The organism is Curtobacterium sp. MCLR17_045 (assembly GCF_003234405.1).
Classification (GTDB): domain Bacteria; phylum Actinomycetota; class Actinomycetes; order Actinomycetales; family Microbacteriaceae; genus Curtobacterium; species Curtobacterium flaccumfaciens.
On sequence record NZ_QKTB01000001.1, the window covers coordinates 114074 to 168808 of the forward strand.

58 protein-coding genes (2 of these 58 only partly in view) are annotated in these 54735 nt (G+C 72.2%); 23 read left to right on the top strand and 35 right to left on the bottom strand.

Translation table 11 applies throughout. The annotated features are described in order from the left end of the window. Positions 1-115: the beginning of a sensor histidine kinase gene (locus DEJ05_RS00565; protein WP_111028957.1), read on the bottom strand. 1091 nt of this gene lie to the left of the window's left edge; the window shows 115 of its 1206 coding nt (coding positions 1-115); it begins with the start codon at positions 113-115; the stop codon falls past the left edge of the window. Further along, the gene (locus DEJ05_RS00570; RefSeq protein ID WP_111028956.1) at positions 112-633 is read right to left on the bottom strand and encodes a hypothetical protein; all 522 of its coding nucleotides are present in this window, start codon (positions 631-633) and stop codon (positions 112-114) included. Before DEJ05_RS00570 ends, DEJ05_RS00565 begins: the two co-directional genes overlap by 4 nt. Before the next feature lie 130 nt (positions 634-763). Between DEJ05_RS00570 and DEJ05_RS00575 the strand changes: the two genes are divergently transcribed. From DEJ05_RS00575 to DEJ05_RS00600, 6 genes are all read left to right on the top strand, one after another. Then, on the top strand, positions 764-1606 hold the full coding sequence (locus DEJ05_RS00575; RefSeq protein WP_110863235.1) for a spermidine synthase: 843 nt from the start codon (positions 764-766) through the stop codon (positions 1604-1606). A 106-nt stretch (positions 1607-1712) separates the two neighbouring features. Then, positions 1713-2483 (top strand): DUF308 domain-containing protein, encoded by a 771-nt coding sequence (locus DEJ05_RS00580; protein ID WP_146244987.1) that lies wholly within the window; start codon positions 1713-1715, stop codon positions 2481-2483. 141 nt (positions 2484-2624) lie between these two features. Further along, the gene (locus DEJ05_RS00585; protein ID WP_071406181.1) at positions 2625-3455 is read left to right on the top strand and encodes a hypothetical protein; all 831 of its coding nucleotides are present in this window, start codon (positions 2625-2627) and stop codon (positions 3453-3455) included. Then, a complete protein-coding gene (locus DEJ05_RS00590; protein ID WP_111023268.1) occupies positions 3452-3943 on the top strand; it encodes a SprT-like domain-containing protein in 492 nt (163 codons plus the stop codon). Before DEJ05_RS00585 ends, DEJ05_RS00590 begins: the two co-directional genes overlap by 4 nt. 47 nt (positions 3944-3990) lie before the next feature. Continuing rightward, a complete protein-coding gene (locus tag DEJ05_RS00595) occupies positions 3991-4686 on the top strand; it encodes a CGNR zinc finger domain-containing protein (RefSeq protein ID WP_027466753.1) in 696 nt (231 codons plus the stop codon). A gap of 365 nt (positions 4687-5051) precedes the next feature. Further along, positions 5052-6311 carry an Nramp family divalent metal transporter gene (locus tag DEJ05_RS00600; RefSeq protein ID WP_111028954.1) on the top strand — a complete coding sequence of 420 codons (1260 nt, stop codon included), beginning with the start codon at positions 5052-5054 and terminating at the stop codon, positions 6309-6311. A gap of 29 nt (positions 6312-6340) precedes the next feature. Here the strand turns inward: DEJ05_RS00600 and DEJ05_RS00605 are convergent, their stop codons facing one another. After that, complete coding sequence (locus DEJ05_RS00605) at positions 6341-6643, bottom strand: DUF427 domain-containing protein (RefSeq protein WP_110859472.1); 303 nt, start codon at positions 6641-6643, stop codon at positions 6341-6343. Positions 6644-6685: 42 nt separating this feature from the next. Next, positions 6686-7291 (bottom strand): 2-phosphosulfolactate phosphatase, encoded by a 606-nt coding sequence (locus DEJ05_RS00610; protein WP_250892951.1) that lies wholly within the window; start codon positions 7289-7291, stop codon positions 6686-6688. A gap of 91 nt (positions 7292-7382) precedes the next feature. On the opposite strand from DEJ05_RS00610, the gene DEJ05_RS00615 reads away from it, so the two are divergent. From DEJ05_RS00615 to DEJ05_RS00630, 4 genes are all read left to right on the top strand, one after another. Continuing rightward, positions 7383-8021: a GNAT family N-acetyltransferase gene (locus tag DEJ05_RS00615; RefSeq protein WP_071406184.1), complete on the top strand. Its 639-nt coding sequence runs from the start codon at positions 7383-7385 to the stop codon at positions 8019-8021. Between the two features lie 69 nt (positions 8022-8090). Next, a complete protein-coding gene (locus tag DEJ05_RS00620) occupies positions 8091-8573 on the top strand; it encodes a hypothetical protein (RefSeq protein WP_111028953.1) in 483 nt (160 codons plus the stop codon). A gap of 132 nt (positions 8574-8705) precedes the next feature. Further along, the gene (locus DEJ05_RS00625; protein WP_111109606.1) at positions 8706-9278 is read left to right on the top strand and encodes a DUF1684 domain-containing protein; all 573 of its coding nucleotides are present in this window, start codon (positions 8706-8708) and stop codon (positions 9276-9278) included. Between the two features lie 10 nt (positions 9279-9288). Then, positions 9289-9648, top strand: a complete 360-nt coding sequence (locus DEJ05_RS00630; protein WP_035809483.1) for a GntR family transcriptional regulator — start codon at positions 9289-9291, stop codon at positions 9646-9648. Between the two features lie 150 nt (positions 9649-9798). Here the strand turns inward: DEJ05_RS00630 and DEJ05_RS00635 are convergent, their stop codons facing one another. Then, positions 9799-10626, bottom strand: coding sequence for an endo alpha-1,4 polygalactosaminidase (locus tag DEJ05_RS00635; RefSeq protein ID WP_258370469.1), 828 nt, complete (start codon positions 10624-10626; stop codon positions 9799-9801). A 294-nt stretch (positions 10627-10920) separates the two neighbouring features. Here DEJ05_RS00635 and DEJ05_RS00640 point away from each other — a divergent pair, with 294 nt between their 5' ends. Together DEJ05_RS00640 and DEJ05_RS00645 are read left to right on the top strand one after the other, a co-directional pair. Beyond that, a complete protein-coding gene (locus DEJ05_RS00640) occupies positions 10921-12531 on the top strand; it encodes a DEAD/DEAH box helicase (protein WP_111028951.1) in 1611 nt (536 codons plus the stop codon). A 250-nt stretch (positions 12532-12781) separates the two neighbouring features. After that, entirely contained in the window at positions 12782-12985 is a 204-nt protein-coding gene (locus DEJ05_RS00645; RefSeq protein ID WP_027466762.1) for a CsbD family protein, read from the top strand. A gap of 88 nt (positions 12986-13073) precedes the next feature. Here the strand turns inward: DEJ05_RS00645 and DEJ05_RS00650 are convergent, their stop codons facing one another. Next, positions 13074-13616 carry an NUDIX hydrolase family protein gene (locus tag DEJ05_RS00650; RefSeq protein WP_071406188.1) on the bottom strand — a complete coding sequence of 181 codons (543 nt, stop codon included), beginning with the start codon at positions 13614-13616 and terminating at the stop codon, positions 13074-13076. 73 nt (positions 13617-13689) lie between these two features. Here DEJ05_RS00650 and DEJ05_RS00655 point away from each other — a divergent pair, with 73 nt between their 5' ends. Next, a complete protein-coding gene (locus DEJ05_RS00655) occupies positions 13690-14310 on the top strand; it encodes an alpha/beta hydrolase (protein ID WP_111109457.1) in 621 nt (206 codons plus the stop codon). Positions 14311-14381: 71 nt separating this feature from the next. On the opposite strand, the gene DEJ05_RS00660 is transcribed toward DEJ05_RS00655, so the two are convergent. After that, positions 14382-15056, bottom strand: coding sequence for a PadR family transcriptional regulator (locus DEJ05_RS00660; RefSeq protein WP_111038468.1), 675 nt, complete (start codon positions 15054-15056; stop codon positions 14382-14384). Between the two features lie 160 nt (positions 15057-15216). On the opposite strand from DEJ05_RS00660, the gene DEJ05_RS00665 reads away from it, so the two are divergent. Beyond that, entirely contained in the window at positions 15217-19974 is a 4758-nt protein-coding gene (locus DEJ05_RS00665; RefSeq protein ID WP_111109458.1) for a DEAD/DEAH box helicase, read from the top strand. Between the two features lie 50 nt (positions 19975-20024). Further along, positions 20025-20804, top strand: coding sequence for an Fpg/Nei family DNA glycosylase (locus DEJ05_RS00670; RefSeq protein ID WP_111028945.1), 780 nt, complete (start codon positions 20025-20027; stop codon positions 20802-20804). On the opposite strand, the gene DEJ05_RS00675 is transcribed toward DEJ05_RS00670, so the two are convergent. Then, positions 20795-21715 carry a LysR family transcriptional regulator ArgP gene (locus DEJ05_RS00675; protein ID WP_111109459.1) on the bottom strand — a complete coding sequence of 307 codons (921 nt, stop codon included), beginning with the start codon at positions 21713-21715 and terminating at the stop codon, positions 20795-20797. The genes DEJ05_RS00670 and DEJ05_RS00675 overlap by 10 nt on opposite strands. 69 nt (positions 21716-21784) lie before the next feature. Here DEJ05_RS00675 and DEJ05_RS00680 point away from each other — a divergent pair, with 69 nt between their 5' ends. Beyond that, on the top strand, positions 21785-22558 hold the full coding sequence (locus DEJ05_RS00680) for a LysE/ArgO family amino acid transporter (protein ID WP_220036987.1): 774 nt from the start codon (positions 21785-21787) through the stop codon (positions 22556-22558). On the opposite strand, the gene DEJ05_RS00685 is transcribed toward DEJ05_RS00680, so the two are convergent. The 7 genes from DEJ05_RS00685 to DEJ05_RS00715 form a co-directional block, all read right to left on the bottom strand. Continuing rightward, positions 22512-23978: an APC family permease gene (locus DEJ05_RS00685; RefSeq protein ID WP_111109461.1), complete on the bottom strand. Its 1467-nt coding sequence runs from the start codon at positions 23976-23978 to the stop codon at positions 22512-22514. The two genes, DEJ05_RS00680 and DEJ05_RS00685, sit on opposite strands and share 47 nt — an antisense overlap. 226 nt (positions 23979-24204) lie before the next feature. Then, the gene (locus tag DEJ05_RS00690) at positions 24205-25077 is read right to left on the bottom strand and encodes a hypothetical protein (protein ID WP_110859458.1); all 873 of its coding nucleotides are present in this window, start codon (positions 25075-25077) and stop codon (positions 24205-24207) included. An 18-nt stretch (positions 25078-25095) separates the two neighbouring features. Beyond that, a complete protein-coding gene (locus DEJ05_RS00695; RefSeq protein ID WP_051597007.1) occupies positions 25096-25917 on the bottom strand; it encodes an alpha/beta fold hydrolase in 822 nt (273 codons plus the stop codon). A 146-nt stretch (positions 25918-26063) separates the two neighbouring features. Then, on the bottom strand, positions 26064-26324 hold the full coding sequence (locus tag DEJ05_RS00700; protein ID WP_017885834.1) for a type II toxin-antitoxin system RelE/ParE family toxin: 261 nt from the start codon (positions 26322-26324) through the stop codon (positions 26064-26066). After that, on the bottom strand, positions 26321-26581 hold the full coding sequence (locus tag DEJ05_RS00705; protein WP_027466775.1) for a type II toxin-antitoxin system Phd/YefM family antitoxin: 261 nt from the start codon (positions 26579-26581) through the stop codon (positions 26321-26323). Before DEJ05_RS00705 ends, DEJ05_RS00700 begins: the two co-directional genes overlap by 4 nt. Positions 26582-26609: 28 nt before the next feature. After that, complete coding sequence (locus DEJ05_RS00710) at positions 26610-27122, bottom strand: methylated-DNA--[protein]-cysteine S-methyltransferase (protein WP_111028941.1); 513 nt, start codon at positions 27120-27122, stop codon at positions 26610-26612. Continuing rightward, positions 27119-28711 (bottom strand): AlkA N-terminal domain-containing protein, encoded by a 1593-nt coding sequence (locus DEJ05_RS00715; protein ID WP_111109462.1) that lies wholly within the window; start codon positions 28709-28711, stop codon positions 27119-27121. Before DEJ05_RS00715 ends, DEJ05_RS00710 begins: the two co-directional genes overlap by 4 nt. A gap of 89 nt (positions 28712-28800) precedes the next feature. Between DEJ05_RS00715 and DEJ05_RS00720 the strand changes: the two genes are divergently transcribed. Further along, positions 28801-29400: a molybdenum cofactor biosysynthesis protein gene (locus tag DEJ05_RS00720; RefSeq protein WP_258376055.1), complete on the top strand. Its 600-nt coding sequence runs from the start codon at positions 28801-28803 to the stop codon at positions 29398-29400. A 40-nt stretch (positions 29401-29440) separates the two neighbouring features. On the opposite strand, the gene DEJ05_RS00725 is transcribed toward DEJ05_RS00720, so the two are convergent. The 5 genes from DEJ05_RS00725 to folE form a co-directional block, all read right to left on the bottom strand. After that, the gene (locus tag DEJ05_RS00725; protein ID WP_027466778.1) at positions 29441-29983 is read right to left on the bottom strand and encodes a type 1 glutamine amidotransferase domain-containing protein; all 543 of its coding nucleotides are present in this window, start codon (positions 29981-29983) and stop codon (positions 29441-29443) included. 441 nt (positions 29984-30424) lie between these two features. Beyond that, positions 30425-31078, bottom strand: coding sequence for an HAD-IA family hydrolase (locus tag DEJ05_RS00730; RefSeq protein WP_111109464.1), 654 nt, complete (start codon positions 31076-31078; stop codon positions 30425-30427). Positions 31079-31143: 65 nt separating this feature from the next. Further along, positions 31144-31893, bottom strand: a complete 750-nt coding sequence (locus DEJ05_RS00735) for a pyrimidine reductase family protein (RefSeq protein WP_258376056.1) — start codon at positions 31891-31893, stop codon at positions 31144-31146. Next, positions 31890-32810, bottom strand: a complete 921-nt coding sequence (folP, locus tag DEJ05_RS00740; RefSeq protein ID WP_111109466.1) for a dihydropteroate synthase — start codon at positions 32808-32810, stop codon at positions 31890-31892. Before folP ends, DEJ05_RS00735 begins: the two co-directional genes overlap by 4 nt. Continuing rightward, positions 32807-33418 (bottom strand): GTP cyclohydrolase I, encoded by a 612-nt coding sequence (gene folE / locus DEJ05_RS00745; protein ID WP_111109467.1) that lies wholly within the window; start codon positions 33416-33418, stop codon positions 32807-32809. Before folE ends, folP begins: the two co-directional genes overlap by 4 nt. A gap of 157 nt (positions 33419-33575) precedes the next feature. On the opposite strand from folE, the gene DEJ05_RS00750 reads away from it, so the two are divergent. Beyond that, positions 33576-35051 carry an NCS2 family permease gene (locus DEJ05_RS00750; RefSeq protein ID WP_027466783.1) on the top strand — a complete coding sequence of 492 codons (1476 nt, stop codon included), beginning with the start codon at positions 33576-33578 and terminating at the stop codon, positions 35049-35051. 155 nt (positions 35052-35206) lie between these two features. Here the strand turns inward: DEJ05_RS00750 and DEJ05_RS00755 are convergent, their stop codons facing one another. Then, complete coding sequence (locus tag DEJ05_RS00755) at positions 35207-35659, bottom strand: hypothetical protein (protein ID WP_017887957.1); 453 nt, start codon at positions 35657-35659, stop codon at positions 35207-35209. A 191-nt stretch (positions 35660-35850) separates the two neighbouring features. Next, a complete protein-coding gene (locus DEJ05_RS00760; RefSeq protein ID WP_027466785.1) occupies positions 35851-36315 on the bottom strand; it encodes a hypothetical protein in 465 nt (154 codons plus the stop codon). Positions 36316-36415: 100 nt separating this feature from the next. Between DEJ05_RS00760 and DEJ05_RS00765 the strand changes: the two genes are divergently transcribed. From DEJ05_RS00765 to DEJ05_RS00775, 3 genes are read left to right on the top strand one after another with little or no spacing between them, the layout of a single operon-like run. Continuing rightward, positions 36416-36682 carry a hypothetical protein gene (locus tag DEJ05_RS00765; RefSeq protein WP_035809269.1) on the top strand — a complete coding sequence of 89 codons (267 nt, stop codon included), beginning with the start codon at positions 36416-36418 and terminating at the stop codon, positions 36680-36682. Positions 36683-36708: 26 nt separating this feature from the next. Continuing rightward, positions 36709-37224, top strand: a complete 516-nt coding sequence (locus DEJ05_RS00770; protein WP_111109607.1) for a DUF1697 domain-containing protein — start codon at positions 36709-36711, stop codon at positions 37222-37224. Further along, complete coding sequence (locus tag DEJ05_RS00775; RefSeq protein ID WP_111109468.1) at positions 37221-37607, top strand: VOC family protein; 387 nt, start codon at positions 37221-37223, stop codon at positions 37605-37607. The genes DEJ05_RS00770 and DEJ05_RS00775 overlap by 4 nt, the downstream gene beginning before the upstream one ends. A gap of 24 nt (positions 37608-37631) precedes the next feature. Here DEJ05_RS00775 and DEJ05_RS00780 read toward each other — a convergent pair whose 3' ends face one another. The 3 genes from DEJ05_RS00780 to DEJ05_RS00790 all read right to left on the bottom strand — a co-directional run bounded on the left by DEJ05_RS00780 (position 37632) and on the right by DEJ05_RS00790 (position 41929). Continuing rightward, entirely contained in the window at positions 37632-38399 is a 768-nt protein-coding gene (locus DEJ05_RS00780; RefSeq protein WP_071406210.1) for an SDR family NAD(P)-dependent oxidoreductase, read from the bottom strand. Between the two features lie 178 nt (positions 38400-38577). After that, on the bottom strand, positions 38578-41088 hold the full coding sequence (locus DEJ05_RS00785; RefSeq protein WP_071406211.1) for a glycoside hydrolase family 65 protein: 2511 nt from the start codon (positions 41086-41088) through the stop codon (positions 38578-38580). 73 nt (positions 41089-41161) lie between these two features. Further along, entirely contained in the window at positions 41162-41929 is a 768-nt protein-coding gene (locus DEJ05_RS00790) for an HAD family phosphatase (RefSeq protein ID WP_071406212.1), read from the bottom strand. Between the two features lie 201 nt (positions 41930-42130). On the opposite strand from DEJ05_RS00790, the gene DEJ05_RS00795 reads away from it, so the two are divergent. Continuing rightward, on the top strand, positions 42131-43486 hold the full coding sequence (locus DEJ05_RS00795; RefSeq protein WP_111023338.1) for an APC family permease: 1356 nt from the start codon (positions 42131-42133) through the stop codon (positions 43484-43486). Between the two features lie 71 nt (positions 43487-43557). Here DEJ05_RS00795 and DEJ05_RS00800 read toward each other — a convergent pair whose 3' ends face one another. The 4 genes from DEJ05_RS00800 to hxlB all read right to left on the bottom strand — a co-directional run bounded on the left by DEJ05_RS00800 (position 43558) and on the right by hxlB (position 46118). Beyond that, positions 43558-44280, bottom strand: a complete 723-nt coding sequence (locus DEJ05_RS00800; protein ID WP_111109469.1) for an alpha/beta hydrolase — start codon at positions 44278-44280, stop codon at positions 43558-43560. Next, positions 44277-44783 (bottom strand): GNAT family N-acetyltransferase, encoded by a 507-nt coding sequence (locus DEJ05_RS00805; RefSeq protein WP_111109470.1) that lies wholly within the window; start codon positions 44781-44783, stop codon positions 44277-44279. Before DEJ05_RS00805 ends, DEJ05_RS00800 begins: the two co-directional genes overlap by 4 nt. A 136-nt stretch (positions 44784-44919) precedes the next feature. Beyond that, a complete protein-coding gene (gene hxlA / locus DEJ05_RS00810; protein ID WP_071406215.1) occupies positions 44920-45543 on the bottom strand; it encodes a 3-hexulose-6-phosphate synthase in 624 nt (207 codons plus the stop codon). An 11-nt stretch (positions 45544-45554) separates the two neighbouring features. Then, positions 45555-46118, bottom strand: coding sequence for a 6-phospho-3-hexuloisomerase (hxlB, locus tag DEJ05_RS00815; RefSeq protein ID WP_071406216.1), 564 nt, complete (start codon positions 46116-46118; stop codon positions 45555-45557). A gap of 110 nt (positions 46119-46228) precedes the next feature. Here hxlB and DEJ05_RS00820 point away from each other — a divergent pair, with 110 nt between their 5' ends. Beyond that, positions 46229-47074 (top strand): LuxR C-terminal-related transcriptional regulator, encoded by an 846-nt coding sequence (locus tag DEJ05_RS00820; RefSeq protein ID WP_017887946.1) that lies wholly within the window; start codon positions 46229-46231, stop codon positions 47072-47074. Here DEJ05_RS00820 and DEJ05_RS00825 read toward each other — a convergent pair. The 6 genes from DEJ05_RS00825 to kdpA all read right to left on the bottom strand — a co-directional run. Further along, positions 47058-47576: a helix-turn-helix domain-containing protein gene (locus DEJ05_RS00825; RefSeq protein WP_027466794.1), complete on the bottom strand. Its 519-nt coding sequence runs from the start codon at positions 47574-47576 to the stop codon at positions 47058-47060. The genes DEJ05_RS00820 and DEJ05_RS00825 overlap by 17 nt on opposite strands. Positions 47577-47671: 95 nt before the next feature. Beyond that, the gene (locus DEJ05_RS00830; protein ID WP_027466795.1) at positions 47672-48355 is read right to left on the bottom strand and encodes a response regulator; all 684 of its coding nucleotides are present in this window, start codon (positions 48353-48355) and stop codon (positions 47672-47674) included. Next, complete coding sequence (locus DEJ05_RS00835) at positions 48352-50844, bottom strand: ATP-binding protein (RefSeq protein WP_027466796.1); 2493 nt, start codon at positions 50842-50844, stop codon at positions 48352-48354. The genes DEJ05_RS00830 and DEJ05_RS00835 overlap by 4 nt, the downstream gene beginning before the upstream one ends. 121 nt (positions 50845-50965) lie before the next feature. Next, positions 50966-51565: a K(+)-transporting ATPase subunit C gene (gene kdpC / locus DEJ05_RS00840; protein WP_111045871.1), complete on the bottom strand. Its 600-nt coding sequence runs from the start codon at positions 51563-51565 to the stop codon at positions 50966-50968. Between the two features lie 2 nt (positions 51566-51567). Further along, positions 51568-53667 carry a potassium-transporting ATPase subunit KdpB gene (kdpB, locus tag DEJ05_RS00845; protein WP_111109471.1) on the bottom strand — a complete coding sequence of 700 codons (2100 nt, stop codon included), beginning with the start codon at positions 53665-53667 and terminating at the stop codon, positions 51568-51570. Further along, positions 53664-54735: the 3' portion of a potassium-transporting ATPase subunit KdpA gene (kdpA, locus tag DEJ05_RS00850; protein ID WP_111109472.1), read on the bottom strand. 611 nt of this gene lie beyond the right edge of the window; the window shows 1072 of its 1683 coding nt (coding positions 612-1683); the start codon falls outside the window, past its right edge; its stop codon occupies positions 53664-53666. The genes kdpB and kdpA overlap by 4 nt, the downstream gene beginning before the upstream one ends.

The following is a 54735-nucleotide window of genomic DNA, read 5'->3' on the forward strand; positions in this document are numbered from 1 at the left end:
GGACGAACCAGAAGGCGACCACGGCGATCCCGACGGCGTTGAGCCCCCAGGAGAGCACCGAGGCGGACCGGACCCCGGCGGGGTCGGTCCGGTCCGGGTCGGTCGGCAGGCTCACCGCACCATCATGCCGCGGCGGGCGGCCTCCGACCGGTCGCCGCCGCGGGGGATGCGCTGGTCGACGACCAGGGCACGGGCGGCGCGGTTCAGGGCGAGCACGAGCAGGATCGTGCCGGTCGACGTGAGCAGGTGTGCGCCGAGGTGGCCGCCGAGGACGTCGAGTCCGATGCGGGCGGCGATCAGGACGATCCAGAGCGCGGCGCCGAGCCACCCGGTGCGGGACTGCAGCGTGCGGCCCTTGGCGTCCGGCGTCGTGACCGTGCGGAACCGGGTCATGGCCCCCATCGCGAGGCCGACGGCGACGGTGAGCAGGGCCTCGAGGCCGAGGAACACGACGTCGGTGGTGGTGACGGTCGCCGTGGTCTGTGCGAGGACGACCACGCCGACGATCGCCATCACGAGCGGTCCCCGCCAGATGCGCGCCGGGTCGAGGTACCGCCAGGTCGCCTGCCGGTACGCCAGGAGGCCGACGAGGGCGAGGCCGATGAGCACGTTCGCGAGGAGCTGGACCGACATGGTGAGCCTTTCGAGGTGGTCCGGCGGAGTGTTCCGACCGGTGACATCAGCCTCGTTCCAGGTGCTCCGCGGGCACACCAACCAGGGGTGGGGACGCGGGTGGTGATCGCGGTGGTGTTCCATTGACGGCATGGCTGATGCGTTCGACGGGTTCCGGATCGGTGCGGGGTACTCGGTGGTGGAGCCGGACCGGCACCGACCGGGGTCCTTCACCCTGGTGGTGGACGGCACCCCGCAGTCGCACGTGGACCTCGAGGACCCGACCCACCTGGCGTTCGAGTACATCCGGCGGATCGGGCACGCGATCGACCTGCTGCCGGACGGCCCGATCACGGCACTGCACCTGGGCGCCGGCGCTCTCACCCTGCCCCGCTACGTCGCGGTGACCCGTCCGGGTTCGCGGCAGCAGGTGATCGAGCTCGAGCGCGACCTGGTCGAGCACGTGCGCGAGGCCCTGCCGTTCCCCCGCGGCGCCTCGATCCGGGTGCGGTACGGCGACGCCCGGGAGGTCCTCGGCAAGCTGCCCGCCGGACTCCGCGGCACCGTGGACCTGGCGGTGGTGGACGTCTTCGGTGGTTCGCAGATCCCCGCCCACGTGACGAGCGTCGAGTTCTACCGCGAGGTCGCCGCGTTCCTGTCGCCGACGGGCATCGTCGCGGTGAACGTGGCCGACGGTGCCGGGTTGGCCTTCGCCCGCGGGCAGGCGTCGACGCTGCAGTCGGTGCTGCCGTCGGTCGCCGCGGTCGCGGACACCGGCATGCTCAAGGGCCGGCGGTTCGGGAACATCGTGCTGCTCGGGTCGCCGACCGACCTGCCGGTGGCGGACATGCCGAGGCGGTACTCGTCCGACCCGATGCCGGCGAAGGTCGTGCACGGTGCGGAGCTCAAGGCGTTCATCGCCGGGGCGCCGATCGTCACCGACCAGACGGCGGTCGCGTCGCCGGAGCCGAACCGGAGCGTGTTCGGGGGCTGATGCCCGCGCGGCACCGCCGGGGACGGACTTCGGGCACTCGGCGGGTCCGGCTGTCAGGATGGTCTGAACGACCGCGCAGGTGCGCGACCGAGCGATGGGAACCCTGATGACGAACGACGACCGGAACGACCAGGACCGGACGGGCGACGGCCAGGCGCCGCGCTGGGGCGACGCCCCGCAGCAGCAGCCCGACGCCGAGGCCCCGCGGTACGGCGAGCGGGTGGACCCGGCGCCGACCTCGACCCCGCAGTACGGCGAGCAGTACGGGCAGGGCCAGCAGCAGTACGGGCAGCAGTACGGGCAGGGCCAGCAGCAGTACGGCCAGCCGAACGGCGAGCAGCAGTACGGCCAGCCGTCGAGCACGCCGAGCTGGAACGACCAGCAGCGCCACGACCAGCACCACGACCAGCAGCCGTACGCCGCCGCGCCCGCGCACGCCGGTGCCCCGGCCTGGCAGAGCCACGACGAGCCGAAGCCCAAGAAGAAGACCCTCGGTGTCGTGGCGTTCTTCCTCGGACTCGCCGCGCTCGTCATCGGCGTCATCGGCGGGTACGTGATGGGGTCGGCGCTCGCCAACAGCGACGCGATCAACAACCTCGTACCGAGCAGCGGTGCGACCCCGGACCAGCAGGAGCTGCAGCGTCAGCTCATGAACGACCCGGCCGTCATCTCGCAGATCGGGGTCGGTGCGGTGATCGCCGGCGTGGCCGCGATCCTCGGGCTCTGGGCGCTCGTGCAGGGCATCATCGCCGCCGTGACCAAGCGTGGTCGCGGCTGGGGCATCTTCGCGATCATCCTGGCCGTCGTGGCCACGATCGCGACGCTGGTCACCTACGTCGGCGTGGCCGCTGCCGCCGCGGTGGCCGCCAACTCCTGATCGACCACTCGGAACGGCCCGTCGTGCTCCGGCACGGCGGGCCGTTCGTCGTCCCGGGCGGCACGCGTGCACGGCCGCACCCGCGCAACCTGAGCGCGTCGCACCGACCGCTCCCGGGAGACCGCGGCTACCCTCGAACCGATGTCCCTCCCGCCCGACGACCGCCAGCAGCCCGACCTGTCCGACCGTTCCCGTGAACCGCGCCACGCGGCTCCCGTGACGGCCGGAGTCAGCCCGGGCAGCACCTTCGCGCCCATCAGCCTGCGACCCGCGGTCGACGTCGACGCCGTGCACCAGCGGCTCCGTGACCTCGGCCAGAGCCGCAGCACCGACGCCCTCGCCGAACGGGCCGAACTCCTCCGCCTGCTCGGTCGACTGGACGAGTCGCTCGTCATCGCCGAAGAGGTGTTCCGCCTGGCGATGTTCACCGGGGAGCGCCAGGACAAGGTCGCCGCACGGATCCGTCGTGCGCACGTCCTGCACGACCTCGGGCGGCACGACCGCGCCGCCACCGAGGCCGCCATGGCCCGCGACACCGCCGCCACCGAGGAGTGGCCCGAACTCGAGGGCGCCGCAGCCGAGATCGAGGGCTGGTCGCTGTTCGAGAACGACCGATTCGACGAGGCCCGCGCCGCACTGTCGCGGGCGTACCAGGCCTTCCGACAGGCCGGCGCGCCGTCCGAGCGCACCGACGCGCTGCGCACCGCGGTCGAGGCCGCCATGCGGGCCTCGATCACCAACCCGGCGGAACCGTCCGACAAGCCACGGACCGCCCGCGAGGTCGCCGCCCGCCGCGCCGAGGACGAGGAACCCACCACCCGCGTCGCCGAGCCGGTGAAGCAGGTCCCGCCGATCCGCCGCCGCGTGCTCGGTGCACCCGACGCCGCACGCACCGAGGCCGACGACATCTGGGGCCGGATCGCGGCCCGGGCAGCGAAGAAGGGCCAGGCCGACCCGCGCGCCGAGCAGTGACCGCGCTCGAGACCGTCCGGCTCCGCGCCGAAGCGCTCATCGCCGAACACCTCGGTGCCGGCACGTGGGCGTTCGGCTTCGACCACGCCAAGACCCGCGCGGGTCAGTGCGACTTCGCGCGGAAGCGGATCACGGTGAGCCGCCATCTGGCCACCCGGTTCTCCGACGACGACGTCGAGCAGGTCCTGCTGCACGAGGTCGCGCACGCACTCGCCGGCGCCCGGGCGGCACACGGACCGAAGTGGAAGCGCACGGCCGCGGCGATCGGGTACACCGGCTCCCGGCTGCACGACGGGCCGATCGCCAGCGAGCTCGCCCCCTGGATCGGCACCTGCCCCGCGGGGCACGAGCACTTCCGGTACCGCACGCCCACCCGTCCCCTGGCCTGTGCCCGTTGTTCCCGGCGGTTCGATGCCCGGAACGTCATCACCTGGCGGCGCCGGACCGCGGACGACGACGCGGCCACGATGGCGTCGACTACCGCATGAGGGTCCCGACGCACGGAGGCGCGCCGGTAACCCGTTAGCCTGGGCGGATGCACACGGGGCAGCACATCCGCACGGACGCCGGTTCCTCCTGGTTCTTCGACGCCGGACGGATCGCGCTCGACTTCGCGCACACGGGTGGCTTCGCCGACGACCCCACCGGACGCCGACCGCGGTCGCAGCTCGGGGAGCTGCTCGCGAGCCCGGCCGACCTGGACGAGTGGCTCAGCGAGCACACCGAGCCGATCGACGTCGGCGCCAGCGCCCGCGAGCTGCAGGACGCCCGGGCCCTGCGTGCCGCGATCGCCCGACTCGCCGTGGCCGCCGCCCCCGCGCCGGCGAGCACCGCCGCGGAACGCACCGCCGTGGCAGCGGGCCTGCGTGCCGGCGCCGGCCGCACGCGCCCCGCGCCCGACGACATCGACACCGTCAACCTGTTCGCCGCCCTGCCGGACGTGCCCCCGAGCCTCCCGGGTGGCCGACGCCGCGCCGGAGCCAACCGGGTCCGCCTGGCGCAGGCCCTGTCGAGCGTGGCGCGCGATGCCGTCGCGCTCTTCACCGAGGTCGGCTTCGACGACGTCGAGGCCGACGGCCGGCCGACCCGGCTGAGCCGGTGCTCGGCCGAGGACTGCGGCCTGGTGTTCTACGACTCGTCGCGCGGTGGGACGCGGCGCTGGTGCTCGATGCAGCGGTGCGGCAACCGGGCGAAGGTCCGTGCGCACCGCGCTCGCCGCGCCGCGGAGTGACGACGAGCTGAGCACGAGCGGTCACGACACCCCGCGCACCTCCGCCGAGCGGTCACCAACCGTCGCCCGACGGCGCCTCAGCCGACAGTTCGTGACCACCGGACGCAACGCAAGCGACGAGTCGCGACCAACCGAGCGGCCAGGAGGCGCGTGGCCGCGCCGCCACGGGCCTCCCGTCCGCCTTCCGCGAGCGGCCACGACACCCCGCGCACCCCCGCCGAGCGGTCACCAACCGTCGCCCGACGGCGGCTCAGCCGACTGATCGCGACCACCCGAAACACGCACGCACGAGCGGCGTCCGGCGAGCACCACGACACGTCGAAGAAAAAGATTCGGCACGCCGAATTCTCTGGCAGGATCGGTGCATGACCGACACTGCCAGCCCCCGGCTCGACGAGCACCCATCCGGTGCCCCGCGTCGCCGCGCAGCCGGGCTCACCCTGCTCGGACCGGCCTTCGTCGCGGCCATCGCGTACGTCGACCCGGGCAACGTCGCCGCCAACCTGACCGCCGGCGCCGAGTACGGGTACCTGCTGCTCTGGGTGCTGGTGGCCGCGAACGCCAGCGCCGTGGTGGTGCAGTACCTGTCCGCCAAGCTCGGGGTGGTGACGGGGAAGTCGCTGCCCGAGCACCTCGGCCTGCGGATGCGGCGCGCCCCGCGCCTGCTGTTCTGGGGCCAGGCCGAGATCGTCGCCGCCGCGACCGACATCGCCGAGGTCATCGGCGGCGCGCTGGCGCTCTACCTGCTCTTCGGTCTGCCGCTCGTGGTCGGCGGGATCATCACCGGGCTCGTCTCGATGCTCCTGCTGACCCTGCACAGCCGCCGGGGCACGCGCCTGTTCGAGACCGTGGTGACGGCGATGCTCGCGATCCTGACGGTGGGCTTCTGTGCCGGGCTGCTGTTCGCCCGGGTGTCTCCGGCAGACCTGGTCGCCGGGCTCGTGCCGCGGTTCGAGGGCTCCGGGTCGGTGCTGCTGGCGGCCTCGATGCTCGGCGCGACCGTGATGCCGCACGCGGTGTACCTGCACTCGGCGCTCGCCCGGGACCGCCACGGGGACGTCCCCGCCGGGCCGGAGCGTCGCCGGGTGCTCGTCGCGACCCGGTGGGACGTCGGCCTCGCGCTGATCGTCGCGGGCGGGGTGAACATCGCGATGCTCGTCCTCGCGGCAGCCACCCTGCCGGGCGTCGAGGGCACCGACTCCATCCCCGGTGCGCAGCGCGCCATCGCCGAGAACGTCGGCCCGGTCGTCGGGGTGCTCTTCGCCGTGGGCCTGCTCGCGTCCGGCCTGGCCTCGACCTCAGTGGGCTGCATGGCCGGCGCGGAGATCATGCAGGGCCTGCTGCACGTGCGGATCCCGCTCGTGGCCCGGCGCGCGATCACCCTGGTGCCGGCGATCGTGCTGCTCGCGCTGAACATCGACGCGACGATGCTGCTCGTCGTCAGCCAGGTGGTGCTGAGCTTCGGGATCGCCTTCGCGATCGTGCCCCTGGTGGTCTACACGTCGCGACGGAGCGTGATGGGGACCGACGTGAACGCCGCGACCACCCGCGTGGTGGCGTGGGTGATCGCGGCGGTCATCGTGGCGCTCAACGTCGCGCTGGTCGTGCTCACCCTGACCGGCTGAGTCGCAGCCGGTCAGGGGGCGACCGGTCGTCAGTCGACGACCTGGACGTCCTTCCAGAACGCGACGTAGCCCGAGTAGTCCTTGCCGACGCGGTCGAACGACGACGGGATCGGCGTCGGGTACGACCACGCGCGGTCCTGCAGCGCCTGTCCGTCGACGTTCACCGTGAAGTACTGGGTGTCGCCCTTCCACGGGCAGTGGTACTGGGTGGGGCTCTCGGTGAAGAGCTCGGTCTTCACGCTCGACGGCGGGAAGTACCAGTTGCCCTCGATCTTGATGAGGTCCTCTTCGGGGGCCTCCGCGATCACCGTGTCGCCGACGACTGCCTTCATGGCGTTGCTCCTTCGCTCGCTGGTTCCGTGACGGGGCGAACGCTACGCGCGCTCCCCCGATTCCCGCAGGACGGGCAGGTCGGGGCCCGCGGCGAGCGCCGCGTGCACGTCGTCACGGCTCAGGACGGCGGCTCCCTCGGACGCGCTGACCAGGTGCTTCACGGCACGGCGCAGCCCCGTGTACGCCGCGCAGGCCGCAGCGGCCTCGGGTGAGGTGTGGTCGATGCCGACCTCGGTGAGCGCGTCGACGACGGCTCCGGCGGCGAGCAGGTCCTCGACGGCGAAGTCGGGTGCGTCGGCCACGTCGACGGACTCCCCCGCCGCCTCGGCCGCGTCGTCGAGGGCTGCGGTGTGGTGCAGCCCGGCGGCCACGATCGCGACGACGCAGCGGTCACCGCGTGCGGCCTGGAGGCCCGTCACGCGTTCCGCGACCGCCGCCGCGTTGCCGAGGTGGCCGAGCACGACCTCCGGCCCCTGCGGCAGCTGGGCGGTCACGTTCCGCAGCGCGCGCCGCTGTGCTGCGGCGTCGGGGGTCGGCGGCAGGGCGTCGACCCAGACGAGCAGGTGGGTGCCGTGGGCGATCCGTGCCGCACCTCCGGGACCCCACGCGAACCGGACCTGGTACTTCTCCTGGGTGCGTTCTGCCACGTCCGTCACGATAGCCGTCCGAGCGATGCTGTCCCTCTCCACAGGGTCGCTGTCCGACCGGGTTCCACCAGGGTCGGCGACCCTAGGATGCATGGTCATGGAGATCGCCCCCGTACCCACCCTGACCGGCGACCGTGTGACGCTCGAGCCCCTCGGGCAGGAGCACGCGGAAGACCTGCGGGCGGCGGTCGCGGACGGCGATCTGTGGCGCACCTGGTACACCTCGGTGCCCGCCCCGGCACAGGTCGAGGCCGAGATCGACCGGCGGCTCGCCGAGCACGAGGCCGGACGCATGGTGCCCTTCGCCGTGCGGGACCGCCCGACCGGACGGGTGGTGGGTGCGACGACCTTCATGAACATCGACCCGGGCAACCGCCACGTCGAGATCGGCAGCACGTTCCTGGCCCGGTCCGCGCAGCGCTCGGGGATCAACACCGAGTCGAAGCTGCTCATGCTGTCGCACGCGTTCGAGGCCTGGCAGTGCATCGCGGTCGAGTTCCGCACCCACTGGCACAACCTGCAGTCCCGGGCGGCCATCGCGGGCCTCGGCGCGAAGCAGGACGGCGTGCTCCGGAACCACGCGATCGGCCGTGACGGCACGCTGCGCGACACCGTGGTGTTCTCGGTGATCGCGTCGGAGTGGCCGGCCGTGCGGCTCTCGCTGGCCGAGCGGCTCCGGCGGCACGACCGCGCCGAGGGGTCCCGCCGCCGGTCGGCCCGGCACGCCTGAGGCGTCCCCGCTGCGTCGTCTCGCACCGCCACGGCGCACCGTCCAGCCCGCGGGCGTAGCGTCACCGCCATGCACGTCGGCCTCCGGATCGTCCTCGACGCGCCGGTCGAGGCCGTGCGCGATGCCCTGCTGTCCCCGTCCGTGATGGTGGCGGTGACGAAGCCGTTCCTGGCGTACCGCTCGCGCGACCCCCGGGGGTTCCCGGAGCGCTGGGAGCCGGGGCACCCGCACCCGATCACCGCGGACGCGTTCGGGCTGGTGCCGAGCGGCGACACGCACGTCGACCTCGACCTGTACGAGGTCCAGGGAGTCCCCGTGCAGCGCGACAACGGCGGCGGCACGTCCGGGTTGTTCGGGCGGATGACGATGTCGCACCGGATGGCCGTCGTCCCCGCGCCGGGTGGCCGGACCCTGCTGCTCGACCGCCTGACCTACCGGATGCGACCGGCCGTCCTCGGGCTCGCCCTGTGGCCCGGCATGTGGGTCATCTGGCAGTGGCGGGCGTTCCGGATGCGCGCCCTCGCGCCCACCTGGCGGACCGACGGCGAGTGACGCGACGCGGGTCGGGCCTCCCGTCCACCGCGGAGCGGGCGTAGCCTCGACCACGTGAGCCAGACGCGCCCCCAGGAGCCGACGACCGACGACCGCGTGCGCAGCACGCTGGCGACGACGGATTGGCGGCGGATGACGTTCGACCTGTACCGCCGCGTCCGCGCCACCCCGGACCCCCAGACGGCGCACGCGCTCTGGCGCGAGACGCGGGACGCGATGTTCGCGGAGCACCCGGCGTCGCCCCTGCTCAACGAGGACGCCCGCGACTTCGAGTCGCTGCCGGTGCCGGACTACGACCCGGCGTGGCGGTTCCAGGTCCGCATCGAGGCCACGGAGCCCGCCGAGTTCGACTTCGAGACCGGCACCGACGGTGTCGTCCACTTCGACCGGCTCGGCCTCGTGCGGGTCCCCGGAGTCGGCACCCTCGACGTCTGGAAGCACGGCGGCTACGCGGGCGGGGTGTTCGTCCCCGTCAAGGACGCCAGCGCCGGCAAGGCCCGCGGCACGTACGGTGGCGGGCGCTACCTGCTCGACACCATCAAGGGCTCGGACCTGGGCGGCGACGACCTCGGGTCGCTCGTGCTCGACTTCAACTTCGCCTACAACCCGTCGTGCGCGTACGACCCGGCGTGGGCGTGCCCGCTCGCGCCTCCGGGCAACACCGTGCCGGTCCCGATCCCCGTCGGCGAGCAGTACGACTTCTAGGGTGGAACGCATGACAGGACTCGTCGCCCTCGACGTCGGTGGCCGCGTGCCGCCGTTCGAGCAGGTCCGATCGCAGATCGCCGCACAGATCACCGCCGGGTACCTGGTGGACGGCGAACGGCTGCCGAGCGTCCGTGGGCTGGCGGACGAGCTCGGGCTCGCCGCCGGCACCGTCGCGAAGGCCTACCAGCTGCTCGAGGAGGCCGGGCTCGTGCACACCGCACGGGGCGCCGGTACCCGGGTGGTGCGGCCGGCGGCGGTGCCGGACGCCGTGGCCGAGGCCGCTCGTGCCCTGGCCGCTGCGGCGCGCTCGGCGGGGCTGTCGGCGGACCAGGCCGCGACCGCGTTGCGCGAGGCCTGGCCGGCGTAGCGCTGGCGGGGCTGGCGCTGGCGGGGCTGGCGGGGCTGGCGCTTCCGGGCGTACCTGGTCGTTCCGGGCGTACCCGGTCGGAAGTTCTGACACGGTACGCCCGATTCGACCAGGCATCGCAGGTGTTCTGGGAAGGAACGTCTCGAGCGCTCAGCAGTGCTCGTACACGTACGCGTCGTCCTTCGGGGTCACCAGGTCGCGGTCGCGCAGGATCGTCATGGCCGGACGGCTCTTCAGCCCGCACACCGACCCCCACGAGCGCTCGAGGGTGTCCGCGTACTCCACGTCGATGACCCGCTTGCCGTAGGCCTTCGTGTACGCGGCGCACTCCCGGTACTGCACGCACTCCTCGGCGACGACGAAGTCGAACCCGGTCTGCTTCCGGCCGGACGCCCCGAGCTGCGGCGTGTTCTTCTGCCCGACGGCCAGGCCGTGCCGGTGCCCCTTGGCGACGAGCGACTTCGCGAGCGCCAGGTTGCCGGCACGGGTGAGCCGCTTGCCGCTCCGGGTCCACGAGTCGAGGTTGTCGAACTCCACCGCGTCGAACCCGCGGTCACCGCAGCGGGCGACGGTCTTCGCGAGCACCTTCGTGATCAGGGCACGCTTGGCCGCGGTCCGGGTGTCGAGGAGCATCTCGTCCGGCCATCCCGGGTCCGAGACCGGCTTGCCCGCGCGGTCGCGGAGGATCGCCGACGGGTACGACTTCTTCCACGTGCGGGCGGCCTCGGGCTGCGTCTGGAACCCGTTGACGTAGCAGATGTTGTACTTGCCCTTCGCCGGGCGGTCGGTGCTGTCGCGCTCGACGATCGTCACGCCGGAGGGCGGGGTGTACCCGCCGCCGAGCTGGTAGTCCACGCGGCCCGAGGTCGGCAGGTTGCGGTAGCTCCCGGCCGCGCTGGTCGTGGCGGCCTCGGCGCAGCCGGCGGTGCCGAGGACGGCCACCAGGGCCATCGCGGTGGTCAACAGGACGGATCGCATGCGCACCCCGGAATCCTCGCACGCGCAGGGCGAACGACCCCGCCCTCGTCGTTCCGGGGATGTGCACGCTATGCTGGTCGTACTCGAGGCGCCGATCGCCTCGTGCGTCGTACGGACGCCCCGAACTCCCGACCACCTGTCTCCGGACTCTGGTCGATGATCGAGCACCTCACGAAGGTGCCCAGGCTTCTCTGCTGCGGCGACTGCGCCAGCCACATCCGTTGGCGCGCATCCCGCCCGCGCGCTGCCTCAGAGCGCGCCCACAGCCGGACTGCTCCGGCTCGAAAGGTCACCATGACCACCGAAGACATCCGTTTCTCCGACCTCGGCGTCCCCGCGCCGATGGTCTCCGTCCTCGCCGACCAGGGCAAGGACATGGCGTTCCCCATCCAGGCGGACACCCTCCCGGACTCCCTGCAGGGCAAGGACGTCCTCGGCCGCGGCCGCACCGGCTCCGGCAAGACCATCGCCTTCGCGATCCCGCTCGTCGCCCGCCTCGCCGCCAGCGGCCGCAAGCGCCGCGCCGGCCGCCCCCGCGCCCTGGTGCTCGCACCGACGCGTGAGCTCGCGACGCAGATCGACGTCGCCCTCGCCCCGCTCGCCAAGGCCATGGGCCTCAACACCACGACCATCTTCGGTGGCGTCGGTCAGGGTCGTCAGGTCGACGCCCTGCGCGGCGGCGTCGACGTCGTGGTCGCCTGCCCGGGTCGCCTCGCCGACCTGATGCAGCAGGGTCACGTGAACCTGGGCGACATCGAGGTCACCGTCCTCGACGAGGCCGACCACATGGCCGACATGGGCTTCCTGCCCGGCGTCACCAAGATCATGCAGGCGACGCCCGAGAACGGGCAGCGACTGCTGTTCTCCGCCACGCTCGACAACGGCGTGGACAAGCTCGTCAAGAAGTTCCTGCACAACCCGGTGATGCACTCCGTCGACGAGGCGAACAGCCCCGTCGAGGCGATGACCCACCACCTGTTCGAGGTCGCCGACGCCGACGCGAAGAAGCACCTCGTGAGCGCCCTCGCCTCGGGCAACGGTCGCCGCATCCTCTTCATGCGCACGAAGCACCACGCCAAGCGCCTCGCCAAGCAGCTCAGCAGCCAGGGGATCCCGGCCGTCGACCTGCAGGGCAACCTGTCGCAGGGCGCCCGTGAGCGCAACCTCGCGAAGTTCTCCTCCGGTGAGGCCCTCGTGCTCGTCGCCACCGACGTCGCCGCCCGCGGTGTGCACGTCGACAACGTCGAGCTCGTCGTGCACGTCGACCCGCCCACCGAGCACAAGGCGTACCTGCACCGCTCGGGCCGCACGGCGCGTGCCGGTTCGTCCGGTGACGTCGTCACGGTGACGATGCCCGCCGAGCGTCGCGACGTCGCGCAGATGATGCGTGCAGCCGCGATCAAGGTCACGCCGCAGCACGTCTCGGCGACCTCCCCGGCCGTCACCGCGCTCGTCGGCGAGGTCGCTCCGATCCGCCACGTGGCCGAGGAGCAGCCCACCCAGCAGCGTCAGCCCAAGCAGCGTTCGGCCGAGTCCGCCGGTGACGGCGGCGGTCGTCGCCGTGGTCGCGGCGGTCGGTCGGGAGGTGCGGCGCAGACCGCGCGCTCCGGTTCGGCTGGCGAGTCCGCCGGTTCGGCCGGGGGCCGTCAGGGCCGTCCGGCCCGTGGCGCACGGACCGAGGGTGCCGGGCGCTCCGGTGCCGCGGCCGCCGGTTCGACCGGTGGTCGCCGCAGCGGCGGCAACCGTCGCTCAGGCAGCAGCGACGTCGTGCGCGGCGGCTCGTCGGCCGTCTGGTCGTCCGAGGGCGGCTACGCCGCGGGTCGGTCCGGCAACGAGTCGGGCGGCAACCGTCGTGGTGGCTCGCGCCGCGCCTCCCGTCCGGCCGGCGCTGCCGACCGCCACTGACCTGCGCGCTTGACCCCCGCGGTCTGACCCGCTCGGCTTGAGCGCGTCGATGCCCGCAAGACACCGGTGTTCACGTTTCGAACCCCCGCATCCCGGGGTGTGATCCGTGAACACCGGTGTTTTGCGTGAGCGTGCTGGCGAACCTTGGCGGGGGCTGGGGGTGGGGTACTCCACCGGGCGTACGGTCTGCTTCACCGGATGCCGCGCAAGCGGCTGACGGGGAACACGTCCGCTTCTGGAAGGAGTGCCTATGGCTGGCATCGATGACATCAAGAACGCCGCTGAGAAGGCGGCAGGCAAGGTCAAGGAAGCCGCCGGCAACGCGACCGGTAACGACCGCTTGAAGGCCGAAGGCCAGACCGACCAGGGCAAGGCCTCGGCGAAGCAGGGCGTCACCGACGTCAAGGACGCCGCGCACGGCGTCGCCGACAGCTTCAAGGACGACAAGCACTGAAGCCGGTTCGCAACCGCGCTGCGAAGCCCCCGGATCCGATCGGATCCGGGGGCTTCGTCGTGCGCCGGGCGCGGACGCCCCGGTCGGACTAGTGCAGGGCTCCGACCGATGCCAGGCCGGCGCGGAGCAGTGCGCCGCGGCCGCCTTCCATCTCGTCGGCGACGGCGTCGGACGCGGCTTCCATCGGGGTCATCCACGTGAGCTCGAGGGCGTCCTGCCGGGGCTCGCACGTCCCCGTGACGGGGACGACGTACGCCAGCGAGATCGCGTGCTGCCGCTCGTCGGTGTACACCGAGGCGCCGGGCAGCGGGAAGTACTCGGCCACGGTGAACGGCGTCGGACTCGAGGGCAGCTGCGGGAACGCCATCGGCCCGAGGTCCTTCTCGAGGTGGCGGAACAGCGCGGTGCGGATCGACTCGCCGAACATCACACGACCGGACACCAGGGTGCGGGCGATCGAACCGCTCGGGGAGACACGCAGCAGCACGCCGACCTCGGTCACGACGCCGAGGCCGTCGGTGCGGACGGGGACCGCCTCGACGTAGCAGATCGGCAGACGACGGCGGACGTTCGCGAGCTCCTCGTCGGACAGCCAGCCGGAGTCGGGATCGGGGGTGCGCAGCGAGGACATGCACCGTGTCTACCAGGGACGGCGGCGAGTTCGGCGGAAGGCGCGGGAGTTGGGGATGGTTAGCGTTGTCCACATGATCGATGCGGACCTGGTGCAGTGGACCCGGAGTACCTCGGACCGGCGGGGCACACCCCTGCTCGTGGCGATGCACGGGGTCGGGTCGAACGAGCACGACCTGCTCGGCCTCGCCCCCGCACTGCCGCCCGCGTGGACGGTCGCGTCGCTCCGGGCGCCGATGCCGTGGGGACCCGGCTTCAGCTGGTACCCGCTCGGCACGCCCGGCTCCCCTGCGCCCGAGGCGGTGGACGCCGCGACCGCCGAGGTGCTCGACTGGATCGACTCCGTCGCCGCCGACCACCCGCGGATCGGGCTGCTCGGATTCTCGCAGGGCGGCTCGATGGCGCTCCAGCTGCTGCGTGCCCGACCCGCGGCGTTCGCGTTCGCGGTGTCGCTCTCGGGCTTCGTCGTGCCGGGCGTCACGGACTCCCGCGACGAGGCCGTGTCGGCCGTGCGGCCGCGGGTGTTCCTCGGGCACGGCGACCTCGACCCGGTGATCCCGCCCGAGGCCACCGCCCGGACGCAGGCGTGGGCCGCAGCGCACACCGACGTGACCGACCGCACCTACGCGGGCCTGCCGCACGCCGTGTCGACGGCGGAACTGGCGGACGTGGCCGCCTTCGTCGGCGCGGGGTAGGCGCACGACGACGGACAGGAGGCCCGGTGCCAGCTGGCACCGGGCCTCCTGTCCGTCATGGGTGACGTCCGTCAGTCGGCCAGGATCTGGAGCAGGTCCTTGCGGAGCTGGTCCACCTTGGCCGTGGCGGCCTTGGCCTGTTCCTCGGTCGCGGTGCTGCGGTACATCTGCAGGACGCCCATGGTCTTCCGGAGTGCCTCGAAGAACTCGCGCTGGGCGTCCGGGATGCCCGGGGCCCCGTCGAGTGCCGCAGCGATCTCGTCGGCCTTGGCCTCGGTCTCGGCCTTGCCGGCGTCGGTGAGCTCGAAGAGCGTCTTGCGGCCGTCGCCCGACGAGACCACGAGGTCTTCGTCGACGAGCTGCTGGAGCGTCGGGTAGACCGAGCCGGGGCTCGGCTTCCAGGCACCACCGGTGCGCTCGGCGATGGTCTTGATCACGGCGTACCCGTTCTGCGGGCCCTCGGCCAGCAGGCCGAGGATCGCGAGACGGACGTCACCGCGGCGACGGCGTTCGCGGCCGAAACCGGGCCCGCCGAAACCGGGGCCGAAGCCCATGCCCGGGCCGAAGCCGGGGCCGAACCCGCGGCCACCGAAGCCGCGGCCGCCGTGGTCGTGGTCACCGCGGTCACGGCCGGGGAAGCCGGCGCCGTGGTGCTGCCGCGCGCCGCCGAAGCGGGGGCCGCGCGGGCCGAACCCGCGCTGGTCGCGGGGGGACGTGTTGCTGTTGTCGTCATACGAGGGGCGCATGAGGAGTCCTTTCGTCGTGCTGAGTCGGCTCGCGACCGGTCTGACCTGATCGTCTTCGTCGTATCGCGATGTGTTTACGATAGATCGGTAACTATCGCTCTGTCAAGGGGTACGTGCGCTCGGACTGCTGTCGGTGGTGGCGGGCAGGATGGGACGGACCATGACGGACGTCTTCGAGCGCTTCTCCCCCGCGACCACCGAGTGGTTCCGCGGCGCCTTCGATGCACCGACACCGGCGCAGGCCGGGGCGTGGGACGCCATCTCGACCGGGCAGCACGCACTCGTGATCGCCCCGACCGGCTCCGGCAAGACCCTGGCGTCGTTCCTGTGGTCGATCGACCGGCTCATCAGCGCGACGGACCGCCCGCCGGCGAAGCAGCGCACGCGCGTGCTCTACGTCTCGCCGCTCAAGGCCCTGGGCGTCGACGTCGAGCGCAACCTGCGGAGCCCGCTCGTCGGCATCACCCAGACCGCACGGCGCCTCGGCACCGAACCGCCCGACGTCACGGTCGGTGTGCGCAGCGGTGACACCCCGTCGTCCGACCGCCAGAAGCTCCTGCGCCAGCCGCCGGACATCCTCATCACCACGCCCGAGTCGCTCTACCTGATGCTCACCTCGCAGGCGCGCGAGACCCTGGTGAACGTCGACACGGTCATCGTGGACGAGGTCCACGCGGTCGCCTCGACCAAGCGCGGCGCACACCTGGCCGTGTCGCTCGAGCGCCTCGACGACCTGCTCGACAAGCCCGTGCAGCGCATCGGGCTGTCCGCGACCGTCCGCCCGCCGGAAGAGGTCGCGCGGTTCCTCGGCGGCCGTGCACCGGTGACGATCATCGCGCCGCCCGCGCAGAAGACCTTCGACCTGCGGGTCGTCGTGCCCGTCGACGACATGACCGAGCTCGGGGCGCCGCCGGTCGGCGCGGACGCGTCCGAGTCGCCGACGAACGGGTCGATCTGGCCGCACGTCGAAGAGCGCGTCGTCGACCTGATCGAGGAACACCGCTCGACCATCGTGTTCGCGAACTCGCGGCGGCTGGCCGAACGACTCACGGCTCGGCTCAACGAGATCCACGAGGAACGCGTGCTCGCCGCCGCCGGTGACGGCGTGCTGGTGCCGGCGGGTGCGTCCCCGGACGACGACGGGCTCCCCGCGGCGCGGGGCCGACCGCAGTCACCGGCCCGCACCTCGGCGCACGCCGTCGCGCCCCAGGGGGCCAAGCGCCCGCCGGCGCAGCTGATCGGCGGGTCCGGGCAGACGGGCGGCGGGGGCTCGGACGCCTCGGTCCCGGTGCTCGCCCGCGCGCACCACGGCTCGGTGTCGAAGGACCAGCGCGCGATCATCGAGGACGACCTGAAGTCCGGTCGGCTGCGGTGCGTCGTCGCGACGAGTTCACTCGAGCTCGGCATCGACATGGGCGAGGTCGACCTGGTCGTCCAGGTCGAGGCGCCGCCCTCGGTCGCGAGCGGCCTGCAGCGCGTCGGTCGTGCCGGCCACCAGGTGGGCGAGATCTCCCGCGGCGTGCTGTTCCCGAAGCACCGCGCCGACCTGGTCAACAGCGCGGTCACGGTCGAGCGGATGGTCACGGGCCAGATCGAGTCGATCTCGGTGCCGGCGAACCCGCTCGACGTCCTGGCGCAGCACACCGTGGCGGCCGGGGCGATCGACACACTCGACGTCGAGCACTGGTTCGAGCTCGTACGGCGGAGCGCCCCGTTCAGCGGCCTGCCCCGATCGGCGTTCGAGGCGACGCTCGACCTGGTCACGGGCCGGTACCCGAGCGACGAGTTCGCCGAACTCCGGCCACGGCTGGTCTGGGACCGCGTGCACGGCACCCTGACCGGGCGCCCCGGTGCGCAGCGCCTCGCGGTGACGAGCGGCGGGACGATCCCCGACCGCGGCATGTTCGGCGTCTTCATGGTCGGCGAGAAGGCGTCCCGCGTCGGCGAGCTCGACGAGGAGATGGTCTACGAGTCGCGCGTGGGCGACGTCTTCGCCCTCGGTGCGACGAGCTGGCGGATCGAGGAGATCACCCACGACCGCGTCGTCGTGAGCCCGGCGTTCGGGCAGCCCGGACGCGTGCCGTTCTGGAAGGGCGACGGCATCGGCCGGCCCGCCGAGCTCGGCCGTGCGACCGGTGCGTTCGTGCGCGAGGTCGAGGGCGCCTCGGACGACGACGCCCGCGCCCGCGTCGCCGCCGGTGGACTGGACGAGCGCGCGATCACCAACCTGCTGACCTTCCTGCGCGACCAGCGCGCGGCCACCGGTCACGTGCCGAACGACACCACGCTCGTCATCGAGCGGTTCCGCGACGAGCTCGGGGACTGGCGGCTCATCCTGCACTCGCCCTACGGCATGCAGGTGCACGCGCCGTGGGCCCTGGCGGTCGCCGCACGGCTGCGCGAACGGCACGGCATCGACGGTGACGCGATGGCGGCCGACGACGGCATCGTCGTCCGCATCCCGGAGACCGACGCCGAGCCACCGGGTGCCGACCTGTTCGTGTTCGAGCGCGACGACCTCGAGGCCCTGGTCACCGACGAGGTCGGGGGCTCGGCGCTGTTCGCCGCGCGGTTCCGTGAATGTGCGGCGCGCGCCCTGCTGCTGCCCCGACGGAACCCCGGGCAGCGGTCGCCGCTCTGGCAGCAGCGGCAGCGGGCCTCGCAGCTGCTCGAGGTCGCGCAGAAGTACCCGACGTTCCCGATCGTGCTCGAGACCGTGCGCGAGGTGCTGCAGGACGTCTACGACGTGCCCGCGCTGCTCGGGATCGCCGACGACATCGCCGGACGTCGGATCCGCCTGGTCGAGACCGAGACCGAACAGCCGTCGCCGTTCGCCCGGTCGATCCTGTTCGGGTACGTCGCGGCCTTCATGTACGAGGGCGACACCCCGCTCGCCGAACGCCGGGCAGCGGCCCTGTCGCTCGACTCGACCCTGCTCGGCGAGCTGCTCGGCCGCGCGGAGCTGCGCGAGCTGCTCGACCCGGCGGTCATCACCTCGGTGGAGCGCGACCTGCAGCGGCTGTCGCCGGACCGCCGTGCCCGTGACGCCGAGGGGCTCGTGGACGTGCTGCGGCTCGTCGGCGCGCTCGACCTCGACGAAGCGGTCGACCGGAGCTGGCTCGCCGACACCGCTGACCGTCCAGCGGCCACCGCCGAACTGCGCAGCACGCTCCAGGTGTTGGAGCGGGACCGCCGAGTGCTGTCGTTCTCGCACGCCGGGGCGACGCGCTGGGCCGTGATCGAGGACGCCGCCCGTCTGCGGGACGCCCTCGGGGTCCCGCTGCCGATCGGTGTGCCCACGGCGTTCATCGAGCCCGTGGCCGATCCCCTCGGTGACCTGATCGGCCGCTACGCCCGGTCGCACGGGCCGTTCTCCGCGCAGGAGGCCGCCGGTCGCCTCGGGCTGGGCATCGCCGTCGTGCAGGACACCCTGCGCCGACTCGTCGCCGACCGCCGGGTGGTGGAGGGCGAGTTCAGACCCGACCGCCAGGGTGCCGAGTGGTGTGACGCCGAGGTCCTGCGACGGATCCGCACGAAGTCCCTCGCAGCGCTGCGGCACGAGGTCGAACCGGTCTCGCCGGACACCCTCGCCCGGTTCCTGCCCGCGTGGCAGCACGTGCAGACCCCGGGGACCCGCGGCGGGCTCCGCGGCGTCGACGGCGTCCTGCAGGTGATCGACCAGCTCGCCGGGGTCGCCCTGCCCGCCAGCGCTTGGGAGACCCTGGTACTGCCGTCCCGTGTCACCGACTACTCGACGAGCATGCTCGACGAACTCACCGCCACCGGCGAGGTCCTGTGGTCCGGCGGGGGCACCCTGCCGGGCAACGACGGCTGGGTGCGCCTGCACCTGGCCGACACCGCGGCGACGACGCTCGCCGAGCCCTCCGGGGACGAGACGACCGAGCTGCAGCGGGACGTGCTCGGCGCCCTGGCCGGCGGTGGCGCGTACTTCTTCCGGCAGCTCGGCCAGGCCGTGGGCAGCAGTGACGACCAGGCGCTCACCACCGCGCTCTGGGACCTGGTCTGGGCCGGGCAGATCACGAACGACACGTTCGCCCCGCTGCGCTCGATGCTCGGCGGCAAGGCGAAGAGCTCGAGCGCTCCGCGTGCTCGGGCCTACCGCGGCCGTCGGCGTCCGACGATGCCGACGCAGTCCGGGCCGCCGTCCGTCGGGGGTCGCTGGTCGCTCCTGCCGCTGGCCGAGTCCGACTCGACCGTGCGGGCCGCGGCGACCGCCGAACAGCTGCTCGAACGCTACGGCGTCGTCACCCGCGGTGCCGTGCAGGTCGAAGGTGTCCGCGGCGGCTTCGCCGGGGTGTACCGGGTGCTCTCGCGCTTCGAGGAGTCCGGCCGGGCCCGTCGCGGGTACTTCGTCGAGGGGCTCGGTGCCGCCCAGTTCGCCACCGGCCCGACCGTCGACCGGCTGCGGACCTACGCCCGCGAACTCGGCGACGACGAGCGCGACGACCCGGACCGGAAGCGCGAGGCGCTCACACTCGCCGCGACCGACCCGGCGAACCCGTTCGGGGCCTCGCTGCCGTGGCCGACGGGCGACGCCGACCCCGGTCTCGTGGTCGACGACGTCGAAGCCGCCCCGCCTGAGACCGCGGTCGGCAGCGGCGCGAAGACCGCTCGGGGCCACCGGCCCGGGCGCAAGGCGGGTGCCCTCGTCACGACCGTCGACGGCAAGCTCACCGTGTACGTGGAGCGCGGTGGCAAGTCGGTGCTGACCTTCACCGACGACGCCGCCGACCTCGCTGCCGCGGCCGCCTCGATCGCCGGCATCGTCCGGACCGGGCTGCGGAAGCTCTCGGTCGAGCGGGTCGACGGGGACTTCGTGCTCGAGACGCCGCTCGGCGGCGCGCTCCGGGCCGCGGGGTTCACGGCGACCCCGCAGGGGCTGCGGCTCCGTGTGTGAGGCGAGCCGCGCCTCCCGGCAGTGCAGCGACCACGTGCCGGAGGTGACCCGTGCCTGAAGGCGACACCGTCTACCGGGCTGCCCGCCGCCTGCACACCGCGCTGGCGGGCAAGGTCCTGACGAAGAGTGACTTCCGCGTCCCCGCGTTCGCGACCCTCGACCTGGTCGGCCGCACCGTCGACGAGGTCGTCCCCCGCGGCAAGCACCTGCTGCACCGCATCGGCGACCTGACCGTGCACTCGCACCTGAAGATGGAGGGCCGGTGGGACGTCTACGCGCCCGGTGACCGCTGGCGACGTCCGGCGCACCAGGCCCGGGCGATCCTGGACGCCGAGGGGGTCTCCACCGTCGGCTTCGCCCTCGGAGTGCTCGAGGTCGTGCCGCGCGACCAGGAGTCCGAGGTCGTCGGACACCTGGGGCCGGACCTGCTCGGCCCCGACTGGGACGCCGACCTCGCGCTCGCCAACCTGACCGAGGACCCCGAACGCCCGGTCGGGCTGGCACTGCTCGACCAGCGGGTGCTCGCCGGGCTCGGCAACGTGTACCGGAACGAACTCTGCTTCCTGCGCGGGGTGCTGCCGACGCGTCCGGTCGGGCAGGTGCCGGACCCGGCGCGGACGATCACGCTCGCGAGCCGACTGATCCTGGCGAACCGCGACCGCAGTGCCCGTGTGACCACCGGCGTCGACCGCCCCGGGCGACGGTTCTGGGTCTACGGCCGTGCCGGCAAGCCGTGTCTGCGGTGCGGGACACCGATCCGGCACGGGGAACTCGGTGACTCGGAGCTCACCCTGCGCGACACGTACTGGTGTCCGCGCTGTCAGTCTTGACGCTGACGCGCGGGGTGCAGTCGCGACGACGCGGTCGCACGGACGGCGCCGGTGACCCGTTCGAGCAGGGGTGACGCCAGGTTCCAGCGCTGCCACCACAGCGCCACGTCGGCGTGCCGACCCGGTGCCAGCTCGACCAGGACACCGCGGTCGATCGCCTCGAGGCACTGCGCCTCGGGCAGCAGCCCCCACCCGAACCCGAGCGTGACCGCACGGGCGAAGTCGGCGGAGGTCGGGACGAAGTGGCGCGGGCCGCCGGGAGCGTGGCCGAGGACCTGACGCAGGTACCCCTGCTGCAGGTCGTCGTCGCGGTCGTAGTCGACGAGCGGGACCTCGTCGAGCCGCCGGAGCATCCGCCGCTCGGTGCCGGTGTCGCCGAGGTAGCGGGCGACGAACGCCGGGGACGCCACCGCCCGGTACCGGTCGATCCCGAGCGGCACCGACGAGCAGCCCTGCACCGGATCCGCCTCGGCCGTCACGGCACCCATCACCGTGCCGGCGCGGAGCAGCTCGGCGGTGCGGTCCTGGTCCTCACGGTGCAGGTCGAAGACAACCTCGGTGTCGGCCCGGACGAGGGCGAGGGCGTCGAGGAACCAGGTGCCGAGCGAGTCGGCGTTCACGGCCAGCGGGATCGACGGCACCACCGACGATCCACCGCCGAGGGCTCGGGAGGTCTCCTCGTCGAGCAGCCGGACCTGCCGTGCGTGCCGGAGCACGACTGCGCCGTCCGCGGTCGGGCGCACCGGGGTGGTGCGCTGGAGCAGCACCCGGCCGACCTGCTGCTCCATCGACTTGATCCGCTGCGAGACCGCCGACGGGGTGATCGCCAGCGCACGGGCCGCCGCGTCGAGCGTGCCGTGGTCGACGGCGGCGAGCAGCGTCTCGAGGTGCTCGCGCTGGAACCGGGTCATGCAGCTGATCTTACGGTGCTGCAGGAACGTGAGCTGTACTACACCGCATTGCGGCCCTAGCGTCGGATCGTGACCTCGCTCCTGCCCCTGCTCTCCGGCCTCGGCACCGGCCTCGCACTGATCGTCGCGATCGGTGTGCAGAACACGTACCTGCTGCGCCTCGCCGTGAGCGCCGGGCTCCGGGTGGTGGCCGCTGCCGTCGTGGTGTGCGCGGTCTCGGATGCGCTGCTCATCGTCGCCGGGGTGCTCGGGGTCGGCGCCGTGGTCGAGCGGTTCCCCGTGGCGCTCCTGGTGATCCGGTTCGTCGGTGCCGCGTTCCTGCTCACGTACGGGGTGCTCGCGGCGCGGCGTGCGCTGCGGCCCTCGGGGGACGCGATGCGGGTCGCCGACGAGGCGGCCGACGACGGTGTGGTGGGCGCCAGCACGGACGCGGGCGCGGGGGTGGACGCGACCACCGGCACGACGGTGGCGGCGGGGCGGACGCGCACCGCGCCTCCCGGCCAGGTGGTGACCATGCGGACGGCCGTGCTGACCATGCTCGTCTTCACGTGGGCGAACCCGCACGTCTACCTGGACACGCTGGTGTTCCTCGGGTCGGTGGCGAACCAGCAGGGTGCGGACGACCGGTGGCTCTGGACGATCGGTGCCGTCGCGGCGAGTTGCCTGTGGTTCGGGGCCCTCGGGTTCGGCGGACGCCTGCTGCGGCCGCTGTTCGAGAAGCCGCTGACCTGGCGGGTGTTCGACGGCCTGGTCGCCGTCGTGATGCTCGCGTTCGGTGTGCTGCTGCTCGCCGCCGCTACGCGCCGACGCGGCTGTGGCGACGGCTGTAGCCGAAGTAGATGACGAAGCCGATGGCCAGCCAGACGACGAACCGGAGCCAGGTCTCGACCTCGAGGTTCAGCATCAGCCAGAAGCACAGCACCGCCGAGATGATCGGCAGCACGGGCGACCACGGCACCCGGAAGGCCCGCGGCGCGTCGGGCCGCGACCGACGCAGCACGACGATGCCGATCGACACCAGGACGAACGCGGACAGCGTGCCGATGTTGATCATGCCCTCGAGCTTGTCGACCGCGGTGAACCCGGCCAGCAGCGCCACGACGACACCGGCGACGACCTGCACGCGCACCGGGGTCTGCGTCTTCGGGTTGGTCTTCGAGAACCAGCGGGGCAGCAGGCCGTCGCGGCTCATCGAGAAGACGATGCGGGACAGCCCGAGCAGCAGCACCATGACGACGGTGGTCAGCCCGATCAGGGAGCCGATGGCGATGATGCCGGCGGCCCACGGCAGCCCGACGATGTTGAACGCCGACGCCAGGGACGGTGTGTCCTCCTCGGCCAGGCGCTGGTACGAGACCATGCCGGTGATGACGATGCTGACGCCGACGTAGAGCAGGGTCACGATGCCGAGGCCGATGAAGATGCCGCGGGGCAGCGTCTTCTGCGGGTTCTCGGTCTCCTCGGCACTGGTGGCGACGACGTCGAACCCGATGAAGGCGAAGAACACCAGGGACGCCGCGGCGAGCAGGCCGAAGACGCCGTACTGGGCGGGCTCCGCACCGGTGAACCACGACACGAGTGACTGCGTCCAGACGCTGCCCTCGGCACCCTTGGCGGGCTCGGCCGGCGGGATGAACGGGGTGAAGTTCGCGGCCTTGACGAAGAACGCACCGGCGACGATGACGAACACGACGATGGCGACCTTGATGACCGTGATGACCGCCGACACCCGCGACGACAGGCGGGTGCCGAAGGCGAGGAGCACCGTGAAGATCCCGACGATGAGCACCGGCCCCCAGGTGAACGGGATCGGACCGAGCTGGATCGTGCTGGGCAGGTCGACGCCGAACACCTTGAACGCTTCGCTGAGGTAGATGCCCCAGTACTTCGCGATCACGGCGCTGGCCGTGAGGGTCTCGAGGATGAGGTCCCAGCCCACGATCCAGGCGAGCAGCTCACCCATCGTGGCGTAGGTGAACGTGTACGCGGAGCCGGCGACGGGGATCGTCGACGCGAACTCGGCGTAGCACATGATCGCCAGGCCGCAGGTGACGGCGGCGAGCAGGAAGGAGATGATGACGCCGGGCCCGGCGAAGTTCGCGGCGGCGTTCGCGCCGACCGAGAAGATGCCGGCGCCGACGGCGACCGCGATCCCCATCGCGGCGATGTCGAACGTCTTCAGGGAGCGTTTCAGGGACCTGCCCTGCTCCTCGGAGTCGGCCAGGGAGGCCTCGATCGACTTGATGCGGAGCTTCGTTGCCATGGGGTGGATCCCGTCATCGGCTGGCTGCGGACCTCGGAAGGGTACTGGTGTACCACTGTGTCACGCAAAGCGTCCGCCCGGACGGTGGGCCGGTCCGGTGACGGCCGGGAGGCGCGGTGGCGGTCCGGCGCGCAGCGCTCGGCCGGCCGATGGGTGCGTCCAGGGCTGCGGTTGCGTCAGCGGGGCGCGGTTGTGGCCGCGTCAGCGGGATGCGGGTGTGCTCGCGTCAGCGGCCGGCGCGCCAGTCCGCCAGGAACCGGGCTCCGGCCTCGTCGTGGATCACGCCGTCGGGCGCGGTGAGCACCGGGTACGGCGTGGCCGGCACCCCGTCGGCGGGACGGACGTCGACGTGCGCGACCTCGTGGCCGTGGGCGTGCAGCCAGTCCGCCATGGCGTAGTCGCTGCGGGAGTCCCCCACGGTGCGCCAGGTGACCGGGAGCTCGCCGTCCTGCCCGAGGAGCTCGAGCGAGCGCTCGGCCCCCAGGTCCTTGCCGCTGCGGTCGGACTCGACGTCGGTCGAGATGATCGTCGGGTCGATGCGCCACTGCACGGCGCCGTCGGCGTCGGGTCGGACGTCGTCGAGGCGGCGGACACCGAGCCCGCGACGCTCGAGTGCGGCCATGGCCTTCGCGTCGAACTCCGGCTGGCGGGCCAGGTAGGTGGCGTTCGGCACCTCGACGCGCTGCTCGATCGACACCATGGCGCGCTTCGTCTCGTCGAAGAACACCAGGTCGGCGTACTCGTCGCGGACCAGCTCGCGCATCTCGTCGGCGTAGTCCCGCGGCAGCGCGAGGTCCTCGGCGACGGTCAGCTCACCCATGCCGCCGTCGTACTGCGGACCGATCGAGCACCACACGGCACCCTTCTCGCAGACGGCGTGGACCCGGCCACCCTCGGCGAGACCCCCGGCGAGCAGCGGACCGACGACCTCGGAGCGGATGAACGCATCGCTGCGGCCGGTGTTGAAGACGATCGGGATGCCCTCGGCGGCGAGCGCGACGAGGTCCGCGACGATGCTCGGGATCGCGATGGTGCGGGAGACCGGGCTGGCGATGGGCCCGTCGACGTCGAGCAGGAGACCGAGGCGGGGTGCGTTCACCCGCCCATCCTCTCGCAGTCAGCTGCTGGGCGAGACGATCCGGCTCCGGACGCGGTCGATCAGGGCTCCGAGGGCGGCCGGGGCGGGGACGTGTCCCTGCCCGGGGACCTCGGTGTACTCGGAACCGGGCACCGCGTCGACGAGGGCGCGGGCGGCTCGTCGCATCCACTCGAGTCCGTCGCCACCGGCGCCGACGAGCACCGGCACACCGACCGCGGCGGCAACGCGCTCCGGCACGGCGAGGCCGTTCAGCACCCGGACCTCGCGGCTCAGCACGTGGGCGTCGACCACCAGGGAGCGCCAGAGCGACCCCTTGAGCCGCAGTGCCGTGACCTGGCCCATCGGGACCCCGAGTACCTGGGTCAGGAACCCGCGGACAGCCTGGGCCCGGCGGCCGGCACCGACGTGTTCGTCGAGCAGGTCCGCGAACACGACGTCGTCGGCGTGCGGGTCGACCGAGGCACGGTACGGCGGTTCCCACAGGACGGCGCCGTCGACCGGCAGTCCGGTGGCGAGCCCGTGCAGCACGACACCGGCGCCGACGCAGATGCCGACGGCGGTGGTCGGTGCGCCGATGCTCTCGACGACGGCCCGCAGGTCGTCGACCTCGCGCTCGATGGCCCACGTCGCGGAGTCACCGCTGGCACCGCGACCACGGCGGTCGTAGGTCACCACGCGGTGCGTCGAGCCGAGCTCGGCGACCACGCGGTCGAGGTACGGGGTCCCGCGGTGGTCGAAGGCACCGCCCACGACGACGACCGCCGGCCCGTCCCCTGCCTCGGAGACGGCGATGGTGGTGCCGTCGGAGGAGACGACCGTTCGGTCGACTGGAGGGAGCATGGGGTCCTTTGCGAGCTGTCGACGGCGATGCGTCGGGCCTCGGAGGGGACCGTGCGGATTACCGGTCCTCCGAGTGTCGCAGGCGTGGGAGTCCGTGTCTCCCCCCGCTTCCAGGGGCAGAACCCCGCCGCTCGGGCGCCGGACGGTCAGCGATCCCGGTAGACCTCGCGCCGGTGCCCGGCGTCGACGACCACCACGACGAGCTTGCCGTCGTCGATCCGGTAGATCAGCCGGTAGTCCCCCGAGCGGACCCGCCACCCGGGCCGGTTCACGAGCTTGCGTGCGGCGGGTGGCCGGGGGTGCTCGGCGAGGATCGCGAGGAGCCCCTCGATCCGCCGTCGCCCGTCGAGCGGGAGCTTGCGGATGACGCGTTGCGCGGCCGGGATGACCTCGACCGAGTACGTCACCCGAGACCGAGTTCGCGCTTGAGGTCGTCCCACTTGACGTTCTCGCCACCGATGCGGGCACTCTCCGCAACGGCTTCGTCGTAGGCGACCAGGTCGTCCAGGTCCTCCGCCGCCTCGAGCAACCGGTCGAGGACGGCCGCGTCGACCACGGCTGCGACGCGCTTGTTGCGCCGGGTCAGGTAGACGGGTTCGTGCCGGGCGTCGTCGATGATCGACGCCAGGCGGCCACGGGCTTCGGAGATCGACACTTCGCTCACCTGTACATTCTAGGGCGTTTTGTACAAGTCAGACGAGTGCCGTGGTGCCGACCGACTCCCGTTCGAGCAGGGACCGCTTGACGTCGAGCCCCCACGCGAAGCCCCCGAGCGTGCCGTCCGAGCGCAACACCCGATGGCACGGGACGAAGAGCGCCGGGGCGTTCCGGGCGCACACGCTCGCCGCCGCCCGCACGGCGTCGGGCCGGCCCATCGCAGCCGCGAACCCGGTGTAGGTCAGGGTGCCGCCGGCGGGGATCCGGCGGAGCTGGCGCCACCCCTCGGTGAAGAGCTCGGTGCCGAACTGCCGGACCGGTACCTGCATGGCGTGCTCGACCTCGCCCGAGTAGAAGGCGTCGACCGCGTCGGCCGAGGCGACCACGCCGTCGAGCACCCGGTCGGGGCGGTGGCGGTCGGCCAGACGGGCGAGGATCCGCTCGACGGAGTCGGTCCACCCGGACGCGAGGACCCTGCCCTCGGCGTCTTCGAGCACGGTGAACGCCCCGTCGGGGGTGTCCAGGGTCTGGATGGTTGCGTCGGTCATCGGTCGTCCTTCCGGGGGTCCTCGGGGGCACGGGCTGCACGGGCGCCGGCGGTCGCGGTCATCGCGCGGTCGATGATCGGTCGCCAGCAGTGCATCGTGAGGTAGCTCCGCCAGGGGGCCACCTGCTCCGACCATAGGGAGAGCTCGCGCGCCGTTCCGGGCAGCCCGAGTTCCTGTGCACCGTTCCGCACGGCGAGGTCGCTGTGGAGGAAGATGTCCGGGTGGTGCCGGACCCGCAGCGCGACGTAGTCGGCGGTCCACGGCCCGATGCCCTTCACCGCGAGGAGTCCGTCGCGCAGGTCACCGAGGGACTGCCCACCGTCCACCACCAGGGACCCGTCGGCGAGCGCCGCAGCCACCCGCAGGATCGTGTCGACGCGGGCGGCGGGGCCGCGCAGCACCTCGTGCCCGCGTTCGGCGATCGCGACCGCGGACGGGAACAGCAGTCCGCCGGGCCGGATGGCGTCGGGCACCGTCGCGCCGAGTGCGGCCACGAGCCGGGTCTGCGCGGTGCGCGCCGCGGCCACCGAGACCTGCTGCCCGATCAGGGTGCGGAACACGATCTCGTGCGCGTCCACCGCGCCGGGGAGCCGGAGACCCGGCACCCGTCCGACGGGTCCGGCGAGCTCGGGCACGGCTCCGAGGACGGCGTCGACGGCGGCCGGGTCGGCGTCGAGGTCGAACAGCGCACGCACCCGCGCCACGAGCGCGGGCAGGTCGGAGAGGTCGGTGACCCGCACGCGCAGGTCGATCCCGGTGCCCCGCCCGGCCACGTCGGGGACGGCGGCCGACGCGCTGAACCAGCCCGGGCCTCCAGGCAGGTCGACCAGCCGCCCGTACGACGTGACCCGACCGGTGGGGTCGGTGTCCGCCTGCTCCGTGCCCGGCAGGGCGTGCAGCGCGTGCCAGTCGAGCAGGCCCTGCGCGTCGAAGGGTGCCCGGGCCGGCAGGTGCACGTGCAGTGCCCCGTCGCCGCCGTCCGTGGCACCGTCGCCTCGCCCGGACCGGCGTGCGCGGAGTTCGGTCGGGGTGACGGCGAAGACCTCGCGCACGGTGTCGTTGAACTGCCGGACGCTGGCGAAGCCTGCGGCGAACGCGACGTCGGCGACGGGCAGGTCGGACGAGGTGAGCAGGGTCCGCGCGGTCTGCGCCCGGTGCGCCCGACTGAGCGCCTTCGGCCCGGCGCCCAGCTCGGCCGTCATGATGCGGTTGAGCTGCCGCTCCGAGTACCCCACACGCGCGGCGAGCCCGGGGACGCCGTCGCGCTCGACGACACCGTCGAGGACGAGTCGCATCGCCCGGCCGGCGACGTCCTCGCGCAGGTCCCATTCGGGGCTGCCGGGGGTCGCCTCGGGCAGGCAGCGCTTGCAGGCGCGGAAGCCGGCCAGGTGCGCTGCGGCGCTCGTGCGGTAGAAGGTGACGCCGGAGACCCTCGGCGTGCGGGCCGGGCAGCTGGGCCGGCAGTAGATGCCGGTGGAGTGCACGGCGGTGACGAACTGGCCGTCGAAGCGCGCGTCGCGGGAGGCGACGGCGCGGTGCCGCTCGGCGTGCAGCGCGTCGGGCTGTACGCCGGTGTCCGGGGTGGTCATGGGCTCAGCCTGACATGCGCCGCCGACGTCGACTGGCGGGAATCGGACGGAGCAGCGCACGGCCGGGAGGCCCGGCTAGCGTTGGCCGGGTGACTTCCGCAGACGACGTGGCCGGTCTCGACGACCTGCCGTTCCGGACCGAGGTCGAGGTCGCGCTGCTGCTCGTCTCGCCGCGGCACCGGTACGAGGGACGCCCGGCCGACGGCGCGCTGCCGGTGGGCGCGGACGATCCGGACGAGTCACGCGACCGGATCGAACTGCGGGCCGGGCTGGGCATCGTCGGCGACCGGTACTTCGCGGCCCGGGCGCACGTGCACGCCTCGGTCACGGTGATCGGGCTGGAGGGGCTCGAAGCCGTCGGTCACGCGATCGATGCCACGGTCGGCCCCGCTGCGACCCGACGGAACGTGTTCCTGCGGGGCGCCGACGTCGAGGCGCTGCGGGGCGAGCCGTTCTCACTGGAGAGTGTGCTTCCCGGTGGCGACAGCAGCGGCGCCCTCGGTCGTGCCGTCCGGTTCCGTGGCTACCGCGCGGCGAACCCCTGCGCCTGGATGGACCACGAGGTGGCCCCCGGGGCGTTCCGGGCGATGCGCGGCCGGGGCGGCGTGCGGTGCGACCCGGAGTCCGACGGTGTGCTCACCCTCGGACCCGCGGTGCTCCGCACGGCCCGCCCCGTGGCGCTCGGCTGACGCGCTCGCCGGGCGGAGTGACCGCCCTGCGGCACAGTGCTCAGGCGGTGAGGGCGCTCTCGATCGCGTCGACGAACGCCGGCAGGTCGTCCGGGGTGCGGGAGGTGATGAAACCGCCGTCGACCTGGACCTCCTGGTCGACCCACTCGGCACCGGCGTTGCGCAGGTCGGTCTGCAGCGACGGGAACGAGGTGACGGTCTTGCCGGACAGCACGCCCGCCTCGACGAGGGTCCACGGGCCGTGGCAGATCGCCGCGACCGGCTTGCTCGCCTCGGCGAAGGCCTGCACGAGCGTCGCCGCGCGGGACTCCTGGCGCAGCGTGTCGGCGTTGATCGTGCCGCCGGGGATCACGAGGGCGTCGAAGTCCTTCGCGTCGACACCGGCGATGGTGGTGTCCGGCTCGAGCGTCTGCCCCGGGTCCTTGTCGCCGACCAGGGTCTGGATCGTGCCGGTCTCCTTCGCCGCCACGGTCACCGAGGCACCGCGCTCACGCAGCTGCTCGGTGGGGACGACGATCTCGTCCTGCTCCACGCCGTAGTTCGTCGTGATGACGAGGACCTTCTTGCCGTCGAGGGTTGCCATGATCGCTCCTTCCGCGGCCCGGTCGTTCCGGCCGCACACCCGAGGGTCGTCGGGGTCGGCTGGGCAGGCCTCCAGGGGCGGCTCGGGGTCCGGCCGGGTGGTCGCAACCCACCGCTCACGTCCGCCGGGTGGTCACGAAGCGTCGGCTGGCGGCGGCGCAACCGACGGTTCCTGACCACTCGGCGCAGGCCGGGCGGGGTGTCCTGACCGGCCGCCGGGGCGCCGTGGACGCGCCCACAGTCGGCCTGGAGGCACGGTGCGGGCCCGCCACGGGCCTCCAGGCCGCCGTCCGGGTGGTCGCAACCCCCGCTCACGTCCGCCGGGTGGTCGCGAAGCGTCGGCTGGCGGCGGCGCAGCCGACGGTTCCTGACCACTCGGCGCGGACAGGGCGGGGTGTCCTGACCGACGGCAGACCGCGGGCAGGCAGGACGGGCGCCGCGCTCAGCCGCGGATGCGGAAGGCGTCGCCGTCGCGCTCGACGGTCAGGCCGTCGTACCCGTGCACTCGGTGCAGGCCGGCCGTCACCGGGTGCTCGAGCGGACCGACGACGACCGTGGTCGCGCCCGAGGCGATGGCGGACTCGAGTCCGGCCGGGGCATCCTCGAACGCCACGCAGTCGGTCGGGTCGACGCCGAGCAGGGCAGCTCCGCGCAGGTAGCCGTCGGGGTGGGGCTTGCCGTGCTCGACGTCCTCCGAGGGCACGAAGGCCTCGGGCACGGCGAACCCGGCGGCGGCCATCCGGCCCGCGGCGAGGTCACGCGGGGCACTCGTGACGAGGGCCACCGGGACGCCGAGTTCGACGAGTCGCTGCACGAAGGCGACGGCGCCGGGGATCTCGAGGATGCCCTCGGTGCTCGCGGTCTCCTCGGCGACGAGCTCGGCCGCGATCCGCTCCTGCTCGGCCAGGGGCAGATCGGGGAGGAAGCGCCGCAGGGTGTCGATCGCCTGCCGTCCGTGCGAGAACGCGAGGATCTCGACGGGGTCGATGCCGTTCGCGTGGCCGAACCGGGTCCAGGTCGCCTCGACCACCGCGGTCGAGTCGACGAGGGTCCCGTCCATGTCGAAGAGGACCCCGGACGCCACGATGTCGATCACGCGCCCGACCCTAGCCCACGGGGGTCAGCGCCCCCCGCGCACCCGCGGTCCGCGCGCGAGCGGTGTCAGCGCGCCCGGACGTACCGGGTGAGCAGCACGCCGCCGGCGCCGAGCAGCACGTGCGCCGGTCGCATCCGCCGGAGCTCGGGTGACGAGCCGCGGGCGATGCGCGGCCCCTCCCCGCCCTCGAGGGACGGGTCGATCGTCAGGGTCAGCTCGTCGACGGCATCCGCGGCGATGAGCGCCCCGAGGAACGACGGCCCGCCCTCGCAGTGGATCATCCCGAGGGCACGGTCGGCCAACACGCCTCGGATCCGCCCGGCGTCCACCGAGTCCGGCTCGTCGTCCGCGCTGCAGCGCACGACGTCGGCGACCTCGGCGAGCGCCTGGGCCTTCGACGACGCTGCCGCCGTCTCCGACGTCAGGACGATCGGGCGCACCGGCGCCTCGGTGAACACCCGAGACCCCGGGTCGAGCGACAGCGAGCCGGTGACGATCGCGAACACGGGGTGGTCCGGCTTGCCGTGCGCCCGACGCCAGGCGACGTCGGCGTCGTGCAGGACCATCGGCCCGTAGCCCTCGTCGCGGACGGTGCCAGCGGCGACGAGCACGACGTCGGCCACCCGCCGGAGCAGGTCGAAGACGCGCAGGTCGTCGTCGCCACCGAGCGACCCGGACACCCCGGCAGCCGAGGCCGAACCGTCCAGCGTGGCGACGAAGTTCACCCGGAGCCAGGGGGCCCCGGTGTCGGCGGTGTAGAGGTCGAGCAGGTCGTCGTCGGACAGGTCCGCGATCGACGGGGGCAGGACGTTCACGTGTTGTGCCTCGATTCCACGGGGGTGCGCCATCCGAGCGTGGCCTCGACCATGCGCATCGCGTCGACGCTCTCGGCGACGTCGTGCATCCGGACGATCCGGGCGCCGAGCATCGCGCTCACGGTCGCCACGGCGAGCGATCCGGAGAGCCGTTCCCCGCGGGGGCGCCCGAGCGACTCCCCCACGAAGTCCTTGTTCGACACCGCGGCGAGGACCGGGTAGCCGAGCGCGACGACCTCGGGCAGCCGACGGGTGAGCTCGAGGGTGTGCACGGTGTTCTTGTGCAGGTCGTGGCCCGGGTCGACGATGATCCGCGACTCGGGTATGCCCGCGGCGAGCGCGCGGTCGACCCGTTCGCGCAGGAACGCGACGACCTCGCCCGCGATGTCGCCGTACTGCGGGGGTGCGGGCAGCGGACGACGAGGTTCCGCGAGCGAGTGTGTGATGACGACGGTGGCCTCGGAGTCGGCGACCACGGCGGCCATCCGGGGGTCGGACAGGCCGGTGGTGTCGTTGACGACGGTCGCCCCGGCTGCGATCGCCGCCGCGGCGACCTCGGGACGGAAGGTGTCGACGCTGATGACGACGTCGGACTGCTGGGCGAGCTGCTCGACGACGGGCACGACGCGGTCGATCTCGTCGGAGGCGGGCAGTTCCGGACCGGGGGCGAACTTCACGCCACCGATGTCGACCCAGTCGGCGCCCTGCTCGGCTGCGCGCACCGAGGCGGCGACGGCCCGGTCGAGCTCGAAGGTGGCGCCGCGGTCGTGGAACGAGTCGGGGGTGCGGTTCACGATCGCCATCACGGCGATGCGGTGGTCGAAGTCGATGGTGCGGCGGCCGAACCTCCGGACCGGGTGGCGCAGGTCCGGCACGACCCAGCCGGGGCCGGCCGTGCCGTCGGGGAGGCCCGTCATGCGTCCGCCCCGGCACTCGCGTCGTGCCCGGCCTCGGTCCCGCGCCCGGCACCGATGAGCGCGATCGCCTCGGCCCGTCCCGCGGTGTCGGCCAGCGAACCGGTCGCCGCCACCGTCACGGTCGTCGAACCGGTCTGGCGCTCCCCACGCGTCGTGACGCACTGGTGCTGCGCGTCGAGGACCACCAGGACGCCCTCGGCGCCGAGCCCCTCGGCGATGGTCGCGGCGACCTGTTCGCCGAGCCGCTCCTGCAGCTGCGGACGGGAGGCCACCGCGTCGAGCACCCGCGCCAACGTGCCGAGCCCGATGAGGCGGTCGCCCGGCGCGTACGCCAGGTGCGCGACCCCGAGGAACGGCAGCAGGTGGTGTTCGCAGACGGAACGGAACTTCACGTCCCGCACGATGACGAGCCGACCGCGTTCGCCGTCCTCGGCGTGCACGGTGCCGTCCCGGGCGATGGCGACCGCGTCGGTGCCGATCCCGGAGAAGAACTCGGCGTACGAGTCGGCGACCCGGGCGGGGGTGCGGGTGAGTTCCGGGCGGTCGGGATCCTCGCCGATGGCGAGCAGCAGCTCGCGGACGGCGGCCTGCACACGGGCGCGGTCCATGGGTGACGTCACCCGCTCATCCAACACCAGCCATGGCCGGAGAACGCGGGCAGACGCCCAGCGCGAGGTGCGCGATCCGCGTGGAACGGGCCTCCCGGCTGTCACAACCTGTGAGACCGGTGTGACACGCCCGAAACCCAGCGTCCTTTAAACTCTCGTGGTGAGCGCCCCGCAGACCGACACCACGCCCCGGAACCGCTTCGCGACCGGCCTCGATCGATTCTTCTCCATCACGCAACGCGGATCGTCGATCCCCCGCGAGGTCCGCGGTGGCCTCGTCTCGTTCGTGACGATGGCGTACATCGTCATCCTGAACCCCCTCATCCTCGGCGGGTTCAGCGCCGACCAGGCCGCCAAGGACGTCAGCGGCGGATGGCTCGAGAACGCTCAGGTGGCCGCGGCGACCGGTCTCGTCGCCGGCGTCATGACCATCGCGATGGGCATCATCGCGAACCTGCCGTTCGGCATCGCCGCGGGGCTCGGGATCAACTCGTTCCTCGCCGTCAGCGTCGTGCACCAGGTCACCTGGGCCGAGGCGATGGGCCTGGTCGTCATCAACGGTGTGATCATCGTGATCCTCGCGTTGACCGGCATCCGGACGATGATCTTCACCGCCGTCCCGGCACAGCTCAAGGCCGCGATCACGGTCGGCATCGGCCTGTTCATCGCCTTCATCGGGCTCGTCGACTCCGGCTTCGTGCGGTCCTCCGGGCTCGCCTCGCCGCCGCTGCAGCTCGGCGAGGACGGCTCCGTCGGCGCCCTGCCGACCATCGTGTTCCTCATCGGCCTGATCATCATCGGCACGCTCATGGCCCGCCGGGTCAAGGGTGCGCTGCTCATCGGCATCGTCGCGACCACGATCATCGCGATCATCCTGCAGGCGATCTTCCAGGTGCCCACCTCGGTCGACTCGAAGACCGGCTGGAACCTCAACGCCCCCGGCCTGCCGAGCGCACTCTTCGCCGTGCCGGACCTGTCGCTCGTCGGCCACGCCGACGTCTTCGGCGCCTTCACCCGCATCGGCCCGCTCGCCGCGTCGATGCTCGTCTTCACCCTCGTCTTCACGAACTTCTTCGACGCCATGGGAACCATGACCGGTCTGGCCAAGGCCGCCGGTGTCGCGAAGCCGGACGGCACGTTCCCCCGCCTGAAGTCGGCGCTCGTCGTCGAGGGCGTCGGCGCGATCGCCGGTGGTGGCGCGTCGGTGTCGTCGAACACCGTCTTCATCGACTCGGCCTCCGGCATCGGCGAGGGCGCCCGCACGGGCATGGCCTCGGTCGTCACCGGCCTGCTGTTCCTGGCGTCGATGTTCCTCACGCCGCTCACCCAGGTCGTCCCGCTCGAGGTCGCCGCCGCCGGGCTCGTCGTCGTCGGTGCGCTCATGGTCGCGCAGGTCGCGGACATCTCGTGGTCGGACTTCGGCTCGGCCCTGCCGGCGTTCCTGACGATCGTCGTCATGCCGCTGACCTACTCGATCGCGAACGGCATCGGCGCCGGCTTCATCAGCTGGGTGCTCATCAAGCTGCTGTCCGGCCGTGGCCGCGAGGTCTCGTGGCTGCTCTACGTCGTCGCCGCGGGCTTCCTGCTGTACTTCGCGCGGGGGCCGCTGGAGGCGCTGCTCGGCGTCGGCTGAGGCTTGCTGCTGGGCCTTGCTGATCCGGGTCTGGCTGGACCCGGCGCAAGACGCCGTCGTGTCATCGAGACGCCGCCGAATCCGGCGGCGTCTCGACGTTTCCGGGGCGTCTTCCGCAGGACGCCGGCGTCTTCCGCAGGCCTGGAGGCCCGTGCTCAGTCCGGCAGGTCGCTCGGCGTCGCCTCGTGGTGGCGCTGGTCCTGGGTGCGACGGTCTTCCTTCATGCCCGCCTCGAACAGGTGGCGACGGCCCTGCACGAGCTCGTCGCGCGCGGTGCGCTCGAGCTCCTTGGCGAGGGCGTAGTAGCCGTCGTCGTAGTCCTCGACGATCTGGAACGTCCAGCGGCCCGCGATGACGTTGCGGCCCACGAGTTCGGTGTCGATGCGCTCGGCGAGTTCGGTGTGCCCGGCCTTCCGCAGCTGCTCGACCGCCTCACCGAGGTTCAGGTCAGCGGTGCCGGTCAGTCGGTGGAACCCGTAGAGCAGGCCACGGGCGTGCTCGATGACCTCGACCGCGGCGGACAGGCTGCCGAGTGCCTCGACCGTGGCCTCGGACACCCCCTCGGGAACCTGGTGCTGCGCGTCGGGGCCCTGTGCGTCGTTCGTCATGGGTCCCGTCTACACGACGACTGCCGAGGCCGAGCGCAGTCACTTCGTCTGGTTGGGGTGGTGCGACTGCGTTCCGCTGCACCGCCACCACGTCGCGCCACCCCTGTTCCGCGCCACGTGTCCCGAAGACGATCGTGTACTCCGTCGAACGGATCGGCCGGGGGACCCCGCCGCGCCGGCCCGCCACCGCGTCAGGGCTTCTCGACGCGGATCGGCTCGGCGAGGATCTCCGGCTCTCCGGTGTCCCAGCCCGCGGCGATCGCCTCGGCACTGTTGCGCCACGCCTGCATCTCGAGCAGGAGTCTGCGCGGCTGCCGGAGCGAGAACGAGCCACGGGCGACGTCGACGATCTCCCGGGCGAAGCGCTGCTGGTCTGCGGCGCTGAGGAGCTTGATCCACGGGTACGGGATCGCCAGCCGATCGTGGAGTGGCAGTTGCTCGTTGAGCGTCACCGCGGCGATGAGCTGCGCCGCGATGTCGAGCACTGCGTCGTCGTCGTCGGATCGTTCCTTCGTGGTGAGGACGAGGGGCTTCCCATCGCGACGGGTGACCTCGAGCGGGGCTTCCTCGGCGGCAGCGAACACCTGCTTGGCGTGCCGGGAGAGGTCAGAGGACTGCACCGACCGTCGGGATCGGGGCGGAGCGACGAGCGTCATGGATCGAGCCTATTCAGAACGTGTTCTGAATGCAACGGTCAGTTGCGACGTCGGAGGTCGGCGCCTACCATTCGAACACACGTTCGAACGAGGAGACCCGATGATGATCACCGACACGGCCGCCACGGTGTGGTGGGCCGAGGGCACGCCGACGCGGCTCGTGTGGGCCGGACGGCGCTGGCGGGTGAGCGACACCCCCACCCGGCTGACCGTGACGCGCGCCGAGCTGCCCACCGCGATCACCCACGCGCCCGAGCGCACGGTGGGCTGGCGGTTCCAGGCGACCAGCGACGACGACGGTGAGGCCCTGGTGGTCGACATCGTGCCGCAGGGTGCCGGTTGGGGCGTGGCCCGGACGTGGACGTGAGCGGGCCGGACCGCTACCGTCCGGACATGGACAGGTGGGTGGCGCTGCTGCGCGGGGTCAACGTGAACGGCATCACGATCCGGAGCACTGAGCTCGCGGAACTCTTCCGAGGGCTCGGGTTCGACGACGTCCGCACTGTGCTCGCCTCGGGCAACGTCGTGTTCTCCGCCGACGTGCCCGCCGAGCAGCTCAAGACGTCGATCGAGCAGGGGCTGCGCGACCGGTTCGGGTACGACGCCTGGATCGTGCTCGTCCGGCACGACGCCCTCGCGGCGGTGGTCGACGGGTTCCCCTTCGCGCGTGCCGACGAACGGCACGACTACGTCGTGTTCGGGTCCGACGACGGTGCGCTCGACGCGTTGGTCACGGACCTCGAACTCGACGAGTCGGTCGAGCAGGTCACCCGCGGGGACGGGGTCGTGTACTGGTCGTGCCCGAAGGGGTCGAGCACCGACACCGTGTTCGCCAGGCGGGCCGGCGCCGCACGCTACAAGCGCACGACGACGACCCGCAACACGAACACCCTGCGGAAGCTCCTGTGACCCTCGGCACCCTGCACCACGTCGAACTCCGCACCGCCGACCTCGACACCGCCTCCGGGGCCTGGAGCTGGCTGCTCGGCGAACTCGGCTACGAGCCGTTCCAGCGCTGGGAGCACGGCCGGAGCTGGCGGCTCGGCCCGTTGTACGTCGTCCTCGAATCGGCGCCGCTGGACGGCGATCACGACCGCCGCCGGCCGGGGCTCAGCCACCTGGCGTTCCACGCCGGTACTGCCGAGACGGTGGAGCGACTCTGGGCCGAGGCTCCCGGTCACGGGTGGGCACGCCTGTACGAGGACCGACACCCGTTCGCCGGTGGCACGGAGCACCACGCGGCCTTCCTCGAGGACGCCGAGCGGTTCAAGGTCGAGCTCGTCGCCAGCTGACGGTGCCGCCGGGGCCGGGGTGACTCAGGCCTGCGGCGGCTGCCCGTTGCTCGCCATGGTGCCGCCGTCCACCGGCAGGACCGCGCCCGTGATGAACGAGGCCGCGTCGCTGGCCAGGAACAGGATCGCCTCGGCGACCTCGGCAGAGCGACCCCCGCGGCCGAGGGCGATGCGCTCGGTGAACTTCGACTGCAGGGCCTCGTCCTCCGCCTGCTCCTGGGTGAGGTCGGTCCAGATGAGTCCCGGAGCGACGGCGTTCACGCGCACGCCGAACTGCCCGTTGTCGAGGGCAGCCGCCTTGGTGAAGTTCGTCACGCCGCCCTTCGCCGCGTTGTAGGGGCTCATCCGCCAGTCGGCGTCCTCACCGGAGACCGACGACGTGTTGACGATCGACCCCTTCGTCTCGCGCAGGAACGGCAGGGCCGCCCGGGTGCCGTAGAACACACCGGACAGGTCGGTCTCGATGACCCGGCGCCACTCGGCCGTGCTGATGTCGGTGATGTCGCCCGAGCTGAAGGTCCCGGCGTTGTTCACCAGGACGTCGAGCCGGTCGAAGCGGTCGATCGCCGCCGAGACGACGGTCTCCCAGTCCTCCGGGCTCGCCACGTCGGCGTGCAGGGCGACGACCCGGTGCGTCGGCAGGGAGTCACCCACCGCGCGGACCTTCTCCTCGACGCTGTCGGTCAGCACGACCGACGCACCCTCGTCGATGAACGCCCGCGCCGTTGCCTCACCGATGCCGGACCCTGCGCCCGTGACGATCGCGACCTTGCCCTCGAACCGGTTGCCCATGATGTCTCCTCTCGTTGCACGAACCGTGCCCGGGGAGACGCCATCGACCCGAGGGGCACGGCAGACCACGGTGCCCCGGGCCGGCTGGACGCGCTCGGAGGCGCGGGAACACCCCGACATGCACGACGCCCCGGCACAGCGAGGCTGAGCCGGGGCGACGAGCGGACGTGACGAGGCGTCAGCCGGTCGAGTCGTCGAGGTCGAAGTCGCGCTCCAGGGAGATCGTCGGGATCGACGCGGTGATGACCGAGCCGTCCGCCCGCAGCGTGCCCTGGATGTCGCTCGTGGTCGGGGCGTGCCCGGACATCCGCGGCCCGTGGTGCGGCAGCGGCACCACGGTGGGCTCCCCCGCCTCGATGTCCCACTGCTGGTTGTGCACCCACACCGTGAAGCCCGAACCGGTCTCGACCGTGAGCGTCATGGCTTCCTGCTCGAGGTCGACCCGGACCCGCGATCCGCGCACCGTCAGACGGTAGGACAGACGGTCCCAGTGCTTCGGCAGCCGCGGGTTGAAGCTCATCCGGCCGCCGTGGTCGCGCATGCCGCCGAAGCCGTTGACGAGCGCACCCCAGATGCCACCGGTCGACGCGATGTGCACGCCGTCCGAGGTGTTGCCGTGCAGGTCCGCCAGGTCGACGTAGAGCGCGGTCTGGAAGTACTGGTCGGCGAGGTCGTGGTACCCGACCTCGGCCGCCATGATCGACTGCACGACCGCGGACAGCGTCGAGTCACCGGTGGTGAGTGCGTCGTAGTAGTCGAAGTCGCGACGCTTCTCGGCAGCCGTGAACTCGTGCCCCTGCAGGAACAGTGCGAGCACGACGTCGGCCTGCTTCAGCACCTGGAACCGGTAGATGACCAGCGGGTGGTAGTGGAGCAGCAGCGGGCGCTTGGACTCGGGGGTGTTCTCGAGGTCCCAGAGTTCCTTGTCGAGGAACTGGGCGTCCTGCGGGTGGATGCCGCGGTGCGGGTCGAAGGGGATCTCCATCGACTCGGCGGCGTGCTCCCACTCGACGAGCTCGTCCGGCTGCAGACCGGTCCGGCGCACCATGCGGTCGTACTCTTCGGCGTCGTCGGCGGCGAGCTCGCGGCAGGCGTTGACGGCGAACCACAGGTTCGCCCGCGCCATGACGTTCGTGTAGAGGTTGTCGTCGACGACGGTCGTGTACTCGTCCGGCCCGGTGACGCCGTCGATGTGGAACTTCTTGTCGCCGTTGGACCGCCAGAACCCGAGGTCGGCCCAGAGCCGGGCGGTCTCGACGAGCACGTCGATGGCGCCGCGCTTCAGGAACTCGCGGTCCCCCGAGGCCCGCACGTACTGCATGAGCGCATGCGAGATGTCGGCGTCGATGTGGTACTGCGCGGTGCCGGCGGCGTAGTACGCGCTGGACTCTTCACCGTTGATCGTCCGCCACGGGAACAGGGCGCCGCGCTGGTTCAGCTCGCGGGCCCGAGCCCGTGCCGCGTCGAGCATGTTGTAGCGGAAGCGCAGCGCGTTCCGGGCGACGATCGGCGCCGTGTACGACAGGAACGGCAGGACGTAGATCTCCATGTCCCAGAAGTAGTGGCCGCCGTAGCCGGAGCCGGTGACGCCCTTCGCGGCGATGCCGTGGCCGTCGGTGCGGGCGGTGGCCTGTGCCAGCTGGAAGAGGTTCCAGCGGACGGCCTGCTGGATCGCGGGCTGACCGGCGATCTCGACGTCGCTGCGGGCCCAGTAGTCGTCGAGCCAGTCGCGCTGCTTCGCGAAGGTCTCGTCGACGTTCTCGGCGTGCGCGCGGTCGAGCGTGCGGTCGCACCGGTCGGCGAGCTCGCGCACGGGCACCCCGCGGGAGGTGTGGTAGACCACGTGCTTCACGAGCCGGATGGGCTGCCCGGCACGGGCCTGCACCCGGTAGACGTGCTTCGCCAGGTCGTCCTCGATCGACGACGACTCGTCCCAGCTGTTCTCGGTCTCGATGTGGTGCTCGACGCCGACGCAGATCGTCATGCCGGAGCTGGACGCCTGGTACCCGAGGACCGAACGGCCGCCGGTGCTGCGCTTGAGCTTCGGCACGAGCACCCGCTCGGTGAACGACTCGGCCTTGCGGGGGTCGAAGGCGTTCGCCGCGGCCCGCATGCCGGCGTGGTACTCGTCCTGCACGTCCTGGCGGTTGAGGATCTGACTGGACAGCAGGATCGAGGCGTCCGCGTCGAGCACGGTGACCTCGTAGTCGATGACGGCGAGGTGCCGGTCGGTGAACGACACGAGTCGACGTGCCCGGATGAGCACCCGCTTGCCGGACGGCGTCGACCACTCGGTCTCGCGGAACAGGTAGCCGCCGCGGAACTCCAGCCGACGGGTGTGCCGGAGGATGTCGGCCTCGGCCAGCACGAGCGGCTCGTCGTCGACGTAGAGGCGGATGACCTTGGCGTCCGGCGCGTTGATGATCGTCTGCCCGGTCTTCGCGAAGCCGAAGGCGTCTTCCGCGTGCCGGATCGGCCAGGTCTCGTGGAACCCGTTGATGTACGTGCCGTACTGCACGCCGCCACGGCCTTCGTCGAGGTTCCCGCGCAGGCCGAGGTACCCGTTGCCGACGGCGAAGTTCGTCTCGGCGACGCCCTGCTCGTCAGGGGTGTACTCGGTCTCGACGAGGGCCCACTCGTCGATCGGGTAGCGGACGCGGTCGAGGGGGTCCGAGGTGATGGGGTTCATGCTGCTCCGTGGGAAGGGAGGGAGATGGGTGCGTCGGTGCGGCCGGCAGCCAGGGAGCGTCCGGCCGGGTGGCCTACGTCGTGCTGGTGGCCGGTGCGGGCAGCTGGTCGATGAGTTCGTCGAGGTCGGACACGACGACGTCGGCACCGTGCTCGCGCAGGGCGTCCGCCCCGGCGCCGCGGTCGACACCGACGACGAGACCGAACGACCCGTTGCGGCCGGCTTCGACCCCGCTGGTGGCGTCCTCGACCACGACGCACTCGGCGGCGGTGAGTCCGAACCGGGTCGCCGCGTCGAGGTAGGTGTCGGGAGCGGGCTTGCCGGTCAGGCCGTCCTGGCGCGCGACGAGCCCGTCGACGACGACGGGGAACCGGTCGAGGATGCCCGCCGTCCGGAGCACCGACGTGGCGTTCGCCGAGCTGGAGACGACCGCGACGGACATGCCTGCGGCGATCGCGGCGGTCAGGAACCGGAGCGACCCCGGGTAGGGCTCGACGCCGTGCTCGTCGAGCTCGGCGGTGAACTCCGCGTTCTTCCGGTTGCCGAGCCCGCACACCGTGTCGGTGTCGGGTGCGTCGTCCGGGGTGCCCTGCGGCAGGTCGATGCCGCGCGACTCGAGCAGCGAGCGCACGCCGTCGTAGCGGGGCTTGCCGTCGATGGAGGTGAAGTAGTCCTGCTCGGTGTACGGCGCGACCCCGTGTGCTTCGAGGTACGGCGTGAAGAGTCGGCTCCACGCGCGCATGTGGACGTCGGCGGTCGGGGTGAGCACGCCGTCGAGGTCGAACAGGAGCGCGCGCTGGTCACTGAGTCGCGCGGGCGTGCGCTGGTCCTGCGTCGTCATCTGCGGTCCTCCGGGGACTGGTGGTGGACGAATGGCTCGCGACGAGTCTAGGACCGCTCCAGTCCGGACGTTCCGACGCGCCGCACCCTGTGGAGCGAGTTCACCGGCCGCTCCGCTGCGCAGGGAGGACCCCCGCCACGGCGCACCTGTGAGGCCTCTGAGACACGCCCCGGCACGCTGACCCGGACGAAAGGCACCACCATGACCAGCGACACCACGGCCGCACCCCACGACGGCACGCAGTCGAAGCTCCGCCAGGCGATCACCGGCCCGCTGCTGTTCCTCTTCATCCTCGGCGACGTGCTCGGTGCCGGCATCTACGCCCTGATGGGGACGCTGGCGAAGGACGTCGGCGGTGCGCTCTGGGCACCGCTGGTGCTCGCGCTCCTGCTGGCCCTGCTCACCGCGGGCTCCTACGCCGAACTCGTGACGAAGTACCCGAAGGCCGGCGGTGCCGCGGTTTTCGCCGAACGCGCCTACAAGGCGCCGATCGTCTCGTTCCTGGTCGGGTTCAGCATGCTCGCCGCCGGCGTCACGAGCGCCGCCGGCCTGTCGCTCGCCTTCGCCGGCGACTACCTCGGCACGTTCGTCGACCTGCCGCCCGTGCCCACCGCGATCGTCTTCCTCGCCCTGATCGCCTGCCTGAACGCCCGCGGCATCTCCGACTCGCTCAAGAGCAACGTCGTGATGACGATCATCGAGGTCTCCGGTCTCGTCATCGTGATCGTCGTCGTGGCCGTGATGCTCGGCGGTGGCGGCGGTGACGTCTCCCGGATCGGCGCGTTCCCGTCCGAGGCCAACCCGGCCCTGGCGACCCTGAGCGCCGCGATCGTCGCCTACTACTCGTTCGTCGGCTTCGAGACGTCCGCCAACATCGCGGAGGAAGTCCGCGACCCCCGCCGCGTCTACCCGAAGGCCCTGTTCGGTGCCCTCGCCACGGCCGGCGTCGTCTACGTCCTCGTCGCCCTCGCCAGTGCGATCGCCCTGCCCGCGTCGGAGCTGTCCGAGTCCAGCGGCCCGCTCCTCGCGGTCGTCTCCGCCACCGGCGTCCCGATCCCCGACTGGGTCTTCAGCCTCATCGCCCTGGTCGCCGTCGCGAACGGCGCGCTGCTCACGATGATCATGTCGAGCCGCGTGACCTACGGCATGGCCGAGCAGCGGCTCCTGCCCGCCCTGCTCGCGAAGGTCCTGCCGAACCGGAAGACCCCGTGGACCGCCATCGTCGCCACCACGGTCGTCGCGATGCTCCTGACCCTGGTGGGCGACGTGGGCGTGCTGGCCGAGACCGTCGTGCTCCTGCTGCTCTTCGTGTTCATCAGCACGAACGTCGCCGTCCTGGTGCTCCGCCGCGACCACGTCGAGCACGACCACTTCCGGGTCTGGACGTTCGTCCCGGTGCTCGGGGTGCTGTCGTGCATCCTGCTGCTGACGCAGCAGAGCGGTCAGGTGTGGCTCTACGCCGCGATCCTGCTCGCCGTCGGCGTGGTCCTGTACTTCGTCGCCCGGTTCACCGGGCGCCGTTCCGGACGCGACCACGAGGCGGGCGTGATCCACTGACGTCACGCACCACGGGCCTCCAGGCAGACCGTCTGGAGGCCCGCGGTGCGTCCGCCGGTCCGCCCGCGTGATCAGCGCAGGTCGCGCACCCAGGCCTCGATCGCGTCCGCGATCTGCTGGCGGGCATCAGCACGGCTGATGGTCGCCGTGCGGTCGCCCGGCTGGTCGCCGTAGGCACCGAAGTCGGCGTGGTTCGACCCCTGGATCTCGGTCATGGTGGCGGTCGACGGCAGCTTGTCCCGCGCGGCGTCGACCTTGGCCGGGGTCGACAAGCCGTCACGCGAACCGGAGACGCTCAGCACGTCGATGTAGGAGCGGCTGATGTCGTTTGCGCAGTAGCTGCCGAGCAGCAGCAGGCCGTCGGCGTCCTGGGCGAGCTGGCACGCGCGGACCCCGCCGAGGGAGTGCCCGCCGACCCCCCAGCGTGTGACCGAGGGCGCGTGGGCCTCGAACGTGGCGAGCGGCCGGGTGTCGAAGAACGCGAGGTTCAGCGTCGGCTTCGTGATGACCACCGTCGTGCCGTTGGCGACCACCTGCCGGAACGTGGCCATGTAGGCGTACGGATCGACCTTCGCGCCGGGGATGAAGACGATCCCGACCCCGTCGGCCTGGCCGGTCGGGGTCATCACCACCGAGTCACCGGCGTCCCGGACCGCGATCCGGTCGTCGCGCCAGACCTGCAGGGCGGCGCTGCGGGTGCCCTGCATCACGATGTGCGACCAGACGAGGAACACCACCGCGATCAGCACGACGACGGCGACGATCCAGGTGGTCCAGCGCAGCGCTCGGTTCATGTGGCCACCGTACGGCGCATCCGGACCTCGGTCCGACCGTCCGGCAACGGATCGCCGGGTTCGTCGCGGGCGCTGAAGCCGACTCGCTCGTAGGCGCGGCGGGCGACGGCGTTGTCGGGCAGCACCGAGAGTTCGAGTTCGGTGGCTCCGGAGGTCGCCGCCCACACGGCGATCGCGTCGATGAGGGCGCGGGCAACACCGCGGCCGCGCGCTGCCGGGTCGACCCACATCGAGATGAGCTCGGCGGGGCCGTCGGGGCCGGCGGGTGGGATCCCGCTGGCCATCCCGACGACCGTGCCGGGAACCTCGGCAGCGGTGTCGACTGCGAGCAGGTCGAGCGCTCCCGGGATCGACAGGCGGGTGCGCCACCGGTGTTCGGGTGCGTCCGCCCAGTCCTGCAGCGTCGAGCCGAAGGCGTGCGGGGCATCGGCGAGCGCGCGGAGGCGCACTGGTCGCCAGGCTTCCCAGTCGTCGGCGGTCGCGCGGCGCAGTTCGATCCCCACGGCCCGACGCTACCGCGGGGCGGGGTGTGACCGCAGGGGCGGGAGCCAGTGAGCAGAAGACGTCGGGTGCGGTGGTCGCACTCGACGTCTTCTGCTCACTCGTTGACCGTCGCCCGAGGAGGGCGACCGAGACGCGCTACTTGATGGCGGCGCGGATCTCGGCGGCTGCTGCGCCGACGTCCGAGGCGCTGTAGATCGCGCTGCCGGCGACGGCGATGCGGGCACCGGCCTCCTGCACCGAGGCGACCGAGGACGCGTTCACGCCGCCCGCGATCGAGAACGGGACGCCCGAGTCCTTGCCGGCGTCGAGCAGGGTCGAGAACGTGAAGCCCTCTTCCGCCTGCTCGTCGAGCCCGGCGTGGACCTCGACGAACTCGGCGCCGAGCGCGACGACCTCGCGGGCGCGGGCGGCCTTGTCGGAGACGCCGATCAGGTCGACGACGATGCCCTTGCCGTGCTTCTTCGCGGCCTTGACGGCGCCGACGATCGTCGAGTCGCCGGCGACACCGAGGACGGTGACCAGGTCGGCACCGGCCGAGAAGGCGATGTCGGCCTCGAGCTCACCGGCATCCATGGTCTTGAGGTCGGCGAACACGATCTTGTCCGGGTGTGCTTCCTTGATCGCGGTGACGGCGGACAGGCCGGCACTCTTGATCAGGGGCGTGCCGAGCTCGAGGACGTCGACGTGCGGCGCGGCCGCGGCGGCGAGCTCGAGGGCGGCTTCGGTGGTCAGGGTGTCCATGGCGAACTGGAGCTGCATGGGTGTGCCTTTCATTCGAGGTTGGCGTGACGGGGCCAGAGGTCGTCGGCAGACTGCCCGCCTCGGGTCCACAGGGCGTGGAACACGGCGTCGCCCACCAGGGCGACCGCCTGTTCGAAGAGGCCACCGGCGTACTGGGCCGAGGCGGTGCCGGAGCGGTCGGTCTTCGTCGCGGCGGGCAGCACGATCGTGACGTCCGCCAGCTCGGAGAGCGGGGAGTCGTCGGTGGTCGAGAGCGCCACGACGGATGCGCCGACCTCGTGCGCGGTGCGCGCGGCCTGCACGATGCCGGTGGTCGTACCGGAGCCGCTCGCGACGAGGAGCAGGTCACCCGGACGGATGGCCGGAGTGGTGACCTCGCCGACGACGTGGGCGTCGAGCCCGAGGTGCATGAGGCGCATCGCGGTCATGCGGAGGGCGAGGCCGGAGCGACCGGCGCCGTGGACGAACACCCGGTCGGCGCCCTCGATCAGGTCGAGTGCGCGCTGGGCCGGAGCGTCGTCGAGGCGGGCTGCCAGGTCGCCGACCTCGCGGACGACCAGGTCGAGCGCTGCGGAGACGGTGGTTGCTGCCATGCCCTCGATCCTTCCGTCGCACGCCTCGGCACGCCGCTACCCGCCCCGGCAGGGACCCCATCCCATCGGGTGGGCCCGTCCGCTCGGGTGGGACGGGTACGGTCGCGTCCATGGACGCATCGGTCGACACCCTGGAGGCCCGGGGCGGCTCCGCCATCCGGCTCGCGGCCGCCGAGCACGCCCGCACGGTCGCCGAGCAGGCGGACCGGCACGCGCTGACCCTCGAGTCCGTCCTCGCCGTGCTCCGGTCGTCGCGGGTCACCGACGCGGCTGCCCGGGCGGAGGCCGTCGAGATCGCCTCGGCCGCCCTCGTCGACCTGCGCACCGTGACCGATCAGCAGCGGAGCACCCTGCTCGAACCCGTCACCGGCGCGTTCTCGCGGTTGCGCGCCGACCTGCGACCGCTCGTGCGCTTCGGGGACCTCGACGTGCAGTTCGTCGAGCCGCCGGCCACCGGTCGTGCGTTGCCGGGCGACGTCGCCCACGCGGCCCGGGCGATCGTGCGGACCGCGGTGCTCGCCCTGGTCGACGACGGTGCGGCGAAGCGGGTGCGCATCCAGTGGGACTGCGACGGCCGGAACCTGCTCATGCAGCTCCGCGACGACGGCTCCGGCACGCTCGACGTGCAGGACGACGCCATGCGGCCGATCGCGGAGCGGGTCGTCACGCTCGACGGGCGGGTGCAGGTCGCGAGCACGCCGGGGTGGGGATCGGTGCTCGACATCTCACTGCCGCTCGACCCGCGGCCGACCGAGGTGGACGCGGTCGACGACGGCGACCTGACCCCGCGGGAGCGCGACGTCCTGCGGCTCGTGGCGACCGGTGTCGGCAACCGGGAGATCGCCGAGGGACTCGGCATCAGCGTCAACACCGTGAAGTACCACGTGGCGAACCTGCTCCGGAAGCACGGTGCCCGGACCCGGGCGGAGCTCGCGGCGTTCAGCTCCCGGGCGTGAAGCGACGGGACCGCGACGAGGCATCCCGACGAGACCGCGACAACGGGTACCGACGGTCGAGCGCGGGCTCGACGACGGTCGCCATCAGGAACTGCGAGAGCAGCCGCCCACCCGCCCAGTAGATGGGGATGACGAAGATCGCGGCCCCCGGCCAGATGCGCGAACCGATCAGTGCCAGGGTGCCGAGCGTCACGACGATGCCGACGCCGGAGTACAGGTACTGCCAGCCGCGCGAAGCCGCGTCGCGCTGCGCCTGCTCCCGCTCGGCGCGCTCGTCGAGACCGCGCACCCCGGGGTCGAGCGACGCCGGCTCCTCGGTGGCGAACAGGTCGCGCACGGGGACCTCGAGGGCCGTGGCCACCGCGGACAGCGACTCGAGGCTCGCGTCGTTGCCGCTCTCCATCCGTTGCACCGTCCGCACGGCGATGCCGCTCGTCTCGGCCAGTCGTTCCTGGGTCCAGCCCCGCAGTCGTCGGAGTTCACCGATCCGCATCTCGTTCATGTCCTGAACAGTAGGGAACCGCGGAACGGCGCACCACGACAGGGACCCGCCACCGACACGACAGCTTCCCGCCAGTCCCCGACAGCGGCGGGTTCCTACGCTCCGGGGGCGAAGCGGTACCCCATGCCGGACTCCGTCACCAGGTAGCGCGGGTGCGCGGGGTCGGGCTCGAGCTTCCGCCGCAGCTGGGCCATGTACAGCCGCAGGTATCCGGAGTCGTTGCCGTGCGTCGGCCCCCAGACCTCGGTCAACAGCATCTCGCGGGTCATCAGGCGGTCGGGGTTCGTGACCAGGACCTCGAGCAGGCGCCACTCGGTGGGCGTCAGGCGGATCGCCGGACCCTCGGCCGGCGTGACCTGCTTCGCGACGAGGTCCACGAGCAGCGGCCCGATCGCGATCGTCGGGGTCTCCTCCGACGCCACCACCCGCCGCCGTCCGAGTGCCCGCAGCCGGGCGAGGAGCTCGTCCATCTGGAACGGCTTCGTCACGTAGTCGTCGGCACCGGCGTCGAGCGCGTCGACCTTGTCGGACGAGTCGGTCCGGCCGGAGAGTACGAGGACGGGTACCTGCGACCAAGCCCGGACGCCCTCGAGCACCCCGATGCCGTCGAGCCGGGGCATGCCGAGGTCGAGCAGCACCAGGTCGGGGCGCTCGGTGATGACGGCGTCGATCGCCTCGCGCCCGTCCCGAGCCGTGACGACGTCGTACCCGCGCGCCGAGAGCGTCACCGAGAGGGCGCGGACGAGCTGTGCGTCGTCGTCAGCGATCAGGACCTTCATCGGATCTCCACTCCCACGTGCCCGGCGATCGGCAGCCGCACCACGACGGTGAGCCCACCGCCCGGGGTGTCGTCGACCTCGATCGTCCCGCCCATGCCCTCGGTGAACCCGCGCGCCAGGGCCAGCCCGAGCCCGAGCCCGGTCTCGTTGTCAGTGTCGCCGAGTCGCTGGAACGGCTGGAAGACCTCGTCGCGGCGGTCCTCGGGGATGCCGGGGCCGTGGTCGGCGACGCGGAGTTCGACCCCGCCGGCGAAGGCGCTCGCGGCAACGCGGACGTGGGTGCCGTCCGGGGCGTACCGGGCGGCGTTGGCGAGCAGGTTCACGACGACGCGCTGCAGCAGGACCGGGTCGGCGAGCACCGGCGGCAGGTCCGCAGGCAGGTCGAGGTCGACGTCGTCGGGGCCGAGCTCCAGCTCGTCGAGTGCTGGCGCGACCACCGTCTCGAGCGCGATCGCCGCCGGGGTGACCGCGAGGACTCCGGCCTGCACGCGGCTGACGTCCAGCAGGTCTGCCAACAGCACCGCCAGCTGACCGAGGCTCTCGTCGGCGGTCGCGAGCAGCGCCTCCCGGTCGGCCCCGGACAGGTCGATGTCGGACGCACGCAGCGTCTGCACGGCGGCGGAGGCCGCGGCGATGGGTCGGCGCACGTCGTGGCCGACGGCCGCGAGCAGCGCGCTCCGGACCCGGTCGGCGGCGGCGATGCGCTCGGCGCCGACGGCCGTGCGGGTCAGCTCCCGGTGCTCGACGGCGGCGTCGAGCTGCTGCTCGACGACCCGCAGCAGCCGGCGCTGGGTCGGGTCGTCGGGCGCACCGGCGAACTCGAGCACGGCGCCGGACGCCAGCGTCGTCGACGCGTCCGGCGTCGCACCGAACTCGCCGGAGGTCGCCGGCACCTCGTCGCCCTGGCGGATCCGGACGCCGGCGAAGCCGAAGGCCTCACGGGTGCGGTCGAGCAGTGCCTGCAGGGCGTCGTCGCCGCGGAGCACGCTGCCGGCGATGCCCATCAGGAGCCCGGACTCGGCCGAGGCCCGACGGGCAGCACGCGACCGCCGGGCGGACCGGTCGACCACGAAGCTGACCAGGACCGCACTGATCACGTACATGACCAGGGCGAACAGGTGCCACGGCTGCTGGACGGTGACCATGTAGAGGGGTTGCACGAAGAAGTAGTCGAGACTCAGCCCGGACAGCACGGCCGTGAACACCGCCGGCCACATCCCACCCACGAGCGCCACGACCAGGACGAGCAGCTGGTACGCCAGCACGTCCACCGTGATGGCGTCCGGATCGCTGCCGATCGACAGCACCCACGTGAGCAGCGGCCCGACCAGGACCGACAGGACGAACGCGGCGACCACCCGCCCGCGCGACAGGCTGCCGCCGAGCTTCGGCAGGGTGATCCCGCCGCCGGCGCGCTCGTGCGTGACGACGTGCACGTCGATGTCGCCGGACTCGCGGATCACGGTGTTGCCGATCCCCGGGCCGGTCATCGCGGCAGCGAGCCGGCTGCGGCGGCTGACCCCGATCACGATCTGGGTGGCGTCGATCGACCGCGCGAACCGCACGAGCGTGCTCGGCACGTCGTCGCCGACGACCTGGTGGTACGTGCCACCGAGCTGCTCGAGCAGGGTCCGCTGCTTGCCGAGCGCGCCGGGGTGACGGACGCGCAGGCCGTCGTTCGTCGTCACGTGCACGGCGGCGAGCTCGCCGCCGGCACTGCGGGCGGCGATCCGGGCGCCGCGGCGCAGCAGGGTCTCGCCCTCGGGGCCGCCGGTCAGGGCGACGAGCACGCGCTCCCGGGTCTCCCACCGGTGCTCGATGCCGTGCTCGGCGCGGTAGGCCTTGAGCGCGTCGTCGACCTCGTCGGCGAGCCAGAGCAGGGCGATCTCGCGCAGCGCGGTGAGGTTGCCGAGGCGGAAGTAGTTCGACAGCGCGGCGTCGATCCGGGCCGCCGGGTACACGAGCCCGTCGGAGAGCCGCTCGCGCAGCGCTGCCGGGGCCAGGTCGACGACCTCGATCTGGTCGGCCGCGCGCACCACGGCGTCGGGGACGGTCTCGCGCTGCACGGTGCCGGTGATCTCGCGGACCACGTCGCCGAGGGACTGCATGTGCTGCACGTTGACGGTCGAGATGACGTCGATGCCGGCGTCCCGCAGTGCCTCCACGTCCTGCCAGCGCTTCTCGTTCGGGCTCCCCGGGGCGTTCGTGTGCGCGAGTTCGTCGACCAGCGCGACCTCGGGTGCCCGGGCGATGACGGCGTCGAGGTCGAGGTCGTCGAGGTCGACGCCCCGGTGCGAGACGGTGCGGCGGGGCACGACCTCGAGCCCGTTCACCAGTGCCGCGGTGGCGGCGCGCTCGTGCGTCTCGACGACGGCGACGACCACGTCGCGACCCTCGTCGAGCAACCGACGCCCCTCTTCGAGCATCGTGTAGGTCTTGCCGACACCGGGCGCCGCACCGAGCAGGACCCGCAGCTTCCCGCGCTTCACGTGCTCATCCTCTCGCGTCCGGGGGTCGGTCTCCGCAAAACACCGGTGTTCACCTGTCGCACCGCGGATTGCGGGTGTTCGACGCGCGAGCACCGGTGTTTTGCGGAGGGGACACCCACGCTCAGGACGCCTTCGCCAGCGCCAGGTTCAGCGCGAGCACGTTCACGACGGGCTCACCGAGGAACCCGAGCTGCCGCGACTCGGTGTGCGACGCCACGAGCTGCCGCACGGTGGCGACGGACAACCCCCGCGCCGAGGCCACTCGAGCCACCTGCTGGGACGCGTAGGCCGGGCTGATGTCCGGGTCGAGCCCCGAACCGGATGCGGTCACGGCGTCGGCAGGCACCTGCGCGGCGGGGACCCCGTCGGCCTTCGCCAGCGCCGCACGACGCTCCTCGACGGCCTTGAGCAGGTCGGCGTTGTTCGGCCCGAGGTTCGAGCCGGAGGACGCCCCCGCGTCGTAGCCGTCCCCGGCGGCGGACGGCCGGGACTGGAACCAGCGGTCGGCCTGCTTGCCCGTGAACGACTGCCCGATCAACGAGGAACCGACGACCTTGCCGGACGAGTCCGTGACCATCGAACCGTTGGCCTGGTCGTGGAACGCCGCCTGGCCGACGCCCCAGACGGCGAGCGGGTAGCCGACGCCCAGGACGACGGTGGCGACGAGGGTGAGGCGGATGGCCACACCGGCGGAACGGAAGGTGGAACGTGCAGATGCCATGACTAGAACCCCGGGATGAGACCGACCACGAGGTCGATCAGTTTGATGCCGATGAAGGGGACGACCACGCCGCCCAGCCCGTAGACGAGCAGGTTGCGGCCGAGGATCGACGACGCTGCGGCCGCGCGGTACTTCACGCCACGCAGGGACAGCGGGATGAGCGCCACGATGACGAGCGCGTTGAAGATGACCGCCGACAGGATCGCCGACGACGGGCTGTGCAGCCCCATGATGTTGAGCGCCGCGAGCCCGGGGAACGCCGCCTGGAACATCGCCGGGATGATCGCGAAGTACTTCGCGACGTCGTTGGCGATGGAGAAGGTGGTCAGGGCACCGCGGGTGATGAGCAGCTGCTTGCCGATGCGGACGACGTCGATGAGCTTGGTCGGGTCGGAGTCGAGGTCGACCATGTTGCCCGCCTCCTTCGCCGCCGTCGTGCCGGTGTTCATCGCGACGCCGACGTCCGCCTGGGCCAGGGCCGGGGCGTCGTTGGTGCCGTCACCGGTCATGGCGACGAGGTTGCCGCCCTCCTGCTCGCGCTTGATGTAGGCGAGCTTGTCCTCCGGGGTGGCCTCGGCGAGGAAGTCGTCGACGCCGGCCTCGTGGGCGATGGCGGCCGCGGTGCGGGGGTTGTCCCCGGTGATCATCACCGTGCGGATGCCCATCGACCGGAGCTCGGCGAACCGCGACGCCATGCCGTCCTTCACGACGTCCTTCAGGTGCACGACGCCGAGCAGGGCGACCGCGCCATCGGAGGAGCGGCGGCCGACGACGAGCGGGGTGCCGCCCTGGTCGGAGATCTCCGCAACGGTCGCGTCGATGGCCGACACCACACCGGCTTCGGTGGTGTCCGCCCAGGCGAGCACTGCCGCAGCAGCGCCCTTCCGGATCTGCGACCCGTCCGGCAGGTCGAGACCGGACATGCGCGTCTGCGCCGTGAACGGCACCTCGACGGCGCCGTCCGGCAGGCCGACAGCGGCGCCGCCCTCGCGCGCCAGGTCGACGATCGAACGTCCCTCAGGGGTCGAGTCCGCAGCGCTCGACAGGGCTGCCGCTTCCATCAGCGAAGCCTCGCTCACGCCCGGCACCGGCACCACACGGGATGCCCGACGGTTGCCGTAGGTGATCGTCCCGGTCTTGTCGAGCAGCAGCGTCGTGATGTCACCGGCGGCCTCGACCGCGCGGCCCGACATCGCCAGCACGTTGTGCTGCACGAGCCGGTCCATGCCGGCGATGCCGATCGCGGAGAGCAGGGCCCCGATGGTGGTCGGGATGAGGCAGACGAGCAGGGCGATGAGCACCGGCACGCTGACCGTCGCACCGACGAGTCCCGCGATGGGCTGCATCGTCAGGCAGACGATCACGAAGACGATCGACAACGAGGCGAGCAGGATGTTCAGCGCGATCTCGTTCGGCGTCTTCTGCCGTGCCGCACCCTCGACCAGGCGGATCATCCGGTCGATGAAGGTCTCGCCCGGCGTCGAGGTGATGCGCACCACGATCCGGTCCGACAGCACCCGGGTGCCGCCGGTGACGGCACTGCGGTCACCGCCGGACTCACGGATGACCGGCGCGGACTCACCCGTGACGGCCGATTCGTCGACCGACGCGATGCCGTCGATGACGTCACCGTCACCGGGGATGACCTCGCCGGCGACGACCACGACCACGTCGCCCTTGGCCAGGTCGACGGACGCGACCTCCTCGGTCTCGTTGCCGGTCGCGGCCGCGTCGGTCGTCGCGTACCCGAGCACCCGGCGGGCGCTCGTGGTCGAGCGGGTCTTCCGCAGGGTGTCGGCCTGCGCCTTGCCACGGCCCTCCGCCACCGACTCCGCCAGGTTGGCGAAGACGACGGTGAGCCAGAGCCACACGGCGATCGCGATGGTGAACGCGGACGGCTCGACGACGGCGGCCACCGTCGTCAGCGCCGCGCCGACCTCGACGATGAACATGACGGGGTTCCGCCACATGAGTCGCGGATCGAGTTTCCGCAGGGCGCCCGGGAGGCCCGCCACCAGTTGGCGGGGTCCGAATGCGGACGAGCGGGTGGCCGGTTCCACGGCGGTGCGCGGTTCCGACTCCGTGGTCACGGGGGTGGTCATGACAGTCCTTCTGCGAGCGGACCCAGTGCGAGCACCGGGAAGTAGGTGAGTGCGGTGACGATGACGGCGACGCCGCCGAGCAGCCCGATGAACAGCGGGCGGTGGGTGGGCAGCGTGCCGGCGGTCTCCGGCACCCGGTCCTGCGCGGCGAGGGACCCGGCGAGCGCCAGGACGAACACCATCGGCACGAAGCGGCCGAGCAGCATCACGACGCCGAGCGAGGAGTTCATCCAGGTGGTGTTCGCGGTGAGCCCGCCGAAGGCCGAGCCGTTGTTGTTCGCACCCGAGGTGAAGGCGTAGAGCAGCTCGGTCAGCCCGTGGTTGCCGGGGTTGAAGATCGACGTCCCGAGCACCTGTTCGCGGACCCCGGGGATCACGAGCGAGAGCCCGGTGGCCAGGAGCACGAGCGTCGGCGTGACGAGGATGTACAGCGCCGCGAAGGTCATCTCCTTGGCGCGGATCTTCTTGCCGAGGTACTCCGGGGTGCGACCGACGAGCAGGCCGCCGATGAACACCGTGATGACGGCGAGCACGAGCATGCCGTACAGGCCGGATCCGACGCCGCCGGGGGTGACCTCGCCGAGCATCATGTTGACGAGCGCCATCATCCCGCCGATCGGGGTGTAGCTGTCGTGCATCGCGTTGACCGCACCGGTGGACGTCGAGGTGGTCGCGGTCGAGAAGAGCGTCGAACCGAGGATGCCGAAGCGGCTCTCCTTGCCCTCCATCGCGGCACCGGCAGCGTGTGTGGCGACACCGCTGCCGCCGAGTTCGGCGATCGACATGACCGACAGCGACACGAGGAAGATCGCGCCCATCACGGCGAGGATCGCGTACCCCTGGCGGTCGTCGCCGACCAGGCGCCCGAACGTGCGCGGGAGCGAGAACGGGATGACGAGCATCAGGAAGATCTCGACGAGGTTCGTCCACGCCTGCGGGTTCTCGAACGGGTGCGCCGAGTTCGCGTTGAAGTAGCCACCACCGTTCGTGCCGAGCTCCTTGATCGCCTCCTGCGACGCGACGAACCCGTCCGGGATGTGCTGCGTGCCACCGATGAGCGTGGTGACG

Coding starts and splice junctions, on each gene's coding strand:
- DEJ05_RS00570 (WP_111028956.1), bottom strand. CDS start 633: ATGTCGGTCCAGCTCCTCGCGAACGTGCTCATCGGCCTCGCCCTCGTC.
- DEJ05_RS00575 (WP_110863235.1), top strand. CDS start 764: ATGGCTGATGCGTTCGACGGGTTCCGGATCGGTGCGGGGTACTCGGTG.
- DEJ05_RS00580 (WP_146244987.1), top strand. CDS start 1,713: ATGACGAACGACGACCGGAACGACCAGGACCGGACGGGCGACGGCCAG.
- DEJ05_RS00585 (WP_071406181.1), top strand. CDS start 2,625: ATGTCCCTCCCGCCCGACGACCGCCAGCAGCCCGACCTGTCCGACCGT.
- DEJ05_RS00595 (WP_027466753.1), top strand. CDS start 3,991: ATGCACACGGGGCAGCACATCCGCACGGACGCCGGTTCCTCCTGGTTC.
- DEJ05_RS00600 (WP_111028954.1), top strand. CDS start 5,052: ATGACCGACACTGCCAGCCCCCGGCTCGACGAGCACCCATCCGGTGCC.
- DEJ05_RS00605 (WP_110859472.1), bottom strand. CDS start 6,643: ATGAAGGCAGTCGTCGGCGACACGGTGATCGCGGAGGCCCCCGAAGAG.
- DEJ05_RS00615 (WP_071406184.1), top strand. CDS start 7,383: ATGGTCATGGAGATCGCCCCCGTACCCACCCTGACCGGCGACCGTGTG.
- DEJ05_RS00620 (WP_111028953.1), top strand. CDS start 8,091: ATGCACGTCGGCCTCCGGATCGTCCTCGACGCGCCGGTCGAGGCCGTG.
- DEJ05_RS00625 (WP_111109606.1), top strand. CDS start 8,706: ATGACGTTCGACCTGTACCGCCGCGTCCGCGCCACCCCGGACCCCCAG.
- DEJ05_RS00630 (WP_035809483.1), top strand. CDS start 9,289: ATGACAGGACTCGTCGCCCTCGACGTCGGTGGCCGCGTGCCGCCGTTC.
- DEJ05_RS00635 (WP_258370469.1), bottom strand. CDS start 10,626: ATGCGATCCGTCCTGTTGACCACCGCGATGGCCCTGGTGGCCGTCCTC.
- DEJ05_RS00640 (WP_111028951.1), top strand. CDS start 10,921: ATGACCACCGAAGACATCCGTTTCTCCGACCTCGGCGTCCCCGCGCCG.
- DEJ05_RS00645 (WP_027466762.1), top strand. CDS start 12,782: ATGGCTGGCATCGATGACATCAAGAACGCCGCTGAGAAGGCGGCAGGC.
- DEJ05_RS00650 (WP_071406188.1), bottom strand. CDS start 13,616: ATGTCCTCGCTGCGCACCCCCGATCCCGACTCCGGCTGGCTGTCCGAC.
- DEJ05_RS00655 (WP_111109457.1), top strand. CDS start 13,690: ATGATCGATGCGGACCTGGTGCAGTGGACCCGGAGTACCTCGGACCGG.
- DEJ05_RS00660 (WP_111038468.1), bottom strand. CDS start 15,056: ATGCGCCCCTCGTATGACGACAACAGCAACACGTCCCCCCGCGACCAG.
- DEJ05_RS00665 (WP_111109458.1), top strand. CDS start 15,217: ATGACGGACGTCTTCGAGCGCTTCTCCCCCGCGACCACCGAGTGGTTC.
- DEJ05_RS00675 (WP_111109459.1), bottom strand. CDS start 21,715: ATGACCCGGTTCCAGCGCGAGCACCTCGAGACGCTGCTCGCCGCCGTC.
- DEJ05_RS00685 (WP_111109461.1), bottom strand. CDS start 23,978: ATGGCAACGAAGCTCCGCATCAAGTCGATCGAGGCCTCCCTGGCCGAC.
- DEJ05_RS00695 (WP_051597007.1), bottom strand. CDS start 25,917: ATGCTCCCTCCAGTCGACCGAACGGTCGTCTCCTCCGACGGCACCACC.
- DEJ05_RS00710 (WP_111028941.1), bottom strand. CDS start 27,122: ATGACCGACGCAACCATCCAGACCCTGGACACCCCCGACGGGGCGTTC.
- DEJ05_RS00715 (WP_111109462.1), bottom strand. CDS start 28,711: ATGACCACCCCGGACACCGGCGTACAGCCCGACGCGCTGCACGCCGAG.
- DEJ05_RS00725 (WP_027466778.1), bottom strand. CDS start 29,983: ATGGCAACCCTCGACGGCAAGAAGGTCCTCGTCATCACGACGAACTAC.
- folP (WP_111109466.1), bottom strand. CDS start 32,810: ATGACGGGCCTCCCCGACGGCACGGCCGGCCCCGGCTGGGTCGTGCCG.
- folE (WP_111109467.1), bottom strand. CDS start 33,418: ATGGACCGCGCCCGTGTGCAGGCCGCCGTCCGCGAGCTGCTGCTCGCC.
- DEJ05_RS00755 (WP_017887957.1), bottom strand. CDS start 35,659: ATGACGAACGACGCACAGGGCCCCGACGCGCAGCACCAGGTTCCCGAG.
- DEJ05_RS00760 (WP_027466785.1), bottom strand. CDS start 36,315: ATGACGCTCGTCGCTCCGCCCCGATCCCGACGGTCGGTGCAGTCCTCT.
- DEJ05_RS00765 (WP_035809269.1), top strand. CDS start 36,416: ATGATGATCACCGACACGGCCGCCACGGTGTGGTGGGCCGAGGGCACG.
- DEJ05_RS00770 (WP_111109607.1), top strand. CDS start 36,709: ATGGACAGGTGGGTGGCGCTGCTGCGCGGGGTCAACGTGAACGGCATC.
- DEJ05_RS00780 (WP_071406210.1), bottom strand. CDS start 38,399: ATGGGCAACCGGTTCGAGGGCAAGGTCGCGATCGTCACGGGCGCAGGG.
- DEJ05_RS00785 (WP_071406211.1), bottom strand. CDS start 41,088: ATGAACCCCATCACCTCGGACCCCCTCGACCGCGTCCGCTACCCGATC.
- DEJ05_RS00790 (WP_071406212.1), bottom strand. CDS start 41,929: ATGACGACGCAGGACCAGCGCACGCCCGCGCGACTCAGTGACCAGCGC.
- DEJ05_RS00795 (WP_111023338.1), top strand. CDS start 42,131: ATGACCAGCGACACCACGGCCGCACCCCACGACGGCACGCAGTCGAAG.
- DEJ05_RS00800 (WP_111109469.1), bottom strand. CDS start 44,280: ATGAACCGAGCGCTGCGCTGGACCACCTGGATCGTCGCCGTCGTCGTG.
- hxlA (WP_071406215.1), bottom strand. CDS start 45,543: ATGCAGCTCCAGTTCGCCATGGACACCCTGACCACCGAAGCCGCCCTC.
- hxlB (WP_071406216.1), bottom strand. CDS start 46,118: ATGGCAGCAACCACCGTCTCCGCAGCGCTCGACCTGGTCGTCCGCGAG.
- DEJ05_RS00820 (WP_017887946.1), top strand. CDS start 46,229: ATGGACGCATCGGTCGACACCCTGGAGGCCCGGGGCGGCTCCGCCATC.
- DEJ05_RS00825 (WP_027466794.1), bottom strand. CDS start 47,576: ATGAACGAGATGCGGATCGGTGAACTCCGACGACTGCGGGGCTGGACC.
- DEJ05_RS00830 (WP_027466795.1), bottom strand. CDS start 48,355: ATGAAGGTCCTGATCGCTGACGACGACGCACAGCTCGTCCGCGCCCTC.
- kdpC (WP_111045871.1), bottom strand. CDS start 51,565: ATGGCATCTGCACGTTCCACCTTCCGTTCCGCCGGTGTGGCCATCCGC.
- kdpB (WP_111109471.1), bottom strand. CDS start 53,667: ATGACCACCCCCGTGACCACGGAGTCGGAACCGCGCACCGCCGTGGAA.